Source organism: Pseudoalteromonas sp. NC201 (genome assembly GCF_002850255.1).
In the GTDB taxonomy this organism is placed as follows: Bacteria; Pseudomonadota; Gammaproteobacteria; order Enterobacterales; family Alteromonadaceae; genus Pseudoalteromonas.
On record NZ_CP022522.1, the window covers coordinates 3,693,186 to 3,750,856 of the forward strand.

Here is a 57,671-nt window from a genome sequence, read left to right on the forward strand (position 1 = left end):
AACTCACTATCGCTAAACGTGGTGCGCAATATTTAGATGAGATACTAGGTGCCACCGCTAACGTTAACTTTACGGCAGGTGCATCTCGTGGTCGCTTTATGCAAATCCGTGGTATCGGCTTACGTTCACAGTTTGTTGATCCTATTTATCCCAGCGTTGGCTTATTAATTGACGGTATTAATTATTCAGGATTAGGCGCAAGTGCGCTGCTTTTTGATACTGAGTCAGTGATAGTGTATCGCGGCCCTCAAGGCACTAAATTCGGTTCAGATGCTTTAGCTGGAATCGTTGAAGTAAATACCCAAGCCGCCACCACAGCGCCATCATTAAAAGTGAAATTAGGTGCAGGCAATTACGGTAGCTATGAAGCAGGCCTTGCTGCGGGCACTGGATTAAGCGACGACACCGCAGTGCGCGTCAGCCTTTATCAGCGAGAGTCTGACGGTTACGTAGATAACCTCTACCTAAACAAACCCACTCAGCAACAAGACGAGCAAGTAGCAAGAGTGAAACTTAACTCTCAAGTGAGCGACAACCTCGCACTAGAGTTCGCTTATCACCATATTGATACTGAAAACGGGTACGACGGTTTTACCCTAGATAATTCACGTAACAGCGTCGCTGATACCCCGGGCCAAGACAACCTCAGCTCCGATGCGTTTTCACTACGCGGAATTTACACTCGCTCAGACTTATTCAATGTCGAATTTAAAGTATCTGGGCTAGATGCTGATACTTTATATAGCTACGACGAAGATTGGGTATGTAACGACGCAGCTCAACCAGCGCTATGTGCAGCAGGCTTGCACCCAGAAGGATACAGCTCAACCGATGCCTACGAGCGTAACCATGAAAATGGCAATATAGAGTTTTTAATCAAAGATAAGCAAAATGACTGGGTGGTAGGTGTTTTTGCAAAGCGTAACGATGTTGATTTGACCCGTCATTACACTTGGCTTGAGAACCCATTTACGTCAGCATACACCGTAGAAAGTAGAGCGATTTTTGGTCAATACGTACATCACCTATCTGACAAAACCCGTCTTATCGGTGGCCTTCGCGCGGAGCAATATGACGCTGACTATATAGATAGTAACGGCTTTACCATTGAAACCGATGATGTAATGTGGGGCGGAAAAGTTGCACTTGAATATCAAGTTGTACCGCGCACGATGATCTACACCAGCCTTACTCGCGGTTACAAAGTCGGCGGTGTAAACGGCGAAGCACTAGCAAAAGCCAAAGATGAAGGTTTAAACATTCCGGCCGAACACCATTACTTTGACCCAGAGTATGTTTGGAACGCTGAGTTTGGCGTAAAAGGTGAATCTGAAGACAAACGTCACCTTGTGCGGGTTACCGCGTTTTATATGCAACGCGATGATATCCAGTTAAAGCAATGGCAAGTTTCTAACCAACAATTTGCAGGCTACATCGACAACGCCAGTAAAGGCAGTAACTACGGCCTAGAAGTTGAAGGCAACCTACAATACACGGACCGCCTTGGTTTTAGCTATAGCGCAGGCTATTTAGAGACCGAGATTGAAGACTTTGTGGCTGCCAGTGGCCTAAACCTTGATGGTCGTGACCAAGCACAAGCGCCAAATTATCAATACTCGTTTGCCGTCAATTACGAGTTAATGGATAACCTAGTGGTTGAATTGGGGGTGGAAGGCAAAGACAACTATTACCTCTCGGACAGTCACAACGAGCAAGCGCGCAATCATAACCTAATCAACGCAAGCCTTAGTTACTATGGCGATAACTGGTCATTAACGGCTTGGGGTAGAAACCTAGCAGACGAAGACATTGTAGTACGTGGCTTTAGGTTTGGTAATAATCCACTAGACGGCTGGCAAGACAATACCTATGTACAGTACGGCGAGCCGCGCGTTTATGGTCTAAGTTTTACTTACGAACTGTAGTACGACCCGTTTATCGCCTACACATAAGGCGATAAACGGGCACAAAAAGAAAAAAGGGGGAACGTAAAATTAGAGTAAAACGTTCCCCCTCACCGCAAAAACTCAAAAAGCAATTACCCTTTTAGTTACTCCATGCTTGGGGCACTGGAATACACCAACTCAACCAGATTATTCATCGTTTTTGACTTCTGCATGTAAGCCTTTTCCATATGGGCAAGCTCTTGCAGTTCAAACAAGGTTGTTTCCACCAGTGCTAACCATTTGGTTGTGGTGTCTGGCACCTCGTCACCCTGCCTTGCCGCCTTCTTGAGGGCATCGTAATAAATCGTTAAGTCATGATATTGGCGTAGATAATCCATATTGCTCTCCAACATGTCACTTTATTTCACACTAAAGTAACAAAAGCTTCGGGCAAAAATCTGCGCGAAGAAAATTTTTTTGAATTTATTTGTAAATTAATCAAAAACGCCAGCACCATCATAGCAACACCTCCGTTGACTCAAGAGTTACTCATCTCAGGCTTCGCCTAAAAAATCGAGCGAAGATTCATTAAATGCAACAAAATGTTCATTTTTCGACTGAATACACTTGAAAAAGAAAATTTCTACGATAGACTCGCGTTTACGGTTTAGATACAAAAATGCAACTTGGTTAAGCGAACAATAGAGACAAACAAATAGCATACATCCGGCTACATGGGGATTGATGCTGTTTGTGACGCGAGTGCGACAGGCAAAAAGGATTGAGTTGGTGGGGAAATATGATAAGCGCTTTACAGGAGACGACCTGCGCCGCATGCGCAAAGTCGCCGGCAAAACCACGCAAGAAATGGCTAACTTGGTCGGCGTGGAGCGTGGCACTTACGAAAACTACGAAAAAGGCGTCAGCAAATTTCCCTACGAATATTTTGAAGTATGGTGCGACGCCTGCGGCATCAACCTTAATCCACTTAGAGAACAAATCCTTGCCTTAAGAGACAAAATTGACGACGCCAAGTTATGGCGCAAGTCTCCAACACCACGAAATAGCAGATCAAGTAACGAGGATAACGGCAAATGAAAGATGCGCACTTTCATCGCCTCTCACCACAATGGCAAACAATAAAGTTACAAATAAGGTCTATTTGCAACGCTGTGTTTTCAACATTGATTTTAAGGGGTAAAGTGGAGTGGAAACTAAACACCGCAAAACTTAACTTAGAAAGGACGTCATTATGCGCTTTTTAACAAAAAATAAATCATGTCAATTTACACGCTTAACTTCACTAACTAAAAGCCAAATTAACATGGTATCTGGTGGTACCCTTGGAGGTAAGACAAAGGATCCTAGAGGAGAAGAAGCTTCAGCGAGCGCAACGGCTAATAGGCCATTACTTGTGGAGAATAAATGAAAAACTCTTGGTACTTTTGCATATTGGCTATATTAATGACAGTTGCATTTTCAGCTCTTCATTATTTTACAGATTTTGCCTATATGATTCATATAATGGTTTTACTAGTTGTCGTGACCTTTGTGTCACGCCGACTAGTAAACTTACAACATATAAGCGTGGTACTCTTATTTATTACTGTTATCGAGTACGCTTTTGTTCGCTATATATTCGAATTAAGCGCTTCAGGTTTACCTCCATATAAAACAAACGCCTTCATCTTTGGTGCTCACTTTTTACTGGACTTAATAATTTTTCTCTTGCTCAAACATAGAGTTTTATGGTCATTGCGCTTTATGCGTCTCACTAATCCAAATAACTGGCGTAGCATTTATATGACCTATGCAGACCCAATTCTATACGGTATTTTCTTTGCATTTATATTGGTTGATTTGGCAGCCTTTGGTGAAAATCTAATTCGCAATATGGATCTCTTTTTTGGTGTGTCCGAAGAAGCCTCTAAGCCCTATTGGAGTTGGGGCTGGGTATATAAAAACTACGAAATCCTGAAATCAATTTTATCAGCTCTAGTATTGACGACCATACTGGCCACTAGCTTTGTGGAACGACAGCGCCCTGATACGCCAGATGAGGAATTAGAAAGCGAATCTTAGTGATTTTATAACTGTCACTTTATAAGCGGGCACAGTCGTGTTCTATGCGCTTATATGATGACTTAACAAGGAATCTCAGACATTAAAAAAGGCGCTTGCGCGCCTTTTTTAATTCCTCAATTTACCGCTGATTATTCAGTTTCTGGTAAATTGCGACCGTAGAACACTTCCTGAATTTCACGATTCAGCTTAAGACGAATTTCTTCCTCTTCGTCTGCGTCTAAATCATCAGTACTAATTCCAAATAGATATGCATTTAGGTCTGTTTCCTTAAGCATCATCTTAGTGTGGAATAGGTTCTCTTGATACACGTTTACGTCTACCATGTGGTATGCGTCTTTAGTATCTTCCGTCATGTAATTCTGGATCGAGTGAATTGCGTGGTCGATATAGTGTTTAACACCATTAACGTCACGAGTAAATCCACGAACACGATAATCAATCGTCACCACATCTGACTCTAAAGAGTGAATTAAGAAGTTAAGCGCTTTAAGTGGCGAAATAATGCCACACGTTGAAACTTCGATATCTGCTCTAAAAGTACAGATGCCATCATGTGGGTGCGCTTCAGGATAAGTATGAACACAGATGTGACTCTTATCCAAATGTGCAACCACTGAATCAGGTAATGGTCCTGGTGCTTCATTACTATCAAAAGTCTGCTGTTCAACAGGCTCTTCTGATACTAAGATCGTCACACTCGCCCCTTGTGGTTCATAATCTTGACGCGCGATATTCAGTACGTTTGCACCGATAATATCCGTTACGTCTTTTAGAATATCCGTCAAACGATCAGCACTATACTGCTCATCGATATATTCTAGATATTCTTTACGTTGCTGCTCGGTCTTGGCGTAGCAAATATCGTAAATGCTAAAGCTTAAACTCTTAGTTAAGTTGTTAAAGCCATGGAGTTTAATTTTATCAAAGGGCTTGTTCACGATAGACCCACCTTAATACAAAAAATCTGCGCTGCAGAAACAAAAGTTCGCGGATTTTATACGAAAATAGCGCTATGAAAAAGCGTTATTTTTCGTCAATTTCAACCACTTCATGGCTATGCGTAATTTCTACTGCTTTTTCAAGCATTAATGCCACTGAACAATACTTTTCAGCGGATAAACTTACGGCTCTTTCTAGGTGTTTTTCAGAGACATTACGCCCTTTCACCACAAAGTGTAAATTGATCTTGGTAAAAACCCGAGGTGCGCTTTCTGCGCGCTCTGCGGTTAATTTTACTTCCACGTCGGTCACATCCTGACGCGCCTTTTGTAGAATGCTGACTACATCGACTGACGAACAACATCCCGCTGACATTAATACCATCTCCATTGGACTTGGCGCAGCACTGTCTGAACCGGCATCAAATACCACATTATGTCCCGACGCAGAGCGACCGATAAAGGTATCTCCTTCAACCCATTTTACGCTAGCTAACATAGTTATCCTCTATAAAGCATAACACCGCCAAATGGCGGTGTATCTTAAACCTAGAATTGCCTCTAAGTGTGTTTTCTACACTGTCGATAGTGATTGTGCCAAGCTATACAGCAGAATCAAACAGGTTTTTGACCAAACCTGCGAATTCTTCGATAAACTCTTTTTGTTCTACGGTGACACGTCTATCAACAACACTTGATAGCACTTCTTGTAAGTCGTACACAATGCCATCTACCTCACGCACGATCATGCTGCGCTGCTCTGTAGATAACTCAGTGTGCTGCTCGCATATACGGATAACGTTTTCAGCGATCACATCTTCGATTAATTCCATGACTGTTGGAGCCCCTGGTTCAACCGTCCCAGACTTCTCAAACAAGGCTAAGTTTTGCGTCAAATACATGACTAAATCATCGTACCCTTGTTTATCTAAAACCATACTTTGCTCACCCGAACCTATCAAAGACATCTCCTATTGATTTAAGCAGAAAGTTTTTTCGATTGCTACTTTTGTAGTCAACTAGACACAAAAAAGCAGCCGAAGCTGCTTTTCTAATCAATTTTTATTGAGTAAACCTCAATATTGGCATTTTAATCCAAAGATAAACCTGGGCTCAAGCTAGAAGGTAAAGTTACCTTTTCTAGTTCCACAGAAGCCACTGGGTATGCACAGTAATCTGCCGCGTAGTATGCACTTGCACGGTGGTTACCTGATGCACCGATACCACCAAACGGAGCTGCACTTGAAGCGCCAGTGATTGGGCGGTTCCAGTTTACGATACCTGCGCGAATACGACGTAAGAAACGCTCGTAATCAGCTTCGTTGTCGCCAAGCAGACCTGCTGATAAGCCAAAGCTTGTCTCGTTCGCTTTTTCGATAGCTGCGTCAAAGTCTGTGTAACGGAATATTTTTAACAGCGGACCAAAGTGCTCTTCATCAGGGAAGTCTGCAATGTTAGTACATTCGATGATACCTGGCGTCACAAAGCCTGTGCCTTCTGTGTGCGTCAGCTCGATAAGCGAATCACCACCGAGCTCAACAAGCTGTTGCTGTGCTTTTACCATGCCAGCGGCTGCTGCATTTGAGATCATTGAACCCATGAACGGTTGATCTGCATCGTCAAAGTTACCCACTTTAATCGCTTTAGTTGCTTTGATCAGTTGCTCAAGGATTGTGTCACCTTGTTCACCCGCAGGAAGGAATAGTTTACGAGCACAAGTACAACGTTGACCACTTGAGATAAACGCAGATTGAATAATGTCGTGTACTGCCGCTTTGGTATCCGCTACGTCTTTTACGATAAGCGGGTTATTACCGCCCATTTCAAGCGCTAAAATCTTACCCGGTTGACCTGCATATTGCTCATGTAGCAAGTGACCCGTACGAGAAGAGCCAGTAAAGAATAAGCCGTCAATACCGGCGTGTGACGCAAGTGCTTTACCTGTTTCAACTTCACCCTGAACTAGGTTAATCACGCCAGCAGGAAGACCCGCTTGTTGCCAGTATTTAAGCGTTAGCTCAGCAACATATGGCGTTAGTTCAGATGGCTTAAAGATAACCGTGTTACCAGCAAGTAGCGCAGGTACGATGTGGCCATTAGGTAAGTGACCAGGGAAGTTATATGGGCCAAATACAGCAACTACACCATGTGCCTTGTGACGGATCACGGCACGGCCAACTGGCATTGGATTTTCAACAACACCTGTACGCTCTTGATAGGCTTTCTCAGAAATCGCGATTTTACCTACCATAGCACCCGCTTCTGTACGAGTTTCCCAAAGTGGCTTACCCGTTTCTTTAGCAATTGCAATAGCCAGCTCTTCGCTATTTTCTTTTAATACTTCAGCGAAACGCTTAACGATTTCTAGACGCGCTTCAAAGCTCATGTCGCTCCATGAATAGAAAGCTTCACGAGCCGCTTTTACCGCGCCGTCAACTTGCTCAGCAGTAGCTGCGTTTGCGCTCCAAATAACGTCGTTGTTTGCTGGGTTTACAGAGCTAAAGCTTGCGCCTTGTCCTGCAATCCACTCACCATTTATTAGTTGTGCTGCATGTGTTGTCATAATCTGTTCCCAATCTTAAATCTTTACTAGGCTTACTTGATCGCCTTCTTCAACTTTTAGCGCCGCGGCAACATGTGGAGCAAGCGTAACTTCATTGCCATCAGTCAGGGCTAACTCAATTACTGTCGCGCGATAATCAACAAGTTTACCATTTGCGACCATAACAGGGAATCCACCGTTGCTTTCGCCTATTTTCACAGTACGAGTTTCACTATTGCGAACCGTGCGGATGTTCCCCACTTTTGCTTCTACCGTTGGACCCGCGTCGAAGATATCAACATAACCATTAAATGTGAAACCTTCGCTTTTTAGTAGCTCAATCGCAGGACGCGTATTGTCATGAACTTCACCAATCACCGCTTGTGCTTCTTTACTAAGCAGGTTCACGTAGATTGGGTACTTTGGCATTAATTCAGCAATAAAGACCTTTTGGCCGATACCCGTTAGATAATCCGCTGTCGGGAAATCCATCGAGAAGAAATGCTCTTCAAGCCATTGCCAGAACGGGCTTTCGCCTTGCTCGTTAGAAACACCACGCATTTCCGCGATAACGGTTTCAGCAAAACGAGCACGATGTTGGTTAATAAACATAAAGCGAGAGCGAGATAGCAGTTTGCCGTTTGCGCCTTTGCGATAGCCATCTTTTAAAAACAGGGTGCATAATTCCGTCGCGCCAGTGTAGTCATTACATAGCGTTAAAATATCCACTGCTTTATAAACATCGAGTGTGCGTGAAGAGTGGATCACTTTGCTTAGGTGATAATGATAAAACGCATCATCTAAACCAACCGCAGCTTCGATACCACTGGTACCAACCACCTCGCCTGTTTCAGTATCTTCTAATACAAATAAATAGCCTTCATCAAAAGGCTTGTCAGCTTGCTTGCCAAAGGAAGCAACTGAGCGTGCAATCTTCTTCTGTAATAGCTCTTCGTTAACAGGCAAAGAGGTAAAACCGTGGCCTGATTCGTGAGCAATGTTTAAAAGCGCTGGATAATCGCTTTCTTGGATTGGGCGAAGGATCATCATGAGCCCGCTTACTCCTCAAAAATGTGGATAACAACAAGGCCACCAAAAGGTGACCTTGCAACCAGTATTAAGCGTTGTTAGCAACTACCGTAGCAACGGCTTTTTCAAAACGTGCCATCCCTTCGCGGATGTCAGCTTCTGGAATAACTAGAGATGGAGTGAAACGTACTACGTTTGCACCTGCAACCAGTGACATCACGCCTTGCTTGATACCTTCAACCAAGAATTCTTTTGCTTTGCCTTCGTACTTTTCAGTGACTACACCACCAAGCAATAGACCTTTACCACGTACTTCGGTAAATACGTTGTACTTTTCGTTGATGTCGTTTAGTAGTTCACGGAACAGCTGCTCTTTTGCTTTTACGCCATCAAGTACTGCTGTTGTGTTTACTGTGTCAAATGCTGCTTCTGCAACCGCACACGCCAGCGGGTTACCGCCGTATGTAGAACCGTGAGTACCCACTTTTAGGTGCGCAGCAATCTCAGTTGTTGTGATCATCGCGCCGATAGGGAAACCACCGCCAAGCGCTTTAGCCGTTGTTAAAATATCAGGGGTTACGTTTAAACCTTGGTATGCATACAGGTCACCAGTACGGCCAACACCAGTTTGCACTTCATCAAAAATAAGTAGCGCGTTGTGCTTGTCACACAGCTCGCGAACACCTTTTACGAACTCAGCCGTTGGTGAAATGATACCACCTTCGCCTTGTAGCGGCTCCATCATCACGGCACAAGTGTTGTCTGAAATAAGCGCTTCAAATGCCGCTAAATCGTTATAGTCTGTGTGAACAATGTCGCCCGGCTTTGGACCAAAGCCATCAGAGTATGCAGCTTGACCACCTACAGTTACAGTGAAGAAAGTACGGCCGTGGAAACCTTTGTTGAAAGAGATGATTTGCGACTTTTCAGCACCAAACTTATCTAGTGCCCAACGGCGTGCTAGTTTAAGCGCCGCTTCGTTCGCTTCTGCACCTGAGTTTGCAAAGTAGACTTTTTCTGCGAACGTGGCATCAGTTAGCTTTTTCGCTAAACGTAGTGCAGGCTCATTGGTCATCACGTTAGATAGATGCCAAATTTTCTCGCCTTGCTCTTTAAGCGCGCCCACCAAAGCTGGGTGACAATGACCTAGACAGTTAACTGCGATACCACCAGCAAAGTCGATGTACTCACGACCTTCCTGATCCCATACTCGAGAACCTTCACCTTTCACTGGAATTACCGCTGAAGGTGCGTAGTTAGGTACCATTACGTCGTCAAACAATTCACGATTGATAGTCATTTTATTTCCTCATATTTGGTGAGTGAAAGTGCAAACAAGGAGTCATTTCCTTTTGGAGGTCGGCGCGTTGCCGCCACTTGATAGGATATTTATTCACACCAATTCGGTGCTATGTATTTTGACCCGCCCCTTGATGGCACAAAATTCATACGCTCATTATTCCAGAAAAAGCGCCATTTGTCTCACTTATACCACGTTCTCAGCCCTTAGTATTCAAGGGTTTAACATATATTCTCAACTCAAGTGAATAACTATCTAGGGCAGATATTTAGGGCAAAGCAAGCGCCGTGCAGCCTTGCACAGATCATTTAAGATTAGGTTTTGAATGAATAGTCGCAAAAAAAATTTCAATTTTTTTTACAAAATCGTCAACTGCAGGTTATGGAACGCACATTTTGCCAATTGCTGACGCATTTCCTCGGTAAGTTCTAAATGATTGAGCAAAATCTCGGCTTCGTCGTCTTCAATTAACTGGCTATCTTTTAAAACAAGCAGTTGTGCGTAGCCATAGGCTTTTTGCATCACTTGTGTCAGTGGTAATGGGTCGGCAATGTTTTTATGCGCATTTGGTAGATAAGTTTGCGCATACTCTTCCATGACGGCATTAAAGGGTAAATAACGTAACTCCATTTTTTCAATTAGCTTACGTGAAATCTCTGCTGAATGTTCTATCAACAAGTTACGTAAAAATAACGGATCAGGAGATAACTCCATTAATGCGGTGTGTAGGTCTTTTTGCTTTTTGTCTCGTGCTATTTGCACCTTGGCTTGCCACACCTTTTCAAAGGTGCGTAAATAAAGACGGATCAAGGCCACTTTCCCAAGCTCTAGTAACATGCCTAAAGTAAACGCATGCTGTTCTTTTACCCCAAAAAATGGTGCCAGCTCTTTTGCCGCAATGGCCGTGCTCATGCTCAGCTCGCGTAATTTACGCTTCATTAAGCCAAATGGTTCTGTAGCATGCGGCATCCAGTGTCTTACCGCCATTGTCGGGATCACCATTTGCAAGTTCTCAAGGCCTAAATACCTTAATGCTAATGCCGGCGTGTCGACCTTAATGGACGTGCCTTTACTGTTTTTTTTGCGATACTGTGGCAAGTTGACTAGCGAAACCAGCTCACGACCCAACCAACTTAAGTCATTAACCAAAGGTTCTAAACGCCCAACTGAAGCTGAGCGCACGGCAAGAATGTCTAAAATTGCAGGAACGGAGTCTTGAATGCCAATGACTTCATGATAGATATTATCAAGGTCATGCAGTTGCTTTGTAATGGCTTCTTCGATAACGGAATGTAGATGCTTACTCGCTTTGGCAATATATTTGTGATGGCTTGTGCTGCTTTCTTGGCGTTTTGCAGCCGCTGCAATTTCCACCTCTAGCATAGTGCGCTGTGCGATATTCTCCCCATAGCTAATATCAAATGTATGGATATAGCCTATTTGCTTTTGCGCAAAGTTGAGGCTGATAAGAAGGTCATGGGCACGCTCGGATAGCGCTTGTGCCATTCTAATTTGCTTATTTTCTTGCGTCATGCATGCTACTTATCTAAAGGAAAAACACTGAGTTAAGCACTCAACAGAATCGTCTTACTGATTAACATTATACCAGTAAAAGCAATATTATGATTTGATATTGCGCACAATAGAATCAAAAAGTTACGTATCAAAAACTAGTCTAACCAACAAAAACGCAGCGAATATGGATGTATAACACCTAGGCGAAATCCTGTTGGTTTTGTTTAAACTTTAGAAGCGTTTTATAAAGTTATCAAGTAATGCTAAGCCGTGTTCAGTGAGGATAGCTTCTGGGTGAAATTGCACACCTTCAAGTGCTCTATCGGATGCCAAGAGCCCCATAATTTCATCACGTTCACCTTCTTGCGTCTGTGTCCAAGCCGTTACGGCTAGAGATTTTGGTAAGCTACTTTGCTCAACAACCAAAGAGTGGTAGCGGCATACTTCGTATGGTGATGGCAGACCTTGAAATACACCCATATTGTTATGGTGCACTTGCGACGTTTTACCATGCATCACTTGTTTTGCTCGAATGATTTTACCACCTAAAGCTTGTGCAATAGTTTGATGACCAAGGCAAATGCCAAGAATAGGGATTTGTCCCTGTAGACGTTTTACGACTTCAAGCGAGATCCCCGCTTCATCAGGACTGCAAGGGCCAGGAGATAGCACAACATATTTGGGATTAAGCTGCTTGATTTGTGAGGCGCTGATTTCATCATTCCGCTTTACCAGCACATCCACGTCTAAGCGCTGAAAATACTGCACTAGGTTGTAAGTAAAGGAATCATAGTTATCAATCATCAACAGCATGTAGGTACCACTAAAAGAACCAAGCAGCCTACTCGCCACTAGGGTAAAGATGTTCGTTATAAGTCTATTTTATCACGAACTCAACAGGAGGGTTTTCTTATATCTAGTATCTGCTTTAAACCAAGGGGCAATAGGCCCTTGTAATACAAAAAGACACCATAAATGGTGTCTTTCTTTGTGTTTTATTAACCGCGAGGAATAAAACCGACGGCGTCATACACAGCTTTAAGCGTTTTTTCGGCACGAATACTTGCTTTTTCCGCACCTTTTTTCATGATTTCGTTCAGCAGAGTTTGATCTTCACGGATTTCTTTAAAGCGCGCTTGAATAGGCTCAAGCATATTCACTACCGCATCGGCAGTGTCTTTCTTCAAATGGCCGTACATTTTGTCTTCGTACTCTGGCACTAACTCTTCAATTGAGCGTTTAGTTGCAACACTTAGTAGAGTCAGTAAGTTGGATACTCCTGGCTTTTCAACACGATCAAAGTAAATGCGTGCTTGCTCATCTGAATCCGTTACCGCTTTTTTCAGCTTTTTCTCTATCTTCTTCGGTTCGTCCAACAGCATCACAAAACCATTTGGGTTTTCGTCTGATTTTGACATCTTCTTGCTCGGGTCTTGCAAACTCATAACACGAGCGCCAAACTCTGGAATATAAGGTTCTGGGATCTTAAAGACATCGCCGTACAAGTTGTTAAAGCGCGTTGCGATATCGCGGGTCAACTCAAGGTGTTGCTTTTGGTCTTCACCAACCGGTACTTGATCCGCTTGATACAATAAAATATCCGCAGCTTGCAATACTGGATAGGCGAATAAGCCAACATTTACGTTATTGGCGTGCTTTGCTGACTTATCTTTAAACTGCGTCATGCGGTTTAATTCACCCATCTGTGCATAACAGTTCAGCACCCAACCTAGTTGAGCATGCTCAGGAACCTGTGATTGCACAAAAAGTGACGATTTATCTGGGTCGATGCCGCAAGCAGTATATAGTGCTACGCCGTCTAATACGCGATCGCGTAGTTGCTGTGGCTCTTGGCGAACCGTAATGGCATGCAAGTCAACCAACATAAAGTAACAATCATGATCGTTTTGTAGTTTAAGCCACTGGTTAATGGCACCTACGTAATTGCCTATTGTCATACCACCGGTTGGCTGAATACCACTTAATACTACAGGTTTACTCATGTCGTTCCTTTATTTCTTCATTGAATTAACGTTGATTGATAATGGGAATAATATCTAAGAATCCATCACAAAGGTACTGTGGATTGAACTCTTTCAAATCGAATCCTTGATTATACCCATAATTTAGCGCAATCACAGGTATCTTAGCGCCCTGAGCGGCCAAAATATCGCTTTTAGAATCCCCAACCATGATTAGCTTATCCGCAGATATACCAAGACGCTCGGCTGCCAGCAATAGCGGAGCTGGTGACGGCTTTTTGTCAGTGTCATCACCACAGACGATACAATCAAAATGCGAAGTGAGATTTAATTTATCCAGCAGTTTTAGCGTAAATGCACGATTTTTATTTGTCACGACGGCTTTTGGGACTGTGGCAAATGCAAATAGCCCTGTCTCAACATGCGGATACAAACCCGCATACTGACCAACTAATTCGTCATAATGCACTTTAAAACGTTCAATGGCGGTGTGCGCTAAACTTTCGGATAAGTCTTCGCTAACTTCATGGCTTCCGCTTAGGCCTCTTTTTACTAACATATCGATGCCGTTACCTACCCATTCACGCACCAGAGCATGACTAACAATTGGGTGAGCAAGCTCAGACAGCGTTAAATTGAGCGCCATGTACATATCCTCGACGCTATCAACTAACGTGCCATCGAGGTCAAATAAAATACCCTCAAAACGCATTATTTTACCTTTGCTAATTCTTGACGCATGGCGTCTATTACCGCTTTGTAATCGGGTTGATTAAAGATAGCGGAACCCGCAACAAACATGTCTGCACCGGCCGCTGCAACCTCAGCAATGTTGTCCACCTTAATTCCCCCATCCACTTCAAGACGAATATCGCGACCGGAAGCGTCAATCCGTGCTCTCGCTTCTTTTAATTTCTCAAGTGTATGTGGGATAAAACTTTGGCCACCAAAGCCCGGGTTTACTGACATCAAGAGGATTTGATCAATTTTATCCATCACATGATCAAGATAATGCAGCGGTGTGCCCGGATTAAATACCAAGCCCGCTTTACAACCTGATTCTTTAATCAGCGCAAGGCTTCTGTCTATATGCTCGCTGGCCTCTGGGTGAAATGTAATAATGCTCGCTCCGGCTTTAGCAAACTCGGGAATTAGACTATCTACAGGCTTTATCATCAAGTGTACGTCGATAGGAGCAGTAATTCCGTAATTTCTTAATGCGTCACAAATCATTGGACCAAAAGTTAAATTTGGCACATAGTGATTATCCATTACATCGAAATGAACCACGTCGGCACCTGCTGTCAGTACCTTTTCAACATCTTCGCCTAACCTCGCAAAATCTGCGGATAGAATGGATGGTGCAATTAAAAAATCAGACATACTTTTCCCCTAAACGTAAGACCGCGATACTGTACCGTAAATTGCCCAAAATGTCTGCGATTTAAGGCGCTTTATGATTGTGCAATAAACGAACATTGTGTATCATTATGTGATATTTAACTTCTGGGGATAGGGTTATGGTTTCTAGATATAAAGCACGGATTGCTCTGCTTGGGACGGTATTAGCCGTGTCGGCAGGGGTATTTTCTTTCGACAATGATGAAAGTCTTGCCGCAAATTACTCCGCATGCGCTTGTAGCACTGGCAATTTAAGCAGTCGAATAAATGCAGTGGAATGTCAGCAAGAAGCGCACACCAGTTGGGCTGCGTGGTTGACTGGCGGTAGTTCGAGTGGCCAATTCCATTATTTGGATTTGCTTGAGTTATTACTTGGCTCTAAAGACAATCAAAGCAGTAGTAAAGTTTCATCTCCTTACTAATACCAGTTGAGCCAATCAACTGGTAAGAGGTAAACACTATGGCTTCTTCCAATAGTAAATTCGCGTTAATTCAAAGTGTCTGTGCGGCAATGTTTGGTGTGCAGAGCGGTCAAAAACAAGCATATGACTTTAACAAAAAGCATTTTTGGCCGTTTGCTTTTGCGGGCATCGTTTTTGTCGCCGCTTTTGTCATTGGCTTAATTTGGTTTGTAAATGGTGTAGTTTTGGCTTAGTCCTTTATGCCGCTGCAAATTACGAACGGTGATATAGCGCCATTAGCTCGTCAACTTTATTCCGCCCATTACCCTTTGGGCTAATTGTACGTTTCACCTTTATCACATCTAGCTTCGCTTGATTGTAAATCTTTCGTGTCCACACCGTATCGTGATTGGAGATTAACACTGGCGTTTGCTTTTCAAAAGCCGCAGTTTCCGCAAGATTCGCCAGCTGTGCTTGATCGTCTAAGTTAAACCCACCTTTTGCATAGCTAGTAAATGACGCAGTTTTGCTCAAAGGTACATACGGAGGATCGCAATACACTACCGCATTCTTTGGCATGGTTTCAAATACTTGGCTGTAACTTTGACAGGTGAAAGTAGCCTGTTGAGCCTTTTCAGCAAACACATATAACTCGCGCTCTGGAAAGTAAGGCTTTTTGTATTTACCAAAAGGGACGTTAAAGATCCCCTTGAGGTTATAACGACATAAACCATTGTAGCCATGGCGGTTCATATATAGAAATAGAATCGCACGCTCATACACATCAATGCTTTCGTTAAACTGTTGTCGATACGCGTAATACGCATCTGGATGGTTATTCAGCTCGACGAATAGCCTTTTAGCGTCACTGATAAATTCATCAGGAATACGCTTCAACTCTTTATACAGGTTGATAAGATCAGCGTTAATGTCATTTAAGACATAATGCTTAAACTGAGTGTTAAGGAAAACAGATCCCGCTCCAACAAAAGGTTCTACTAGCGTGTCGGCTTCATTACTTGCTGCTTGTAGGCGCTTAGAAATATCTTCTACTAAGCTGTATTTTCCGCCTGCCCATTTTAAGAAGGCTCTAGTCTTTTGTTGCATGCTCGTTCTATGTCGTGAGTGGTTGCGCGATTTTACACTAAATGTGGCTAATTACCGAGAGACTGAGTAATTTCTTGTTTAATTTTACTCATTCTCTTAAAAAATGGCTGACCTTTTTGTAGCGCTTCTGGCAATACTGCCTTTGCTTGCTTCGCTGAGGCCAAACTCTCGTAAGCATCAGTAGTAACTACAAACCAAGTTCGGCCATTTCTTAAAACAGTAAACTGCTGTGTTACTACCTCGTTATGCTCCGCCATAAACCCAGCTGCAATCTCACTTTCTGTCACTGCAAGTAACTGGATCACCCATTCACCATCTGAGCGACTGAGATACCAAGGGTTTCCCGTCAATAGTTCAGGCTCTGCGTACTGAGGCTCTGTTACTGGCGATAAAGTGGCAGGAGTACTATCAACATCGGCTTTTTCAGGTGTAACCGCTTGCTCTGATAGTGCGTTATTGTTGTTTGTCGTATCTTCTTTTGTTTCGGTTAGTGCAGATAAAATACTGCCAACAGGCGCTGTTTCGACTTGCGTTGGCGCTTCGGTTGGCAACTCTGGTTGCACGTCGTTTTCAATTTCAACTTTTTCAACTGTGGTATTTGGCGCCTCAAATACCACTTGCGCATCAATAGCGGTGGCTACTGTTTCTTCATTATCTTGAGTTGGCGTCCAGTATCGTTTTAATTCTTGCTTATACACTAAAGCAACCATTAACGCTGTTAATACCAAACAAAGCGCAATGACATACCATTGCCATTGTGATTTGCTACCTACTTTGGAGCTTTGTTCACGTAAATTTAGACTCTGCTGCTGTGGCTGCCAAGAAAGTAAAACACTCGGATTACCTCGAGCTTCAGCAACAAACGTATTAAAAATAGGATCTTCGTCAGGCGGTAAGTCTTTGTAAAACATGCTCATCAAGCGCTTACTCTCGAGCACGGATAAAGGCTCGATATGAATATCCAGACTTTCAGGGATCAGCTGAGGCTGCTGCGCCGTAGCGAGTATGTAAATTGTTTCGCGAGAAGATTTTGCGAGCTTTTGTAGTTGTTCCGCAAGCTCTTGGGTTAAATGCCTGACGTTGTCTAACACCCATAAGCATGGTCCACAAGCTTGTTCATCATGGAGCAACATGAAGTTTTCACTTAGAGATAACTTCTGATCAATGAGAGGACTGCGAAAGCTATGCTCAAGCAGCTGCCGTACCACATCAAACTCTTGAGTATTGGCAGTCAGCTTTACAAACGCTTTGTTAAAGTCTGGGTATTTATCAGTAAGAAACGATTCCGCAAGGTAGCTTTTACCAAGACCTGAAGAGCCGACTAAGGTTATCAGGTTTTGGCCATAGTCGAATTGCATAGCAATTCTATCTACCAATGCAGCTCTGCTTGGTAAAATTTGCGACTGCATTTAACGACCTATTAGAGTTACCACGGTTTCATCGCTAACATCATCCACTAGCGCACATTGGCCTAGTTGCGTAGGAAGAATAAAGCGAATTTTGCCTTGTTTGTTCTTTTTGTCTTTGCGCATATGTTGTAAAAACTGCGCTGCGGTCATCTCGCTTGGCGCTTCTGTCGGTAATTGATAAAGCGCAATAACACGACGGATCTTTTCAACATCAGTAGTACTAAGCGCGCCGCGCTGACAAGCCAAATTTGCAGCTATCATCATACCGGCAGCAACGGCTTCACCATGCAACCAATTACCATAGCCCATTTGCGCTTCAATCGCATGGCCAAAGGTGTGACCCAGATTAAGTAATGCACGCAATCCCGCTTCGGTTTCGTCTTTGGCGACGATCTCGGCTTTTATCGCACAACACTTATAAATAACTTGTTGAAGGCTGTCAGCATCTAGTGCGCTGAGCTGAGGATGCTGATCCGTTAATGTATCAAGAAAAGATGCGTCATAGATCAACGCATATTTAATGACTTCAGCCATACCCGCAGCAAACTCTCTTGCAGGCAATGTACTTAAGGTCTTGGTGTCGATAAAAACCGCTTTTGGCTGATAGAAAGCACCAATCATGTTTTTACCTAGCGGATGATTTACCGCAGTTTTACCACCAACCGATGAATCTACTTGTGACAGCAAAGTCGTAGGGATTTGAATAAACGGAACACCACGCTGGTAGCATGCCGCAACAAAACCAGTCAAATCGCCAACCACACCGCCACCGAGGGCAATCAAACACGTATCACGACCACAATTATGCTCGAGCAAAAAGGCAGAGATCTTTTCAAACCATTCTAGCGATTTGTATTGTTCACCATCAGGGATAACAAAATGTAGCGGTTTTTGAGCGTCAAATATCGCTAAAAGATTGTCTAAATATAAAGGTGCTATGGTGGTGTTGGTGATGATAACAGGACGACTTTGCCCAACATACTGCTTAAGTCGTCCTTCATCAGATAAGAGATGTTCACCGATAAAGATGGGATAGCTCCGCTCGTTTAAATCAACCTTTAATTCAAGCATGGCGTCCCTCCTACGGTGTTGTTATATTAGAAATCTAATTTTTCAATAATTTGGTTTGCAACTACTTTAGCGCTTTGCTCATCCGTGCGAACAACGTGATCTGCCACTTCTCTATATAGTGGTTCACGCTCATCAGCTAAGCGCTCTAGTACGTCACGTGAGTCTTCACTGGTTTGTAGTAATGGACGACGCTTATCACGCTGAGTACGAGCTACCTGTTTTTCGATCGGCGTTTCTAGGTAAACAACAATACCGCGCGCAGACAACTTGTTGCGCACTTCTTTGCTGATCACAGAGCCACCACCTGTCGCTAACACAATGCCTTGCATTTCTGTTAGGTCAGAGATGACGCTTTCTTCACGCTTGCGGAACCCCTCTTCGCCCTCGATATCGAACACCCAAGAAATATCGGCACCTGTGCGGCGCTCAATTTCCTGATCCGAATCGAAAAATTCAAGGTGTAATTGATCTGCAATGTGACGACCAATCGTGCTTTTACCAGCCCCCATCGGGCCTACTAGAAATATATTACGTTTCTCAGCCATATCTTTTTAGTACAAACGAACTCTAAAATTTGAAATAAAACCCCGCCTAACGACCTGGCCCCAAAATTAAGGAGGGGATTATCTCAGTAATCCGTGAACAATTTCAAGTCAAACCACGCAAAAAGCGCAATACTTTTACTGTCAACGGGCCTATAAACTGTCTTGAATGATCTTAGGCGTCACAAATATCAGCAATTCTCGCTTTTCATTAATATCACGAGAGTTCTTAAACAATAGACCTAAATATGGGATATCGCCCAAAATTGGGATCTTACTTACTGCCGTTTTCACTTCTTGCTGATAGATACCACCCAGTACGATAGTTTGACCATTTTCAACCAGTACTTGTGTTTGGATCTCTTGGGTATTGATTGCCGTCGCCGGGCCATTTGGCGTTTGCACGGTATCACCTTTAGTGTCTTGTGTAATCACTAAGTCGAGAATTATTTTATTATCAGGTGTGATTTGCGGTGTCACCTCCAAGCTTAAAACCGCTTTTTTGAAGCTCACCGTCGTTGCACCACTTGATGATGCCTCTACGTAAGGAATCTCTGTACCTTGCTCGATACGCGCCTTTTTCTGGTTAGCTGTCGTGATGCTTGGCGTCGCGATTATCTCACCTTTATTTTCTTGCTCCAGTGCAGACAACTCAAGATCTATCAAAGTGCCATCAGCTAATTTCGCAATGTGCATACCAATACTGCCAGCAGGGACTCCTTTTACGCCTAAATTAACGTTTAAGCGGTTTTCCAAAGACGGAATATTGCCATTGGATAGCGCATTCGCACCGTCTAGCGTACCAGAGATGGCATCACTGCCTTGCTGATCGCTAAAGCCCCAGCGGACACCTAAGTCTTCTTGTACTGTGTCATCTACAGTAACCATGCGTGACTCTATACGCACCTGTTTTACCGGCACATCTAAGGTTTCAACCATCCGACGAACACTTTCAATACTGCGTGAGGTGTCTTTAATTAATAAAGTATTAGTACGTTTATCAACCGATACACTACCACGATGACTAATAATAGAGTTGATATCGGTTTTGAGTAAGTCAGCAAACTCTTCCGCTTTCGCGTAATTAAGTTGAATATACTCGCTATATAATGGTTCTAGCTCTTCTACTTGCTGACGCGCTTGTAATTCCTTGGCTTCTCTAGCAGCGAGTTCTTCAGATGGCGCGACCATCAAAATAGAGCCATCCATACGCTTATCTAGCCCTTTCACACGTAACACAACATCAAGCGCTTGATCCCAAGGTACACCATCTAAACGCAAGGTTATATTGCCAGATACGGTGTCACTCGTTACTAGGTTAAAGTTGTTTGTATCGGCGATGATCTGTAGTACGGAGCGAATTGGAATATCCTGAAAATTCAACGTGATCGGCTGACCTTTATATTCTTTTTTATCGCCAAAGGTTTTATTACCTTCGTCTTTTTCAACTGATAAGGTAAAGATGTTATCAAGCTGTTGATAGGTAAACTTGAATGCCGCATTTGGCTCAATCACAATGCGGCTTTTATTGTCTTCTTTAAAGGTTTCTATGCGAGATACCACAGTGCCAAAATCTAACACATCGAGTTCGTATAGCAGGTCTTCTGCAATATCGATATGGTGGAAGTCCGCAATGATTTTACCACCGCGCTCTTGTACATCGATGGCCGCTTGGTTGTGCTCAAGAAACGCAAGTACTTTAGCTTCACCTTTCTCACCGCGACGAAAATCGATAGCTTGAATTTGGTTGATAAACGCAGTGACTTTTTGACTTTGATCTTGTTCAGAGACAATCGGTTTATTAGACACTTCCACTATCACAAGGTTATTCTTAACCTCGGTTTTATATAGCTTCAGCTCATCCATGTTGATGGAAACGGCAAAACCACCATCTCTGAGTTCACTGGTAATGCCTTGAATACCAGCTTTATCAATACTCAAAGCTTTTAAGCTTTCTTCAAACTCAGCCTGCTGGAAAAACAATTCAATACTGGTGCTTTCGCCGACAACACGAACTTGTGGCTCTGTATTGAGTTTTTCATCAAACACCAGTTGTAGCTGAGTTTCCCCTGTCGGAACGGGGTTATAGCGAATGTCATACAACATAGGAATGGCATGCGTAATTGACGAAAGGCCAACTAAGGCAACACCGAGCACAGAACGCCATAATGTTCGAGTGCTTTTAATGGTTGATTTTATAACGTTATTGTTAGTATTCACTCGTGCCACCTTGTTCCGCTTCTAACATTTCCACTTTTGTTAGCCTTTCTTTCCAACATCCCGTTCCATCTGGGATCAATTCTAATAATTCTAAATGATCGGCATGTACACTCAGCACTTTGCCATGATACAGGCCCATATATTCACCACGCTTTACACGATACAAGCCTTGCGTCGCCGCTTCGATTAGCGCCCAACGACCATCAGACTTGGCAATAATGCCTTTCATACGTAGATTATCCAACGGAAATTTCTCCAATGGATAGCGATCTCTATCTGGATCTGGGTGTAAACAGTTTTTAATTTGAACTAGTTTATTTTCAATCACTTCAGGCTGGGGCGCAACAAAAGGGCTACGCAATTCTGAAGCGCTATACTTAAATGGCTCATAATTTTGCATTTCAGGTATAGGCTCGATTTTTGGTGTTGAGCTTGCTTTTACCTGATCAATAAATTCTTTTTGTTCTGCAGTACTATCATTACAACCCGAGATGAACATCAACGAGGTCACGCAGAGCATCAGTCGGATCATTTCTGACCTCCTTGCTCATAACGATAAGTTTTTGCCACAACACTAAATACCAGCTCGCCATTTCCTGCATTTTCGATTCTAAAATCATGTAGGCTGACTATACGAGGTAATTCAGATACCTTACTCACAAACTGACCAAATTCATGATACTTACCTATCACTTCTAGCTTAATCGGCAATTCGGTATAAAACTCTTTACGTACCTCTGGCATCCAGCCAATTTTTAGGAAGGTTAATCCGCTTGAGGTACCAACGTAAGTCAGATCATCAAGTAGTCCAGGCGTTTCGTTGGAGCTTGGCAGTCGTCTCAACAGCTCAGTGAATTGCGCTTCCATATCAATCATTTGCTGTTTATATAGCTCTAGATTGTTTGCTCTTGCGTATTTAATCCGGTAGCTCGTTCTCAGCTCTTGCTCTTTTTTAACCGCTTGGTCGTAGCGGTCAATGGAACTTGAGACCATCAGGTTATAACCCAATACCATCATTAGTAAAACCACCAGAACGGAGCATAAAACTTTTACAGGAAATGGCCAATGACCAATATTATCGAGCTCCAGCTCATTCCAATCTATTTCTTTTAAACTGTTTAAGTCAAAATTCATGCACTGTGCCTCCGCCCTATTTCGCTTTATCGGCTAAGTGGATGTCGTCATGAGACTTAATATAAAAATGCATCGTAAAATCACTCAGTAATTTTGAACTTTGCTCACCGGCTACTATGCCTTGGATCACCGGCCGCTCTATTAAATATGATGATTCAACTTGTCGTAGCATTTGCGATAAGCGGTTGTTTGATTCACTCCGACCAATGACTTTGATCATATTGTCTTGTCGCTCAAGACTGGTGAGATAAACCCCAGCCGGAACCACTCGCGCTATTTCATCGATAATTTGCGTGCCGAGACTGCGGTTGAGTTGCAACTCCTCAATAAGCCGAATACGGCGCTGTAAATTTTCTTTTTGCTTATTCAGGTCGTTAATCGCAACTATCCGTGAATCTAGTTGAGTGATCTCGCTTTCGAGATAGCGGTTTTTAATTTCTTGCCCGGTTTTTAAGCCGTCATAGAAGCTGCCAAGCATGTACATTAACAACAGACAAGCCGCGATGATCACCGCAATGATAGTCAGAAAGATTTGTTGCGACGCTTGCCTTTGCTGCTCGCGCCAAGGAAGCAAATTTATATGTGGCATGATGAGAAGCTCCTTAATGCCAAGCCTGTCGCTAAGGCGAATTGCGCTTTATGCTTTTGCAGCACATGCCTATCTACTTTTGGTGCAATCTCCATATCAGTAAACGGGTCTGCCACTATTGTGTGGATCCCAAGCTCATCAATGAGCAGTTTATCTAAGCCATCCACTAAAGCCGTTCCACCCGTCAACACGATGTAATCGATATGATCTTTACCACTGGTCGTCATAAACATTTGCACTGCTCGACGAATTTGCTGCAGCATAGAAGTTTGGAAAGGAGCCAAGACTTCAAAGGTATAGTTTGGAGGTAAATCCCCAGTCGTTTTCGCCAGTTCTGCTTCATCGTAGGTTTTGTTGTAATAAGCAACAATGCTGTTGGTATATTGCTCACCACCAAACACTTGATCACGAGTGTAAATCGTTTTCCCAGATTGAATAACGCTAATCAGCGTAAGCACTGCGCCAATATCTATCATTGCTACGATTTTATCAAAGGCATCATTTGGCAGTTCAGGGTAAATGACATCCATGGCTCTACTTAGTGCGTAGTTTTCTACATCAACAACTTTCGCTTTGAAACCCGCTTCTTCCAATGCGCCAACCCGTGCTTGCACGCTTTCGGTACGAGCCGCAGAGAGCAGCACATTCATTTTTGACGGATCGGCTTCGTTTACTCCAATTTTTTCAAAATCTAGACTAACTTCATCTAACGGGTAAGGGATCAGGCTATCTGCTTCTATTGCTATCTGAGACTCGAGTTCAGCATCAGTTAATGACACATCCATAAAGATCACTTTTGTAATCACGGTCTGACCGGATACGGCAACTGCTGCATATTGCGTGAGCTTTGGAATGCGCCGCTTCATTTTAGTTATCGCGTTGCCGATCGCTTCAATGTCTTGAATGGCCCTTTCATTTACTGCTCCTTTCGGAATAGGTTCAATCGCAACGGCTTCTACTCGGTAGCTGGAACTTGTCTTCGACAGCAACACCGCTTTGACACAATGGGAGCCGATATCGATCCCTATCATCAGAGGTGCTTGTTTTTTTAGTAGTTGGCTCAGCATGTGAAGCGCCCGTTTCCTTTTAAGACTGTGTACCATAAAAATTTAGCACACAAAAATATTAATCGTTTTTTAATCAAGATATACTAGCAGTGTCTACCTGTAATTGGGAGTCTAACTAGGGATAATTCCGTGAAATTATTGAAAAGATTTTTACAATTCGTTTTTGTTTGTACCCTTTTAGGCGTGTTGACACTTATCAGTCTTTATTATTATGTCAAATCTGACATACCAAGTGTAGAGGTTTTGAAAGATGTTCAACTACAAACACCCATGCAAGTCTTTACACGAGACGGAAAACTCATCAATCAATTTGGTGAAAAGCGCAGGATCCCTGTACGTTTGCAGGATGTTCCACTCCCCATGCGAAAGGCATTCTTAGCGACAGAAGATAACCGCTTTTACGATCATTTCGGCGTAGACCCGATAGGTATCGTCCGCTCCGCTATAGTGCTTATCACCACAGGGCAAAAAAAGCAGGGAGCCAGTACGCTCACCATGCAACTTGCCAGAAACTTCTTCTTAACAAGAGAGAAAGCCTATATTCGTAAAGTGAAAGAAATCTTTATTGCGTTGCATATTGAGCAACTATTAACGAAAGATGAAATTTTTGAGCTTTACTTAAACAAAATTGAACTGGGCAATCGCGCCTTTGGTATCGGTGCTGCAGCGCAAGTCTACTACGGTCGCTCACTATCAGAATTAACTTTAGCAGAAATGGCAATGATTGCAGGCCTGCCAAAAGCGCCTTCTGCGTTAAATCCAATTCGTAACCCAGAGCGCGCGCAATTGCGCCGGAATGTTGTGCTCGGACGAATGCTTGCTGAAAAGTATATTACCCGCGCAGAATATAGTGAGGCGACACAAGCTCCTATCACGGCTAAATTCCATGGCGCCGAAATCGAGCTGTATGCACCTTATATTTCTGAAATGGTTCGCGCCTATATGGTTGAGCGTTATGGTACTGATAAGGCTTACAACTCTGGCATGAAAGTTTACACCAGTGTGGAATCAGACATGCAACAGGCTGCTCAGCATGCATTAGTTGATAATTTACATGCCTACGATATGCGTCACGGCTTTAGAGGCGCAGAAGAAACCTATTGGCATGCTGAAACGGAATCGCCGCTAAGCCATGAAGGCATTATTACTCGCCTTAAAAAGGTCAATGAAATTGGGCCGTTAAAAGCAGCTGTGGTGCTAAGCATTGCAGAGAAAACGGCCGACCTGCTCTTAAAAACCGGTGAGCAAATTACATTGGAATGGTCAGGCTTAAGTTGGGCCAGACAATACATCAGTGAAACGCGTCAAAGCTTACCACCAAAAACAACCGCAGATATCCTCGCGCCGGGCATGCAAGTGTTTGTCCGTAAACAAGACGACGGCTGGATGTTAAGTCAGTTGCCACAGGCATCCAGTGCCCTCGTCTCACTCGACCCGCAGGATGGGCGTGTAAAGGCGATTGTGGGTGGCTACAGCTTTGAGCTTAGCCAATACAATCGCGCTACCCAAGCTAAGCGTCAGGTGGGTTCAAACATCAAACCCTTTATTTATTCATCCGCATTAGAAAATGGCTATACCCTAGCCACCATTCTTAATGATGCCCCGATTAATCATTGGGACAGAAGCGTTGGCGTGGCTTGGCGTCCAAAAAATAGCCCTGAAGTGTATAACGGCCCAATCCGTATTCGCCGAGCGCTTGCACAATCGAAAAACGTGGTATCTGTTCGTTTGATCAAAGGCGTTGGCATAAATAAGGCTGCTGATCATTTGCTTAAATTTGGTTTCCAAGACGCAGATATTAATCGCAGCGAGTCGTTGGCACTTGGTAGTGCTGCACTGACTCCTATTGAAATGGCGCGCGGCATGGCCACTTTTGCCAACGGCGGTCACCTCATTGAGCCGTATTTTATCGATAAAATTACCGACTCATTCGGCACTGAGCTGGGTTCTGCAGAGCCGCTATTGGTCTGCGACGAACAGCAGATGGAAGAACAACCTGAGCGCTGTGCACCGCAAGTGATTTCGGAGCAAAACGCATTTCTGATTGCTGATGCGCTTCACAGTGCTATCTGGGGTGGTGGTAGTTGGAAACACGATACGGGCTGGAGCGGCACTGGCTGGCGTGGTCAATGGTTAAAACGTCGTGACCTTGCTGGAAAAACGGGTACCACCAATGACTCAGTAGATACTTGGTTTACGGGCTTTAACCGTAATGTCCTCACCACAGTCTGGGTTGGCTTTGACGATGCGAGTAAATCCTTGGGTCGTGCGGCCTACAACGCTAACCTTGGTAATAATCAACTTGTTGGCGCAGAAGCCGGAGCGATTTCAGCACAACCTGCTTGGATAGACTTTATGCGTGAGGCACTTAAAGATGAGCCTTTGGCTCCGATAGAGCCGCCTCCAGGGCTTATTTCAACTCGGATTGATTTAAAGACAGGGCTTTTGTCTCGCAAGAACGACTACACATCTCGGTTTGAATATTTCGAGCAAGGTACGGCCCCAACCAAGTACGTATTGGATACGGATAGCAGCACACCGTTTGACGATACCGCGCCGCTACCGACTCACGAAGAGTTATTCTAAAATAGAAATGCCGATACAGATGTATCGGCATTTTTGTCTTATACCAGTTGTATTATATCTATTTTCTTAAAAGAGTTATTTTAGATTTTGCGTCAGCCAGAATAAATCGGAATGTATTCCCGCTGCTGTCACTTCTTTACCTGCCCCCGGGCCTTGGATCACCAGCGGGTTTTGTTCATACCATTTAGTGTGGATCACAAAAATATTATCACCCGGCGTTAAATTCGCGATTGCCGAGCCATTTGGTACCTGTGCAATGCCTACTTTTGCAGACACTTTGCCATTGCTTGCAATTTCAAGCGCACCAGTATAACGAAGCGCAGCGTCATTCGCTGTGGCCTTTGCATAGTGTGTCGCATAAAAGTCATCGAGTTGCTGGCGATTTTCTAAAAACGTTTGCCATGAACCCACACTCAATGACTCAGGCATTAACGCCTCTAATTCAATATCATCAAGCTCAAGTTCAATGTCTAACTCTCGTGCTAAGATCAAAAGCTTACGCTGCATATCACGGCCAGATAGATCTTCGCGCGGATCGGGCTCAGTAAAACCAAGTTCTTGCGCCCCGAGCACTAGCTCAGAAAATGCTTCAGAACCATCATAGCGACTACACAGCCAAGATAAAGTGCCGGAAAAGACGCCTTCAATTCTCACCACTTCATCGCCACTATTTTGCAGATCAGCCAACGCAAAGTTAATGGGTAGACCTGCGCCAACACTGGTGTTGTAACGCCATAACAGGTTACGCTCTTGTAACTGCTGACGCAGCTTGGAGTACCAACCTTGTTGTGCCGTACCGGCATATTTATTAGCGCTGATCAAATGGCAGTCATGTTCAACAAACTGCGGATACAACTCGCTGAAACGCTCGCTCGCAGTAATATCGACCACCACTTTATGCTCGTAATCTAGCTCTTTAATACGAGTGAATAGCTCTGCTTCATTATATTCGATGGCCTCATTTTGCCATTGCTGTTGCCACGATGCTAAATTCAACCCGCTTGGACAGAACAACATTTGCTTAGAACGCAGTAAGCCAACCAACTTAAGATCAAAGTGCTCACTCAGCTTAGCGACTTGGTTTTTGCATTGTTCGATAAACACTTCACCCACATTGCCAACACCAGCTACAATCACAGCAAGCTCTCTGCCTTTATTGACCAAACGTTCGTGCAATATAGCAAGTAGATCGCTATCAATTGCTTGATCGGTTAACACTAAGCTGTAATGGCGCTCTTGCAGCACAAAACGGGTGACAATCGCATGTTCATCCAATAATTCCAGAGCTTGCTGATGTAAGCCAGCAACATCCTGACTTGGGGCAACAATAGCAAAGCCTTGTACTTGCGACTCAATAATATTGGCTCGCGAATCCAGCGCTTTAATCACAACATGGCTAAACTCAGATGGCACCAGTAAGTGTGCCTCTCCACCTTTAACAAAATGATGAATGCTATGTTGAATAAGCTGGCTTAGCTGTTTCACTTCACCACTTTTTAGCTGCTCAACGCGTAACAGGTCAAGTTGTCCAAAAGTGGTAATAAAGCGCTTCTCTTTGCTATAGCCTGCCTTTACTATCTCAGTGCCAAGTGCATCGGCGTCAAAGCTGCTGCGAACTTGCAGTTTTATATCGGTATCTTTAAGTGGAGACAGCGTTTTTGCATGTAGTACTGGATTACCTAATCGTGCGAGTAATTCAGCTTGGCCACGACATACCTTTGTGTATTTTATGGCATTGGCGACTTTACGTGGATCAGTGCTGAATACACCCGTTGTATCCGTCCAAATTGATACTTGAGCCGCATCAAGATAACTTGCCAACAAAGTCGCGCTATAGTCACTGCCATTTCGGCCTAAAGTCACCGTTTCACCTTGTGCATTTGCGGCAATAAAACCGGTAACGATATAGATAGCGTGATCATCAATTGCGCGATAGCACGCTTCTTTGTTATGGGCGTGTAGTAACACCCCCTCTTGTTGTACAAATAACGTACGAGCGTCGATAGCTTTGGCTTCGATACCTTGAGAACTTAGGTAGTTTGCTAATATACGAGCCGACCATAGCTCTCCATGTGCAAGTAAACTCGCGTAGTGAAGATGCTGTTCTTCTCGTCCTGAAGCGATTGCTTGCAGCTCATTGACAAGCTGTTTGAGTAACACACTGTGTTGTTCACCTACAAACAGGGCATCAATTAATTCACGTTGATGATTTTCAACTTGTAATAAAACATCGTTGAATGCGCGAACATCTTGCTGCTCAAAGCTTTGCCATAACTTCACTAGGGTATTCGTTGTTTTTCCTGCAGCAGAAACCACAACACTGTCACCTAGTTGACATTGCTCTAACACTATCTTGGCAACCGCCTGATAACGCTCTGGCGAGCTTAAACTCGAACCACCAAACTTATGTACTACTTTTGCCATTTACTCACCACAACGCTACTGTATGTGCAGGCGTTAATTTGAATGACTTAGCATCATCACTCGCCTGACTTTCATCAATACATGCAAATCCCGCTTCCAGATCTGCAATGAGATCCTGTGCATCTTCAATGCCTACAGAAATACGAATCAACGTGTCGCCCACTCCCGCTTCTAAACGTGCTTGCGGATCCATACCCGCGTGTGTCATCGTCGCTGGATGACAAATAAGACTCTCAACCCCACCTAAAGATTCTGCCAATGAAAAGTGCGTTAGAGACGTTAAAAACTTCGCAGATGTTTGCAGATCGCCTTTGATATCAAAGCTCACCATGCCACCAAAGCCGAGCTGTTGTTTTTTCGCAAGTTCGTGTTGAGGATGCGACTCAAGGCCAGGGTAATAAACTTGGCTAACATACGGCGACTTTTCTAAATATTCTGCAATAAGCTGAGCATTTTCTTGATGTTGGCGTAAACGCACATTTAAGGTGCGCAGTCCACGTAGGGTAAGGTAACTATCAAAAGGTGCACCGGTAATACCGATATTATTCGCCCACCAAGCTAACTCATCACCCAATTCCTGTGTACGCGCGATCACCGCGCCCCCCACTACATCAGAATGACCATTGATATATTTAGTGGTTGAATGCACGACGACATCCACGCCAAAGGCAATGGGGTTTTGTAATGCAGGAGACAAGAAGGTGTTGTCAGCGGCGACCAAAGCCCCCACAGCGTGTGCTGCATTTACGACAGCTTCTATATCCGTTAACCGCAAAATTGGGTTACTTGGTGTTTCAATCCAAACTAATTTAGGTTTGATCTGCTGCAGCTGCGCAAGACTTTCAGGTTGCGTGAGATCCAAGACTGTTAATTTGAGTAATCCACGCTTTGCAAGCGATGTAAACAAGCGATAGCTACCACCATAGCAGTCATGTGGAATAACCAGCGTATCGTCATGGTTAAGCAGTTGAGTTACTAGGTGAACGGCAGCCATGCCAGTGGCGGTAATAATACCACGAGCACCACCTTCAAGTTCGGTAAGTGCCTGTGCAAGCACATCACGATTAAAGTTACCGCTGCGGCCATAATCGTAGTCGCGTTTGGTATCAAAATCGGCAAAAGAATAGGTGGTAGAAAGGTAAAGCGGTGGCACTACTGCCCCATGCGCTTTATCAGCTTCTATACCGTGACGCACTGCTACCGTCGATTTATTAACTTGACTCATAAGGTCACCTAGATAGTTGGATGTTTAGACGTCTAAAAGGTTAGAGCAACAGAAACCAGAAGTCAAAACATTTATACTGCTAAATGGCTAAATAACTAGTATTTGACTATCTTTTTTAAACCGATAAAATTTCGCCACTCTAGGCGTTGCTAATACGACTGAGTTATTGAAAACTATGGCAGAGATTCTTCTATCTCGCTATGGCGGATTAGTTTATTCATCTATTTGAGTTTGGGATTTATCTTTAATTCGTAAGGTTATCCCTATATTCATGCGGTTGGTGAATAATGTAGACCAGAACCCAGTCATATTGGCATTGATGTAACTGAGGCAAGTACACAATTATGGCAAAATGGAACGGTGAGTATATTCACCCATATGCAGAACACGGTAAGAAAGCAGAGCAAGTAAAAAAGATCACGGTGAGCATACCTCTGAATGTACTCAAAGTGCTAACTGATGAGCGTACACGTCGCCAAGTGAATAACTTACGTCATGCCACGAACAGTGAGCTTTTATGTGAGGCGTTTCTACATGCCTTCACAGGTCAGCCACTGCCGAGCGATGAAGACTTGAGAAAAGATAATCCAGAGCGTATTCCTTTAGAGGTAAGACAAATAATGGAAGAGCGCGGTTTGGAGATCCCAGAAATAAACGAAGAGTGATAACTACTCTTTCGCTCTGGAAATACAGACACAAAAAAAGCCTCAATCGAGGCTTTTTCATTTGAATAATACCAATGGTATTATTCCATATATCCAGCTGGCATATCGATTTGTGCCACGCCTGATTCAATTGCAGCTATCGCTACCGCTTTTGCGATACGAGGTAACAAACGTGGATCCATTGGTTTTGGAATAATATACTCAGGACCAAACTCTAGACTATCTACGTCAGCCGCTTTTAACACTTCAGCAGGTACAGGCTCTTTCGCAATCGTTCTAATTGCTTCAACCGCTGCAATCTTCATTTCGTCATTGATAGCGGTTGCACGTACATCAAGCGCACCACGGAAGATAAACGGGAAACACAGTACGTTATTTACTTGGTTTGGATAATCCGAGCGGCCTGTCGCCATGATCAAATCATTACGTGCACCGTGTGCAACTTCAGGGCAGATCTCAGGGTCTGGGTTAGAACAAGCGAATACCACTGGCTTGTCAGCCATTAGCTTTAGATCCTCAGCAGAAAGTAAGTCTGGGCCAGAAACACCAACAAATACGTCCGCATCTGCAATCACGTCTTGTAACGTACGCTTATCCGTGTTGTTTGCAAACAGCTCTTTGTATTCATTTAGGTCATCACGACGAGTATGGATCACGCCTTTTCTGTCCAGCATATAGATGTGCTCACGTTGAGCACCGCATTTGATCAGTAATTCCATACAAGCAATAGCGGCTGCACCCGCGCCAAGACACACAATAATCGCATCATGAATATCTTTACCTTGGATTTCCAACGCATTCAGCATACCCGCAGCGGTTACAATTGCAGTGCCGTGCTGATCATCATGGAATACAGGAACGTCACAACGTTCAATTAGCGCGCGCTCAATTTCAAAACACTCTGGCGCTTTAATATCTTCAAGGTTAATACCACCAAATGTGTCTGCGATATTTGCCACAGTATTGATGAAGTCTTCAGTGGTGTTGTGCTTAACTTCGATATCGATTGAATCAAGGCCCGCAAAACGCTTAAATAATAGTGCCTTACCTTCCATAACAGGCTTTGACGCCAAAGGACCTAAGTTACCCAAGCCAAGAATTGCCGTACCATTACTGATCACCGCAACCATATTTCCTTTACCCGTGTAACGGTATGCATTCGCCGGATCAGCCGCGATTTCACGTACTGGCTCTGCAACACCTGGGCTGTATGCAAGTGCTAAGTCTTTTACGGTCTCGGCAGGTTTAGTGAGTTCAACACTGATTTTACCTGGAACGGGCTTCTCGTGATAATCTAGAGCTTGTTGACGAAAGTCTGTCATGGCGCGATATTTTCCTACGAAGTTAATGTGAGAGTGTGGTAAACGTTCGCATTCTGAATGTTGGCAACCTAGCTAGCTGGTTACAGCAACACACAGTGCGATTAACTATATGAGCGACGACATTCAACCACTCAACAAGCGTATGTGCTTTGCTGTCGCGGTATGTCAATAGGACATATAGTTAATCGACCGTATTCACACAATACCGAGTTTTGCTCATTATTCAAGTAAAATCAGGTCTATCCACTAGCATGGTATTTTCTATACTTTTCCGAGAAGATAAGCTCAATTTTAAGAAATATTTCACAAATAAAATGACTAAAACTTAAAAAACAAGACGCTAAAACCAGCACAGAATGTATAAAATTAGCACAAATGTACACCAACTATAAAAACAATAAGAGAATAGCAACTTAACTAACTTTAACGTCAAGATACCGACATTTAATCGCAATATACTGACTTTAGTTTATATTAAGTGCTCATACCTGATAGTATTTACTATATGAGCTTTGATTATTTTCACAACTTAAGCTCGTAAATGTTCAATATTTATCTGCTAAATAGAGTTTTTACTCTACCCAAGAGATCAGTAAAGTTTTGCTGCCAAACTGGCAAGTTTTTTATTTTAGAAGAATAAAAGACACAATAAGACGGGATGACTGACGGTCTATCTGCTGATGCAGAATAGGATGTATAAATCGAGAAGGTATTTTCAAACAGGCACAAAAAAAGCACCCTAAAGGTGCTTTTTTCGACTAGACCAACAAGATTACTTCTTGCTGCTAAGTGCACCGAAACGCTTGTTAAAGCGATCTACACGGCCACCTGTGTCAAGGATCTTCTGCTTACCAGTGTAGAACGGGTGACATGCAGAACATACGTCTAGGTGAATATCTTTACATAGCGTTGAACGAGTTTCGAACTTGTTACCGCAAGAGCACGATGCAGTGATCGTCTCGTAATTAGGGTGAATACCTTCTTTCATAGCAACCTCTAGTTAAGGCCGTATCGCTCTCCAAACCCGAAGTCTGGCACCATACGTAGTTATACAAAAATGTGGACGCGTATTTTAGTGCTTAACTGAACAATCTACAAGCAATATTTCAGAGTTTTTTATCACCGTCGCAGAGTACGTTTTCAATTCGTACCACCTTAGGTATATACTTCGTCACTGCGCTCACTTTATGGAATTGTAATACATGCTCATTCTTGAAGTAGCTTTAAAGCTGCCACTGCACCGAACATTCGACTATTTGCTAGCACCAACCATGCAAGTTGAAGCAGGAATGAGAGTCACCGTCAATTTTGCCAACCGTCGCTGCACAGCGATTGCACTTGCTAAAAAAGACGACACCGATGTACCAAAAGAAAAACTCAAGCAAATTATTGAGGTGTTGGACGAGCATCCTGTCTTTAATCAAGCACAACTTAGCTTTTTACACTTTGTCTCCCAGTATTACTGTCATCCAATTGGCGATACCTTATTCACAGCACTGCCGGCAGTACTCAGAGATGGTGGAAGCCCAGACAAAACTCAGATCCCTATCGTCAGATTAACGGAAAAAGGGCAGAAACTACCAACACTGCGAGCCAAAAAGCAACAAGCGCTGCTTTCTCAATTACATGAAGGTGGTGCAATAAAATTAAGTGAACTCAAAGCGCTCGGATTTGCTAGCCAAACAATTAAAGCATTGGAAGAAAAAGCGCTTATCTCACAATCTATTGAGCATGATAGTGATTGGTCGCAAAACGAATTACAGCTAGGCGAAAAGCCACGCCTAAACGACCAGCAAGCGACTATTTGCAGCGCCGTTAATGCACAAGTCGGTTACCGTACCTTTTTAATCGAAGGTGTAACGGGAAGTGGTAAAACCGAAGTCTACTTACAGAGCCTTGAAAACATAATAAAAGCGGGTAAACAAGCACTGATCTTGGTGCCTGAAATTGGACTCACACCGCAAACAGTCAACCGCTTCAAAAAGCGCTTTAATAACCTGCCCATTGATTTATGGCACTCAAATCTAACCGATAATGAGCGCCTACATACTTGGCGTCGCGCCGAAAAGGGTCTGAGCGCTTTGGTTATCGGTACTCGCTCGGCCATTTTTTTGCCATTTCAAAATCTCGGCATGATCATCGTTGACGAAGAGCACGACAACTCGTTTAAACAGCAAGAAGGCCTGCGCTATCACGCCAGAGATCTCGCTGCATTTCGAGCGCATCAGGCACACTGCCCTTTGCTTTTGGGAACCGCAACACCGGCATTAGAAACATTACACAAAGCCATTACCAACAAATATCAACTCGTCACACTGAGTAAACGAGCGCAGACCCAGCACGACAACCAATTTCACCTTGTCGACATGAAAGGTCAGCCAGAACAAGGCGGGTTTTCACCAATGAGTTTACATTGGATGGAAAAAACACTCGCTCGCGGTAAGCAAGTTATGGTGTTTCTAAATCGTCGGGGCTTTGCACCAACATTGATGTGTCACGAATGCGGATGGCTTAATACCTGTAAACATTGCTCTACCAGCGCCACGTACCATAAAAATATGAACCGCTTGGTATGTCACCATTGCGGTGAGCAGGACTTTGTACCGAGACAGTGTCCAGATTGCGGCAGCACCCAAATCATGCCCACAGGGCTTGGTACAGAACAACTCGAAGGCTTTTTAAGCGAACGCTTCACTGATATTCCCGTTACTCGCATTGACCGAGATTCTACGCGCCGTAAGGGCAGCCTTGAAAGCGCCCTTGAAGAAATTAATCAAGGTGGCGCGCGAATTCTGGTCGGCACTCAAATGCTTGCCAAGGGCCACCACTTTGCCGATGTCAGCCTTGTGATTATCTTGGATGTGGACTCAGGACTTTACTCTTGTGACTTTAGAGCAACCGAGCAAATGGCACAGCTCATTACGCAAGTTGCTGGACGAGCCGGACGTGCCGGTGAAGCGGGAACCGTGTTATTGCAAACGCATTTTCCAGAACATCCATTATTGCAAGATTTAATTAATAATGGTTATGGCGACTTCGCGCGATATGCCTTACAAGAGCGTGAAGAAGCTATGCTTCCCCCCTTCGCACACTTAGCTATCATCCGCGCCGAGGCAACAAATATAAATACAGTATTGCGCTTTTTGTCGGATTTGGTTCCAGCTACCCCCTATCCTGGTATACAATTGCTGGGTCCAATTCCAGCACCACTTGAACGAATAGCTGGAAAGTTCAGATATCAATTACACATACACGCACAACAACGCACTGTGCTGCGGGACTACCTTTCGCAACTTGCGCGCTATATCGCTACGCATGAGTCTGCCAATCGAGTACGCTGGAGCATAGATGTTGATCCAATGGATAGCTATTAAAATCAAATAACCTATGGCACAGCACGATTACATCAATAAGAAACCTAAAGGCAAGGGGAAAGACAAGCCAGAAAAATCGGCGAAATTTCCTGTTATTGCTGCTATTTTTGCATTTCTACTAATCGGAGGGTTTGCCTACGGTCTTTGGTTTATAAAAACCAATGCCGATCCTAAAGAAGTAGAGCAAGCCAAAAACCCACACCCAGTTGCAGAGCAAAAGGTTAGTAAACCAAAACCTCGCCCACCTGAGTTCATTGAAGAAATTAAAAATCATGAAATCAAGGTCGAAGTTAAAGAGATCGAGAGCAAAGGTCCCTATCAAATGCAGTGTGGTTCATTTAGAACCCATAGCCAAGCCGAAGCCATGAAAGCCAAAGTTGCGTTTGCTGGATTAATCGCGGAGATCCGTCGTACCGAAGGGAGTAACGGTGTCTGGTATCGTGTCCGTCTTGGCCCCTACGATACCAAGCGTTTAGCAGAAAGCGATAAAAACAAATTACAACGCGTTGGGATATTTGGCTGCGGGATTTGGGGCTGGACTTGATTTTTATAAGTCCACCCATATTTCCTACTAATCTAGAGTTACACGGGCACAGGCCCAGATAAGGATTACTATGACTACCATCGTTAGTGTTCGTCGCGATGACAAAGTGGTTATCGGCGGTGATGGCCAAGTTTCGCTTGGTAACACAGTTATGAAAGGCAACGCACGTAAAGTACGTCGTCTATACAATGGTAAAGTACTGGCAGGTTTCGCTGGCGGTACAGCTGATGCATTTACATTATTTGAACGCTTTGAAGCAAAGCTAGAGATGCACCAAGGCCATCTCACTAAAGCAGCCGTAGAAATGGCAAAAGACTGGCGTACCGACAGAGCATTAAGAAGGCTTGAAGCCCTACTTGCGGTAGCCGATGAAACCGCCTCGCTTATCATCACAGGTAACGGCGACGTGGTGCAGCCAGAGCATGATCTTATTGCTATCGGCAGTGGTGGTAACTTCGCACAGGCGGCTGCAACCGCACTACTTGAAAATACAGACTTAAGTGCGAAAGAAATCGTGGAAAAGAGCCTGAAGATCGCCGGCGATATCTGCGTATTTACCAATAATTTCCAAACTATCGAAGAATTGTAATAGGACTCGTCATGACAGCTATGACTCCAAGAGAGATTGTGCACGAGCTTGATCAACACATTATCGGTCAGGACAAAGCCAAAAAAGCCGTCGCGATTGCACTGCGCAACCGTTGGCGTCGTATGCAGCTTGATGAAGAGCTGCGTGCAGAAGTTACACCAAAGAATATTTTGATGATCGGCCCAACGGGTGTGGGTAAAACTGAGATTGCCCGCCGTCTAGCAAAGCTTGCTAACGCACCATTTATCAAAGTAGAAGCGACTAAGTTCACCGAAGTGGGTTATGTTGGTAAAGAAGTTGAGACCATCATCCGCGATCTAGTCGAAGTTTCTTTTAAGCTAACACGTGAACAACAAACCAAGAAATTCAAATTCCGCGCTGAAGAAGCCGCCGAAGAGCGTATTTTAGATGCACTTTTGCCACCAGCAAAAGACGCTTATGGTGAGTCTCAGCCAAATGAAAACTCGTCAACACGCCAAGTATTTCGTAAGAAACTACGTGAAGGTCAGTTAGACGACAAAGAAATTGAGATCGACATCGCAGAAACGGCGCCTCATGTTGAGATCATGTCACCTCCTGGTATGGAAGAAATGACCAGCCAGCTACAGAGCATGTTCCAAAACATGTCGGGTGACAAGAAAAAGAACCGTAAGCTGAAAATTAAAGAAGCACTTAAGCTATTGATTGAAGAAGAAGCTGCAAAGCTTGTTAATCCAGAAGAGCTTAAAGAGCAAGCTATTGAGTCAGTTGAACAAAACGGTATCGTGTTCATTGATGAAATCGATAAAATTTGTAAGCGCGGAGAATCTTCTGGCCCAGATGTTAGCCGTGAAGGTGTACAACGCGACTTACTACCACTTATCGAAGGTTCAACCGTTAATACTAAACACGGCATGGTAAAAACCGACCACATTTTATTTATCGCGTCAGGTGCGTTCCAAATGGCCAAGCCGTCGGATTTAATCCCTGAACTACAAGGTCGTTTACCTATTCGCGTTGAACTAGAAGCACTAACTGCGGGTGATTTCAAACGTATTCTAACTGAGCCAAATGCATCTCTTACAGAGCAGCAACAAGCGCTACTGAAAACAGAAGACGTCACTATCGACTTTACCGATGACGCTATCACTAAACTGGCTGAAGCTGCATATCAGGTCAACGAGAAAACTGAAAACATCGGTGCGCGTCGCCTTCACACTGTGATGGAAAAACTGATGGAAGAGATTTCATTCGATGCCAGTGAAAAGGCCGGTGATACCTTGACAATTGATGCCGCCTACGTTGAACAGCATTTAGACATGCTTGTTCAGGATGAAGATTTAAGCCGCTTCATTCTGTAAATTAAAATCAAAAGCGGAGCCTTGCTCCGCTTTTTGAGTTATACCAATTATGTATCAAGTCACCAAACTTCATTACCATAAACTCAGTAAAGTACTCGATGCTTATTTTGAGGACGGCCGCTGTTTTACGCTAAGTGCCGAATTCTTACGAACACATTCACCATCCGCCGAAGTGCAAGGGCATAGTCCGGCGCAAAAGCAACTCGTGCTAAACAAACAGAATGTCGCCATAAAGAAAATTGAACCCGTTGGTCACTATGCTGCACGCTTTGTTTTTGATGATGGCCACGACTCAGGGCTCTACAGCTGGCAATACTTATACACTATAGCTACACAACACGATGCGCTATGGCAGGAATATGTAAACGCTGTAGAAGAGTATAAAACCCAAAAGGACAGCGTACCTATCAAGTTTGTGCCTTAACCAAACCGCCATAGCAATGCATGCTGCTCATGGTATTGAATAAAGTCATTCTTAAATGCAATGTACTTCTCCATATTCTGGTTACAGGCGTTTACAGCTTCTTGCTTAACCCTAGCATATTGCCTCGCTATATCTGGAAAAGTAATTAAATAGTCACGAAAGGCAAGGTGACGTTTAACTCCATCAGAACCGGCTAAAAAAGCATGCAGATGATGAGTTCTAGACGCTATGCCTTTACGAAAATAACGACGCCCAGCAATACCAAACTCTCCCATTATCTCATAACCTAAATCACGCAGTTTTTCTGACTCTATGTCTAATTTATCTAAGTCATTTACTTCCAATAGCATATCAACTATTGGTTTAGCACACAGCTGTGGCACCGATGTACTGCCTATATGGTGTAAAGCAGCTACATTTGCCTTGGATAGATGAGCGAGTATCGCCTGTTTCTCTTTATTGAACTGGTGCGGCCAATCCGAATTGTAACTTACCACTGCTACATTGGTATTCATTTAAGCGATACCTATCTTGAGTCTAAATAAAAACCCCACTAAAAATTAAGTGGGGTTTTGACATTAAGAACCTCAGGTTGAATTGGTGTTTATACCTGATACTTAGCCACGGCTTCGTGTAATACGCGCGCTTGCTCTGCGACTTCTTCACTACTTTGCGCATTAGAGTGAGCATGCTCTGAGGCACCTTGCGCAATGTCTCTGATCTTAACCACGTTTTTATTCACTTCTGAAGCAACTTGGTTTTGTTCATCAATTGCCGTCGCGATATGTGTGCTCATTTCCATAATCGTTTGCACATCTTGGGTGATCATGCTGAGCAACTCCCCAGCCTTTTCGGCTTGCGACACACTTTCATTGCCTTGTTCACGACATTGTTCCATGATGTTCACCACTTCTCGTGTACGCTGTTGCAGTGTAGAAATGATACTTTCGATTTCTTGCGTGGAGTCTTGAGTACGCTGCGCAAGTGACCTAACTTCATCCGCTACAACAGCAAAACCTCGACCTTGCTCTCCCGCACGTGCAGCTTCAATAGCAGCGTTTAGCGCAAGTAAGTTTGTTTGCTCTGCAATACCACGGATCACATCCAATACCGAGCCAATAGTTTCACCGTCACGCTCTAACTGAGCAACAACACTTGAAGCACCACCTAACGATTCCGATAACTGCATGATGTGCTCAATTGTTGCAGTAACCTCACGGCGACCTTGTTGCGCATTTTCATTCGTTGTCTCGGCTTTATGCGCCGCTTCACCCGTATTATGAGAAATGTCTTGGATCGTCGCTTGCATCTCGGTCGCAGCGGTTGCAACCATATCCGCTTCGTGCAACTGCTCAGCCATACCAGTACTCGTTTGGGCCGTTGTCTCCGTTAAATGATCCGTGGCTTCATTAATAGTTGCCAACGCTCCATTCACATCAGCAATGAGATCTCTGAAGTCAGAAATTAAGCTATTAAAATCACGGGTCATAATCGTGATTTCGTCATTACCGCTTTGTTCAATTTGTAGACTTAAATTATTTTCACGACGAATGCGCTCAATGGTTTGATAAACGCGCTCTACGGGCTGAATAATTGAGCGACTAGTCGATAACACCAAAGTCATCACGATAATACCAGCCACAACAAATACACCGATGGCAAGCATCTGAGTTTTATCAACGTTTTCTTTGATCTCTGCCTTTGCCTGCTCCACGACTTCAGAGACCACCGCATCACTTTTCTCAACACTCACTTTCATCTTGCCAAGCGCACCGCTCGTTAAATCTAAGCCAAGTGCTTCTTGTGCTCGAACTAAACCCGCAAATTTGGATTGATAGGTGCTCAATAAACTAAGTAGCTTAGATTGATATTGAGCGTTAAACCCAGCACTACGAATTTCCTGAGAAAACTGTGCAACTAGCTCGTCAAAACGCTTAAGATATTTGGTATCAAAACGTAACATAAAGTCTTTTTCGGCTCGACGAAGCTGCAGCATGGTTGAAAGGAGTTGATAATTCTGCTGCTCTTTTAGTAGTGTTTCTACCTCGTGTACCGCACCACGAAGCTCACCGTAAAGAGCATCCTTTGGATGCAAGCCAATTGTTTTTTGTAATTGCACCACTTTTTGAAAGTCATCGTAATAACTTTTTGCTAAGCGTTCAAATTCGTTGATCCGACCTAAATCGATATCAAAATCAGAAAAAGTACCTTGCAACAAAGCGAGCTTAGTTTGCAGCTCACGATACTCGTTTTCAAACTCATCGAGTGAATTTACCTGCTTGTAAAAAAGGAAATTTTTCTCGTGTTTGCGCATTGCTAATTCATGAATGTCGAGCTCTTCTGCATATTGAATGGTTTCATTCAATTTCAGCATAGTACGAGCTTCGTACATGATCATAATTAACATAACAACCAAGGCAATCCCTACCACTAATGCATTCACTTGCAAACGACGTCTGATAGTCAGATTTTCTAATACCGCCATCGGCTTACCTACAATGTTAATAGACTGGCTAAAGTATAGCTGAAGCCTTTCAGCCTTGCCTCATAATAGGTAATTATTCTGGGTTCATATTACAAATTAATATATTTACGCCGCTTTTACATACAAATTATTAACACCATTCCAGAGTTGATTGTGCAATAAATCAATATTGTGCCATTGACCTCCTATCAACCACTCCACTAGCAAGCTAGGATCGGATGGAAAATAAAACGATGCCTTCGCGTCTGTTCGCAGCCATTCTTCCAGCGCCCCAGCATTGAGATAATTCATCACTTGGGCATGACCGAGCTCGGCTAGCGTCTGCGCATTATTCTGCTGTTCAAATTGACCATCTAATGGTTTAAGTAGCAGTTTTTTACCGAGTTTTAATGCTTCACTAGACAGCTCAAACCCGGCATTTGCAATCACACCACTGGTATTTCTTAAGTCCTGAATAAACCCAGAACGACTCGGTTTTCTCAGGTGAATATGTTGCAAAGAAGCATTGTCAGCATCCGGGTGATAGCAGTAAAACTCCTTATCAGGGAAATCTTTTAACAACTCAATAATGCTATCCAAAGCTTCAAACGGCAGATAAACCAAAACTTTGTTAATTACCGATGCACATTGCTCCTGCTCAGCCTCGTAAGGAATAAAAGGCGGAATAATATGCTTATCAAACGGTTGCCAGTGCACCCCAAGATGAATATCAGCTGGTGCAAAATACCGGATCAGGGCTTTGTGCCAAGGCTGTACGGCAAATTGTGGAACAGCATCATATAAATATGACGCTTGATGACTCATTGCTATCACCGGAACCTTTGCCAGCTTTCCTGCCCACGCACTGACAGGCTCAAAGTCGTTAAAGATCAAATCATAACCTGATACATCTAATTTTCTAACGTCGCGAATAAACTCACCAAACTTGAGCGACTGAAAAGTTTTTAAACGATTTAACTGGCCACGCTCGGTAACGAATGACAACCCTCGGCAACTGCGATAATCACCAAAATCATGCATATCGAAATAGTTTTCCGAAGGACGTCCAGAAAAAAAGTAGTCAACAGAAATTCCCATGTTGCGAAAGCAATTTGCCATTACCCGAGCTCGAGTCGTATGGCCATTTCCCGTTCCTTGAACACCATATAGTATTTTCATACGCTTCCTAATATCACTATCGCTAAACTTGCACAGGCAACACCCATTGCCGCACCAAGCACCACATCAAGTGGATAATGTACCCCTACAATTACGCGTGACAATGACACTCCTGAAGCCCAAATCATCAACGGAAACGCAGCTAGTGGAATTTGCTCCATCAAGCAAGTCGCATATAGCCAAGCGCCAGCACTATGCCCCGAGGGCAGACTAAACTTATCACTCGGCGTCAACAAGGCTTTCACTGCGTAGCAGTCACATGGTCGTAATCGTGCAAAACGATTTTTTAGATAGAAGTAAAGCGGCCTTTCAATTGCAAAGGCCAAAATCACGGTGAGTGCAAATTGCTGACCTAGCTGCTCCAAAAACAGAGCGCACGCAATTGCGACCAACACATAGAGTCCACCGTTGCCACTTTTGGATAGACCTAATGCTATCAATCTAAACCAGTTTCTTGGTTTAGGGCAAAACACCACAAAGTATAATGCAGCGTCCAGCTCGGCTAGTTTTGCTTTCATCATTCGAGTCACGCCTAATTGCTCACAATATCAGCATAGAAGAGCAAAATAACAAATAGGTGACACTTTTAAGACACAAATATGTAAGTTGAATCAAAGCATTGCTAAGCACAAGTATGAGAGTATACTGGTTATCGACAATCAATATTCGAGGATTCAATATGGAATACAGCACTTCTGATCTTTGCGACCACTTTGCTGATGTGGTTGATGTGCTAGAGCCTATGTTCATCAATTTTGGCGGCCAGACGTCATTTAGTGGTCGTATCACTACCGTCAAATGTTTTGAAAACAATGAGCAAATCCAAGATGTACTACAACAAGACGGTACTGGTCGTGTGCTGCTCGTTGATGGTGGTGGTTCAACTCGTCGTGCACTGGTTGATATTGATTTAGCTGAGCTAGCGGTCGAGAACAACTGGCAAGGCATCATCGTTTACGGCGCGGTGCGCCATGTTGATGAATTAGAAGAAAGCGATATTGGCATTCAAGCAATCGCTTCTATCCCAGTAGCAGCAGATAGCAGTGGCAGCGGCGAAGTCGGCATTCCCGTTAATTTCGCAGGTGTCTCTTTTTACGAAGATGATTTTGTTTACGCCGACTCCACCGGCATTATCATCTCTGCGGAAGAGTTAATTTTAGAAGATGATAACGAAGACAATTAAGCGCTAGAAGTAACAGTCATGAGTACAGCAGTCCGTATATATGATGAAAGTAATATTGCCACTTTTGTCAGTGCAAGAGCCGGTGAAACCAGAATTTGGCAAAGCATAAGCTTTTTACAATGTGATCATGACTACGCGGCTTCGCTTAGAGACGCGGCCCAATTTGGGATCCGTTACGTGTTGTTGGGGATCCCCGAGGATATAGGTCCGCGCGCCAATTGCGGGCAAGGCGGCGCCGAGCTCGGTTGGCAAGCCTTCTTAAAACGCTTTTTGAATCAGCCCGATAACCAGTTTTTGTCAGGCGATAAGGTTTTGTTGCTAGGCGAGGTGGATACCCTCGCTATTCAAACGCGTGCACTATCGCTCGATAACGCTAATAGCGAACAGCTAGCGCAGCTGCGCACTCTCTGTGCTGACCTCGACAACCAAGTTATTGCAACCCTAGCACCTATCTTTGCTGCAGGCTTGGAGCCAATTATCATTGGTGGTGGTCATAATAATGCTTTTGGTATTTTGCAGGCACATTTTGAGGCCAGCAAGCGTGCCGCTGGTGCTATCAACTTTGACCCTCATGCTGACTTTCGAGCTTGTGAAGGGCGACATAGCGGTAATGGCTTCAGTTACGCGCATCAAGCTGGTAGTTTGTCGCATTATCATGTCATCGGCTTGCACGAGCACAAAAATAACCAAACAATCCTTACTCAATTGCAAAACGCTGGATTCGGATTTTCAAGTTATCAAGCGATAAAAACCAGGCAAACTCAGAGTTTATCCGCATCACTCGACAAAGCGTTGGCAACGATGCCAAGCGACATTCCATTAGGCGTAGAGTTAGACGTTGATGCCATCGTCGGTATGCCTGCAAGCGCCCTGACCTATCAAGGCTTCACAAGTAGCGATGCCGAATATTTTGTTTACCGTATGGCTCAGGCTCGAAATGCTAAATATTTGCACTTATGTGAAGCAGCCCCGGCTAGACACCCACTTGGTGAGCAGGCGGGTATCGAACATTGTGGTCAAATACTAACAAACCTTGCGAACGCTTATTTAAGTACCCGTCAACAGAGGTGCTAAACACTGTCACAGCCAAACCAATGTAAAGGTAAGGCGCTCCTAGTTATTGAGGCAGCCTTTGTTTCAGCCAACTGATCAAAATATTGCTGTTCTGTGGTCGAGAAAAGTAAAACCCTTGCGCTGCCACCGTGCCAATGCTTTTTACAAACTCGAGTTGCCCGAGAGATTCAATACCCTCGCCAATCACGCGACAGTGCTTTTCTTGATGCATCTCTACAATGCCTTTTACCAAGGATTTGGTATGCCCCATATGCTCTGGTTCTTGCGTCATATTGCGCGACAGTTTCACGTACTCAAAACGCAGTGCGGGTAATTTAGCAAGTACCAGCGGCGCATCACCAAAGCTATCGACACACATTTTTACACCCAAGTTCTTCAAACGACTGATCATCGCAATTTCTTGCTCATCTAGTTCGGCAAGCATACTAGCTGGACACTCGATAATGATAGCGCCAGGGCTTAACTGATGGTTGAGCATAGTGTAGTCAATAAACTCGATAAAGCTTTCGCTCAAGAGCTCAGCACCAAAGACATTAATACTGATGGGAACGCTGATCCCTTCCATTTTCAGTGCCAATGCAATTTCGCATGCACGCTCTAATACATATTCAGCAACGGGAATGGCAAGTCCAACTAAACGAATATCATCAATAAACTCATTGGCACTTAAAATCCCTTGCTTTGGATGCTGCCAACGCAACAATAATTCCACAAACTCAATGCTGTTATCTTCATGACGAACGACTGGATGAAAATAGAGCTCAAATTCAGATCTAAAGTTGATTTTAGCTAACTCCGACAACCTAACCTGTTGCTCCAGCCGATGAATTTGCATACGTTGTTGATACGGCACGACCTGTTGGTGGCTATGCTGATGCGCTTCTGATTGTGTATCTAGCGCTAAAAACACGCAAGAAATCAGGTTCTCAAGCTGCCCCATTTCTTCATCGCAATTCACATAACTCGCACGCATCATGATCTCTAACGTACAGCTACCAACATTGAATGGCTTTAAAGTGCTGTTTGATATTTCCTCTATCAGCTGCTCATGAAAGTGCTTACCATGCTTTAACGAACATACAAACGCAAAGTTAAGACCACCTAGATGCGCCATTTTCGCAGTTTCATTGCCATGAGTGATGGCCATAACATCGCCTGATTGCAAACATTGTGCAATACGATTAGCCGACTGAGCTAGCAGCAAGTCACCAAACTCACGCCCTAAATGAAAATTTACCTGCTCGAAACCCATGAGACGGACTAGCACGAGCATACAAGGGCTCCCTTCCGTTTGGCGATATTCATTAAAAGCACGTTTAAAACTTTGCCGACCAGGTAACCCCAAACTTTCATGCTCGGTGTGGTCATCATTGTGTTCTTTCAATTCAAATTCATTTGCGCTGCTATACGCTTGATAGGCAAGGAAAAGAATATACATAAACACAATGACAATTGCGCCATGCTGGGCAGGAAATGTCCATAGATATTCAGACACAGTCCACATTACCAAAGTGATTATCGCAGCAGCACTTATCAACAATAAGCCACTTTTGTGCTCCTGTAAGCCATGGAATAGATACAGGAGTATCGTCAGAGTAAGTAAATGTAATGTAGTGATATTGCCCGTAAAGGCGAGCAGTATTGCAAGTGTTGCACTGCTAAGGTGAGCCAGCTTGAGCATACCAGAGGGGCGCTGCAACATTAATGCTAACGCCCCCATTACAATGGCTCCGGCCATGCCAGCCATCATTGGCGTAATTAGTATCGCTATTCCTTCAGACAGCAATAATTCCGTGGCTCCGCCACTAGCTGTTGAAATTGAAAGCATAATTTGTTGCTTATAAAAGGATCATTACTGATTAAGTTTACCTAAGATCCACAAATTTGACAGGTCCGCTACACCAAATTGATAACTTAACTGTGCAGGATGGGTAATGTCCCATAACGCTAAGTCTGCGCGCGTTCCAACTTTCAATACTCCACGGTCGCTCAACCCCAAGGCTTTCGCAGCATTAACCGTAACACCGCTAAGCGCTTCTTCCGGTGTCATTCTAAATAATGTGCATGCCATATTCAGCATTAATCGCAGTGAGCACAAAGGCGCAGTACCTGGATTGAAGTCGCTCGCGAGTGCCATTGCTACTTTGTGCTTTCTGAGCAAGTCAATTGGTGGTAATTGCGTTTCTCGTAAGAAATAAAAAGCACCAGGTAAAAGTACCGCAGTAACGTCCCCTTTCGCCATTGCTTCCACACCTGCTTCATCAAGATATTCAATATGATCCGCTGAAAGTCCTTTAAACTTTGCCACCAGCTCGCTGCCATGTTGATTAGATAGCTGCTCAGCATGACATTTAATCTGTAACCCCAACTGTTGTGCTCGAGTAAATACTTGCTCAGTTTGCTGATAGGTAAATCCGACGTTCTCACAAAATACATCAACAGCCGTTGCTAATTGGCGCGAAGCAACTTGTGGCAGCATCTCATCACAGACTAAATCAATGTAGGCTTGGCTATTGTCTTTGTACTCTGGGGGTAATGCATGCGCGCCCAAGAACGTGCTATGCACATCAATCGGGTGATGCTCATTAAGTAGTTGATTAATTTCTAGCAGCTTTAGCTCATTTTCAACGTCTAGGCCGTAACCCGATTTACTTTCAACCGTGGTAACCCCTTCTTTGAGTAAACTATTCAAGCGGTTCTTACCGTTAACATACAGCGTTTCTCTGTCTGCTAATCGTGTCGCCTTAACGGTACTTGCGATACCACCACCTTGCGCGGCAATCTGTTGATATGACGCCCCCAGTAATCGTTGCTCAAATTCGTTGGCCCGAGAACCTGCAAATAAAATATGCGTGTGGCAGTCGATTAACCCTGGGGTCAACCATTGGCCATTGGCTTTATGAATAGGGGTTGCTATGGCGTCAACCTCAGGTAGTTCACTACGAGGGCCTAACCAATTAATTTTGCCATCTTTAATAGCGATCGCTGCGTTTTCTATCGCACCATAAGGGGTATCCAAATTGGGATCCATAGTTGCAATATTGACATCGATAATAAGCAAATCGGCTTCTAACATCATACTTGTCCTAATCTAAATCAAATCCATATGCCAACACATTAAAAGAAACTCGCTCACTGCGAGATTTATCCATTGAGTCTATCAGGGATACTTGTATATACAAGAGAAGTGTGCCATCTTTATTTACATAAATATGAACTCGAGACAACAACTGTGCCTGAGCTTCCTAAATTTGCGCTGATAAAACAATATATTATCGATAATATTCGCGCCGCGCGCTGGCTCGAAAACGAGCGCGTGCCGTCGGAAAATGAGTTAGCTGACCAATTTAATGTTAGCCGAATGACCGCAAGACGAGCACTAAGCGAGCTAACTGAAGCCGGAATTTTAACTCGTAGCCAAGGTCTAGGTACTTTTGTTGCCAGTTTTAAATCTCAGTCTTCGTTACTTGAGATCCGCAATATTGCCGACGAGGTCAACGCACGCAATGGCAAATACTCATGTACCGTACTGACGCTTGAACTTATTGCTGCAGTAGCGCCTATCGCCATTGCACTGGGTGTAGAAGCGGACGCGCCAGTCTACAGAAGCGTAATTGTACATAATGAAAATGAACAACCACTGCAAGTCGAAGAGCGCTTTGTCAATCCACAGTTGGCACCGGAGTATTTAGACCAAAACTTTGAACTGACTACCCCTCACGAATATTTATCTCAAGTCGCGCCACTCACAGAGGCTAGACACACCGTTGAAGCGGTTATGCCATCACCAGAGGTTTGCCAGTGGCTTGGGCTTTATAATGAAGAGCCATGTTTACAAATGATCCGCCGAACTTGGTCTGCAAAAGGCATTGTTAGCTTCGCAAGATTAATTTCGCCAGGCAGTAAATATCGCTTAGGTGGTCATCTCACCTTTAAGCAAAGGTCGTAACACATAAAGTGTCGCCAAATATCGCGGCAGATAAATCAAAACGACATGGCAGCCTCGGTTGTCATGCAATACAAATAGACTAACAACCTAGTGAAACTAAGCAATCGCAGCAACTAGACGTTTCACTTAGGTTGTATATACAACAGGAGAGAGCAGAATGAGTGACAACCCAAGATTAGACCCTAGCCGCGAGATCCGCGCGCCACGAGGTACAGACATTACCGCGAAGAACTGGCTTACTGAAGCGGCAAAGCGAATGTTGATGAATAACCTTGACCCTGAAGTTGCTGAGCACCCAAATGCACTAGTAGTTTATGGCGGTATTGGCCGCGCCGCTCGCGACTGGGCATGCTTCGATAAAATCGTCGAAACGTTAGACCGCTTAGAAGAAGACGAAACCTTACTGGTGCAATCAGGTAAACCTGTCGGGGTATTCAAAACTCATAGCAATGCTCCTCGCGTCTTAATTGCTAACTCAAATTTAGTACCACATTGGGCTAACTGGGATCACTTCAACGAACTCGATAAAAAAGGCCTGATGATGTACGGCCAGATGACCGCTGGTTCTTGGATCTATATTGGCTCACAAGGCATAGTGCAAGGCACATACGAGACCTTTGTAGCAATGGCAAAGCAACACTTTAATGGTGAGGCGAAAGGCAAGTGGATCTTAACGGGTGGCCTTGGCGGGATGGGCGGCGCACAACCACTCGCGGCAACAATGGCAGGCTTTAGCGCCCTCGTTGTTGAGTGTGATGAGTCACGAATCGATTTTCGTCTTAACACACGTTATGTGGACCGAAAGGCAACCACACTTGATGATGCATTAGCTATTATTGATGAAGCTAAGGCTGCTGGACAACCAGTATCGGTTGGCCTGCTGGGCAATGCCGCGGATGTGTATGCTGAATTGGTTGAGCGCAATATCACGCCTGACGTAGTGACCGATCAAACTTCTGCGCACGACCCACTAAACGGCTACTTACCGCAAACATGGACTATGGCTCAGGCAGCCGCGCTTCGCGAAAGCGATCCACAAGCAGTTGTAAAAGCCGCAAAACAATCTATGGCAGTGCAAGTACAAGCCATGCTAACGCTGCAATCGCGCGGGGCCGCGACAACTGACTACGGGAATAACATTCGCCAAATGGCCCTAGAAGAAGGGGTTGATAACGCCTTTGATTTCCCGGGCTTTGTTCCTGCCTATATTCGTCCACTGTTTTGCCAAGGCATAGGTCCATTTCGTTGGGTTGCGCTGTCTGGCGATCCTGAAGATATTTATAAAACAGACGCGAAAGTTAAAGAGCTTATCCCAGACGACCCACACCTTCACAATTGGTTAGACATGGCGCGCGAGCGCATTCAATTCCAAGGCCTGCCAGCTCGTATTTGCTGGGTTGGACTGAAGGACAGAGCGCGTTTAGCACGAGCATTCAACGAAATGGTCAAAAATGGAGAACTCAAAGCACCGATTGTGATTGGTCGTGATCACTTAGATTCTGGCTCTGTAGCCAGTCCAAACCGTGAAACGGAATCGATGATGGATGGTTCAGATGCAGTATCAGACTGGCCGTTACTCAATGCCTTGTTAAACACGGCTGGCGGTGCAACTTGGGTCTCACTGCATCACGGCGGTGGCGTTGGTATGGGCTTCAGTCAACATTCGGGAGTCGTTATTGTGGCAGATGGCACAGACGAAGCAGACGCCCGTTTATCTCGCGTACTATGGAATGACCCAGGTACCGGTGTAATGCGTCATGCCGATGCCGGCTATGACATAGCCAAAGACTGTGCAAAAGAACAAAAACTAGATTTACCTATGCTGGAAGGAAAGTAAGTATGTACTCACTAAATTTAATCTCAGGCCAACTGACTTTAAACACGTTACGACAAATCAATCAACAGCCTGTCCATCTCAGCTTAGAAGAATCAGCGAAAGCCGCTATTGCTAACAGTGCAGACACAGTTCAGAAAGTAATCAAAGAAGGACGCACCGTTTACGGCATTAATACGGGTTTTGGCTTGCTGGCCAACACCAAAATTGCAAAAGACGAATTAGAGTTGCTACAACGCTCTATTGTACTGTCGCACGCAGCCGGTATTGGCGAGTTAATGGACGATAGCACCGTTCGACTCATGATGGTGCTAAAAATCAATTCACTCTCTCGTGGTTTCTCTGGGATCCGCTTGGATGTAATTGAATTCTTAGCAGCCTTGGTTAATGCCGAAGTCTATCCTTGTGTGCCCAAGAAGGGCTCGGTCGGGGCATCAGGCGATCTCGCACCGCTATCGCATATGTGTTTACCGATCCTTGGCGAAGGCCAGGTTCGCTATCGTGGTGAGCTTATCGATGCCATCGATGGGTTAAAAATAGCAGGGCTTGAACCACTTACTTTAGCTGCAAAAGAAGGTCTCGCACTACTTAACGGTACACAAGCATCTACTGCTTTTGCACTGCAAGGCCTATTTAGAGCAGAAGATCTTTATGCGCAAAGCTGTGTCGTTGGTTCAATGAGCATTGAAGCAGCTATGGGCAGCCGCTCGCCGTTTGATGCTCGTATTCACGAAGTCCGTGGTCAGAAAGGCCAAATCGACACCGCACTGGCGTTTAGAGATATCTTACAAACTCGCTCAGAAATAAGTGATGCTCATGTTGATTGTGAAAAAGTACAAGATCCTTATTGCTTACGTTGTCAACCACAGGTGCTTGGTGCCTGTTTAACTCAGATCCGCCAGGCCGCTGAGGTGATCCTTGTAGAATCCAATGGGGTAACAGATAACCCGCTGGTATTTGCTGATGCTGGAGATATTATTTCTGGCGGCAACTTCCATGCAGAACCTATCGCGATGGCGGCTGATAACCTAGCGCTTGCCATTGCTGAAATTGGTGCATTGGCTGAGCGTCGTATCGCGCTGCTTATTGATTCGAGCTTATCAAAACTGCCTCCCTTCTTAGTTAACAATGGCGGTGTAAACTCGGGCTTTATGATTGCGCAAGTCACTGCTGCGGCACTGGCCTCTGAAAACAAAACACTCGCACATCCTGGCAGTGTTGACAGCCTCCCAACCTCGGCAAACCAAGAAGACCATGTTTCCATGGCAACCTTTGCGGCAAGACGCTTACAGGAAATGGCTGACAACACCCAAGGTGTACTCGCAGTTGAATATCTTGCTGCAGCGCAGGGGTTAGATTTTAGAGCGCCACTTAAGCCATCTGACAAAGTGGCTACTGCTCAGCAAATATTACGAGCAGTCGTGAGCTTTTATGACAAAGATAGGTATTTTGCACCCGATATTGAAAGTGCTAATGCGTTATTGGGTCAAGCTGCACTGGCGCACTTGCTACCAGCACAACTCTTACCTTCAGCCTAACTCAGATTCATTAACAATCGGATGATGATAGGCAAAGCCGAGTTCGGTAATACGCTCGGCTTTGATAATGCGCGCTTCTTCTTTTGACGAAGCGAAACTTGGCATCTTAGTCCCTAACTTTTCACAGTGATATTGATAAAACGCCTGTCTCGTGGGGTGCGCTGGATAGCAAACATTATAAATGTCTGCAGCATCATGCCACTGCACGATCACGGTATTGATTGCAGTAACAACATCACCGCGATGAACCATATTCACTCTACCATTCGCTGAGCTAGACAAGGCTTTTCCTGCTACAAATCGCCCAGGCTCCCTACCGGGACCTTGAAGACCTGCTAAGCGCACAACTTTACCGCCTGCGTTAAGCACCATCTCTTCAGCAGTTCTTAGTATATCAACACGCAGGTTGGCTTTATCCGCTAACTTACCTTGTTCATCATATTCACCATTTTCGGTGCTATAAACGCCAGTGGTCGAACACAATAAGAAACCTGCTGCTGACATCTTCTTTGCAAGTAACAATGCCTGTTCTAGCGTTTCTAAATAGTTACTATCGACATACCTAGCTCTTGGTGGGATCGCACACACCCAATACGCGCTGTGTAAAGAAATTGAGTGCGCTAAGGTGCCATTTTCAGTTAAGACCAGCTGCCTTGACCAGCTATGCATCTCGCTAGCTTGGGTTCTGGTGCCTTCTATTTGCCACCCTTGCAACTCAGCTTCGCGACACAACGCTTCACCGAGCCAACCCGCGCCCAGTACCACCAGACTGCGATTTAATACTTTCATATGAATATTACCTTAACCAAGAAGTTACCTTGTATTATCTATGTAAAAGAAGTTAACGCAAACGGTGGCGTTCTCCTGTTATCTATGGTTTGATTACCGTTTGCATAAGCTAAAAATAAGAAGTGTCATGCTTGAGAATTTATCCCTTAGAAAGAAAATATTGCTGCTAATTGGCGGCACCATTTCCGTATTATTAATTATTGCATCAAGCTTTTTCGTCAGCCATATTGCAACGCTCTCTCGAGATGGAATTGAACGAGAAACGCAAAGCTATATTCAAGCCGAAAAATTGGCGATGGAAGCATTCTTTGGCCAATACGGTAAAGTAGTTGAAACCTTTGTTTCTACGCCTCACAACATTCATTGGTTTGAAAATTATAATACCCGTGGCGCCGATCTGACTAAAGATAAAGACTATCAAGAGGTCAATGAAGACTTAGTTAGAATCGCCAAAGGTGATGAAAATATTCTCTCAGCCTTTATTGCCTCAGCAAACACCGGTGAATATTTTAAAGAAAATGATCGTACATCAGCATATTCAGATGGTCGACCTTACTACGCCTATCAGCGCCCATGGTGGCAGGATACGCTTGATGTAGGTAAATTGTATGTCGGTCCAATTGCCACCGATATCAATACCGGTGCGGTGTCTGCTGTGATCCGTCAACCTATCTACAATAACGCCGGCAAACTCGTCGCCATGGGTGGCGTCGACTTACAGATCAATAAATTGAACGATATGGTTGAACGTATCAAGTTTCAAGATAAAGGTTTTGGCTTTTTGCTCGATGGTGATTTAAATGTTGTGCATTTATCCAAGCGTACTGGTCATTCACTCTCTACCACAGATGAAGGCGAGAAAGGCAAAGAAGGTTTAGATGGCCTTGAATCCCAGTTTTCCAATACATCAGGCTTTGACGCTCTAAATGCCGCTATCAAGCGTAACCCCGTTGGCAATAGTACAGTCACGTTCAAAGGGGAAGCGTATTATGTTGTTTATGACAATGTGAAATTAGACAACCCCCTATTGGATTGGCACGTTGGCCTACTTATTCCGGTGTCGCTGATCGAAGCGCCTGTAAATGACGCCGTAATGAGCACAATCACAGCCTTGATTATTATCTTAGCCATTATCGTGGCAATGATCTTGCTCGCCACGCAAATGATCACCAAACCGATTGTAGCGCTTACCGAAACCATGCGAGACATCGCATCAGGTGAAGGCGACCTAACTAGACGTATCGATATCACCAGTAAAGATGAAGTTGGTCAACTCGCGCTGCATATGAATACCTTCATCGATAAACTTAGAGCAATGATGCTCGATACCGCAGCACAAGCTGAACAATTAAGTAATGCTTCCGCCCAATTGCGTGAAGTATCAAACAATACTAACAGCGAAATTCAGCGCGAAAAAGAACAGGTAGATAGCGTAAGCGCGGCAGTGACCGAGATGGCAGCCACTGTGACTGAAATCTCACGTAATGCACAAGAGACCAACCAAGCCGCTGATGTCGTACAACGTATTACCAATGAAGGTGCAGGACGTTCATCACAAGCCCAAGAAGTCATGACTGAACTAGCACTCCATATTGGTGAGGCCGCAAAAGTGGTTGCCGGACTTGAACAAGAAACCAGTAACATAGGTGCTGTTATCGATGTGATTAACGGTATTGCTGAACAAACGAACTTACTGGCACTCAATGCCGCCATAGAAGCCGCCAGAGCGGGCGAGCAAGGTCGAGGCTTTGCGGTGGTTGCTGATGAAGTCAGATCGCTTGCAAGCCGCACGCAAGAGTCTACCGATGACATTCGTAATATGATCTCTCGTTTACAGCAAATTGCACAACAAGCTTCAGTGATGATGCAGCAAGGTCAAGACCGCGCAGAGGGGACCGTAGAGGAAACGCAAGCCGTGCTTGATGCCTTAAAAGAAATCACAGAGTCGGTCACGACAGTACAAGACCAGAGCCATCAAATTGCGACATCAACAGAGCAGCAAACCGTTGTTGCAGAAGATATTAACAATAGTCTTAACCAAATTAATGAGCTCGTTAATAGCACGGCCAACCACGCCAATGTACTGGCAGATGAAGCCCGTGACTTGAACGACTTAGCCAAGGCGCTGAACTCAACAGTCAACCAATTTAAGCTTTAATCAAACACCAAAACACGTCGCAATCGCGGCGTGTTTTGATCTGAGGCAAATCTAACCTAGACGGTAAAAAGTACACTGACACTCTTAATAAAACTCGAGAGTGCGTATCGTGATTAATTTACCTATTTGGAATGATTCCCTTATCAACAAGTACAATATATCTGGTCCTAGATATACCTCATATCCAACGGCCTTATCGCTTGAGTCTGGTTATAGCCAAAAAGAGTTACAAGCGGCTATTACGGGCTCTAAATCTCGTTCACTCTCGCTGTATATTCATATCCCTTTTTGTCATCAACTATGTTACTACTGTGGCTGTAATAAAATCATTACTCGTCATCAATCCAAAGCTGACGTTTACCTAGATTACTTAGCGCAAGAAATCGCAGCAAAAGCGCTGCTATTTTCTGAGTATCGTGTAGAACAACTTCATTTAGGCGGTGGTACACCAACTTTCTTAACTACAGAGCAAATGACACGTCTAATCGAAATGCTCAATAGTGCATTTAACTTCTCTCAAAGTGCACAGCGTGGTATTGAAATAGACCCAAGATCACTTGCACCAAATATGATGCGTCACCTACACGAGCTCGGATTTAATCGTGTGTCTTTTGGCGTACAAGATTTTAATGATGAAGTACAAGCTGCGGTAAACCGCCCACAGCATCTAGATGAAGTGCTGGCTATCTTAACTGAAGCGAGAACGCTCGGTTTTAAATCTATTAATATGGATATGATCTATGGGTTACCATTTCAAACAGTAGAGAGCTACAAGCAAACGATTGAGCAACTTATTGCGCTTTCTCCCGATAGAGTCTCTGTATTTAACTATGCCCATCTTCCGGATAGATTTGCAGCACAGCGAAAGCTAAAAGAGGCCGACATGCCAAGTGCGGGAGAAAAACTTGAGATCTTTAAGCAAACACTGGAACAGATGACCACTGCTGGATATCAATTCATCGGTATGGATCACTTCGCCAAAAAAGACGATGAGCTAGCTGTGGCGCAAAATGAAGGGCATCTACACCGTAATTTTCAAGGCTATACCACTCATGGCGAGTGCGACCTGTTAGGTCTTGGTGTGTCATCCATTTCTCAAATTGGTCATATGATCTTGCAAAATGAGAAAGAGTTAAAACCTTATTATCATGCTTTAAGTGATAAAAGATGTGCGATCACTAAAGGGATAACCTTAAGTGGTGATGATGAAATACGCGCGGCTGTGATCAAACAGCTTATTTGTCATTTTGAGTTAGATAAAAAGGTGTTCGAGCAACGTTATGATATAAATTTTGACGAATATTTCGATCAAGCACTTAACGCTCTAGAGCCGCTAGCAGCAGATGGACTGGTAGAGCTGAATGAACACTCCATAAAAGTCACAAGTAACGGCAATTTGTTTATTCGCATCATCTGCATGTGCTTTGATGCTTACTTACAAAACCAAGTCAAAAACACCCGCTTCTCTCGCGTTATTTAACCACCTAACCCTCTCAAACCTCCCACAATACTGTGTTTATGGTGGGAGTGAGTGCACCTCGCGAGCCTTTCTATGCCCCAAAGCTATACCCAAACAGAAAAAACCGTCGTATTGTTGAAACGGGTTTTGATGTACATGGGTGTTCCACATTATCTTTGAGCCGAAACTTTCATTGTAAGCCATCGGCGGGTAAACCACCTTATATGGACTGCTCCAATTGTACAAGCCATTTTTAGCATTATTGGTGTGATTGCGTGCTTATATCCGGGCTCTTGATGAGGTGCTACCTCGGCCTCTTTGATGTATTCGCGCCCTTGTGCCTTCTCTCCCACGCGGTATTTGTATACACCTGCGGTTTAACAGGCTCTCAAGGGTGGGTCTCACCGCTTAATGCTCTATCTTGGCTTGTTCAATACTGGGGGTAATCTCAGTATGCTTTCTGCTTTTACGTTCTATTTATCTTGATTTGTTCTTCTGTTACTCAGTGCTACACCGCTAAGATTTTTGGCTCGTATGTTGAGCCGTTTTTAAGTAAGGCATAGGCTGTTCTAACCGTTTTGTTGGCCAATGCAATGGCAACACATTTCACGCTTTTCTTGGTGAGTAGATTTTTTATCCAGCGTTCTTTCTCTGTGGTCGCTTCTTTATGTTTTAGCCTACTGACTACCGTTCTTGCACCGAGAAACAGGTTTTTCCTTAATGTATTGCCTCGTCTTTTGGGGATATGGCCTATCTTGGCTTTTCCGCCTGATGAGTGCTGTGTCGGTGTTACACCAGCACATGCCGCCGCCCCTCTGGCATTACTAAATTGTGAGGTATTGCCTAAAAAGGATAACAGCTCTATCGCGGTAATTGGGCCAACACCTTCTAATGCCATTAAACGCTGGCAGCTCTCATTTTGCTTGGTTATCGCTTCAACTTGTTTATGTAGCTGTGCTTTAGCGTCGCATTGTGTTTTATATAGGTCATAACTCACCGCGAGTGCTTGTTTTAATGCGATGGGGAGCGCATTTTCAGCATCTTCTAAAATATCTGGAACGACTTGTGTTAACGCAGCATCGCCTTGATTAATAACAATACCAAACTCTAATAGCAATCCACGTATTTGATTTGAAAGCTGAGTCTTTTGTTTATCTACTAAGGTTCTCGCTTGGCTCAATGACTGCAACGTTTGCTCTTCAACTGTCATGATTTTACAGGGCTTTACGTTATATGCTTGGCTTGCACTGGCAATGGCGAGAACATCGTTTGCATCGGTTTTTTGGCCTTGCCTAAACGCTTTAACGAACTTAGGGGGAAGCAACATGACATC

General features: G+C 44.1%; 52 protein-coding genes (2 of these 52 cut by a window edge). 19 read left to right on the plus strand and 33 right to left on the minus strand.

Going from position 1 to position 57,671, the window contains the following annotated elements; all coding sequences use genetic code 11:
* Positions 1 to 1,925, plus strand: the 3' portion of a protein-coding gene (locus PNC201_RS16160) for a TonB-dependent receptor (protein ID WP_102057622.1). 154 nt of this gene lie to the left of the window's left edge; the window shows 1,925 of its 2,079 coding nt (coding positions 155-2,079); its start codon lies beyond the left edge, outside the window; the stop codon is at positions 1,923 to 1,925.
* A gap of 125 nt (positions 1,926 to 2,050) precedes the next feature.
* Here PNC201_RS16160 and PNC201_RS16165 read toward each other — a convergent pair whose 3' ends face one another.
* The gene (locus PNC201_RS16165) at positions 2,051 to 2,284 is read right to left on the minus strand and encodes a hypothetical protein (protein WP_010607079.1); all 234 of its coding nucleotides are present in this window, start codon (positions 2,282 to 2,284) and stop codon (positions 2,051 to 2,053) included.
* 346 nt (positions 2,285 to 2,630) lie between these two features.
* On the opposite strand from PNC201_RS16165, the gene PNC201_RS16170 reads away from it, so the two are divergent.
* Positions 2,631 to 2,984 carry a helix-turn-helix domain-containing protein gene (locus tag PNC201_RS16170; protein WP_102057623.1) on the plus strand — a complete coding sequence of 118 codons (354 nt, stop codon included), beginning with the start codon at positions 2,631 to 2,633 and terminating at the stop codon, positions 2,982 to 2,984.
* A gap of 327 nt (positions 2,985 to 3,311) precedes the next feature.
* Complete coding sequence (locus PNC201_RS16175) at positions 3,312 to 3,968, plus strand: hypothetical protein (protein ID WP_102057624.1); 657 nt, start codon at positions 3,312 to 3,314, stop codon at positions 3,966 to 3,968.
* Positions 3,969 to 4,099: 131 nt separating this feature from the next.
* Here the strand turns inward: PNC201_RS16175 and speD are convergent, their stop codons facing one another.
* From speD to rpe, 11 genes are all read right to left on the minus strand, one after another.
* A complete protein-coding gene (gene speD, locus PNC201_RS16180) occupies positions 4,100 to 4,909 on the minus strand; it encodes an adenosylmethionine decarboxylase (RefSeq protein WP_095726638.1) in 810 nt (269 codons plus the stop codon).
* Between the two features lie 85 nt (positions 4,910 to 4,994).
* Positions 4,995 to 5,408 carry an OsmC family protein gene (locus PNC201_RS16185; protein ID WP_010607074.1) on the minus strand — a complete coding sequence of 138 codons (414 nt, stop codon included), beginning with the start codon at positions 5,406 to 5,408 and terminating at the stop codon, positions 4,995 to 4,997.
* Positions 5,409 to 5,511: 103 nt separating this feature from the next.
* Positions 5,512 to 5,847: a DUF3802 family protein gene (locus PNC201_RS16190; protein WP_029215895.1), complete on the minus strand. Its 336-nt coding sequence runs from the start codon at positions 5,845 to 5,847 to the stop codon at positions 5,512 to 5,514.
* 152 nt (positions 5,848 to 5,999) lie between these two features.
* A complete protein-coding gene (gene astD / locus PNC201_RS16195; RefSeq protein WP_102057625.1) occupies positions 6,000 to 7,472 on the minus strand; it encodes a succinylglutamate-semialdehyde dehydrogenase in 1,473 nt (490 codons plus the stop codon).
* A 15-nt stretch (positions 7,473 to 7,487) separates the two neighbouring features.
* Positions 7,488 to 8,501 carry an arginine N-succinyltransferase gene (astA, locus tag PNC201_RS16200; protein WP_010607072.1) on the minus strand — a complete coding sequence of 338 codons (1,014 nt, stop codon included), beginning with the start codon at positions 8,499 to 8,501 and terminating at the stop codon, positions 7,488 to 7,490.
* A gap of 67 nt (positions 8,502 to 8,568) precedes the next feature.
* Positions 8,569 to 9,780 carry an aspartate aminotransferase family protein gene (locus PNC201_RS16205; RefSeq protein WP_102057626.1) on the minus strand — a complete coding sequence of 404 codons (1,212 nt, stop codon included), beginning with the start codon at positions 9,778 to 9,780 and terminating at the stop codon, positions 8,569 to 8,571.
* Between the two features lie 357 nt (positions 9,781 to 10,137).
* Positions 10,138 to 11,313 (minus strand): HDOD domain-containing protein, encoded by a 1,176-nt coding sequence (locus PNC201_RS16210; protein ID WP_010607070.1) that lies wholly within the window; start codon positions 11,311 to 11,313, stop codon positions 10,138 to 10,140.
* A 213-nt stretch (positions 11,314 to 11,526) separates the two neighbouring features.
* Positions 11,527 to 12,108 carry an anthranilate synthase component II gene (locus PNC201_RS16215; RefSeq protein WP_102057627.1) on the minus strand — a complete coding sequence of 194 codons (582 nt, stop codon included), beginning with the start codon at positions 12,106 to 12,108 and terminating at the stop codon, positions 11,527 to 11,529.
* Between the two features lie 185 nt (positions 12,109 to 12,293).
* A complete protein-coding gene (trpS, locus tag PNC201_RS16220) occupies positions 12,294 to 13,298 on the minus strand; it encodes a tryptophan--tRNA ligase (protein ID WP_039494036.1) in 1,005 nt (334 codons plus the stop codon).
* Positions 13,299 to 13,323: 25 nt separating this feature from the next.
* The gene (locus PNC201_RS16225) at positions 13,324 to 13,989 is read right to left on the minus strand and encodes an HAD-IA family hydrolase (protein ID WP_102057628.1); all 666 of its coding nucleotides are present in this window, start codon (positions 13,987 to 13,989) and stop codon (positions 13,324 to 13,326) included.
* Entirely contained in the window at positions 13,989 to 14,660 is a 672-nt protein-coding gene (gene rpe, locus PNC201_RS16230) for a ribulose-phosphate 3-epimerase (RefSeq protein ID WP_010368892.1), read from the minus strand. The genes PNC201_RS16225 and rpe overlap by 1 nt, the downstream gene beginning before the upstream one ends.
* 137 nt (positions 14,661 to 14,797) lie before the next feature.
* Between rpe and PNC201_RS16235 the strand changes: the two genes are divergently transcribed.
* Entirely contained in the window at positions 14,798 to 15,100 is a 303-nt protein-coding gene (locus PNC201_RS16235) for a hypothetical protein (RefSeq protein WP_010607067.1), read from the plus strand.
* Between the two features lie 38 nt (positions 15,101 to 15,138).
* Positions 15,139 to 15,333 (plus strand): DUF2970 domain-containing protein, encoded by a 195-nt coding sequence (locus tag PNC201_RS16240; protein WP_010607066.1) that lies wholly within the window; start codon positions 15,139 to 15,141, stop codon positions 15,331 to 15,333.
* Between the two features lie 19 nt (positions 15,334 to 15,352).
* Here the strand turns inward: PNC201_RS16240 and PNC201_RS16245 are convergent, their stop codons facing one another.
* From PNC201_RS16245 to PNC201_RS16285, 9 genes are all read right to left on the minus strand, one after another.
* A complete protein-coding gene (locus tag PNC201_RS16245) occupies positions 15,353 to 16,186 on the minus strand; it encodes a Dam family site-specific DNA-(adenine-N6)-methyltransferase (RefSeq protein ID WP_010607065.1) in 834 nt (277 codons plus the stop codon).
* Positions 16,187 to 16,233: 47 nt separating this feature from the next.
* Positions 16,234 to 17,595: an SPOR domain-containing protein gene (locus PNC201_RS16250; protein WP_102057629.1), complete on the minus strand. Its 1,362-nt coding sequence runs from the start codon at positions 17,593 to 17,595 to the stop codon at positions 16,234 to 16,236.
* On the minus strand, positions 17,596 to 18,666 hold the full coding sequence (aroB, locus tag PNC201_RS16255) for a 3-dehydroquinate synthase (protein WP_102057630.1): 1,071 nt from the start codon (positions 18,664 to 18,666) through the stop codon (positions 17,596 to 17,598).
* A 26-nt stretch (positions 18,667 to 18,692) separates the two neighbouring features.
* A complete protein-coding gene (aroK, locus tag PNC201_RS16260; protein WP_010607062.1) occupies positions 18,693 to 19,211 on the minus strand; it encodes a shikimate kinase AroK in 519 nt (172 codons plus the stop codon).
* 150 nt (positions 19,212 to 19,361) lie between these two features.
* Positions 19,362 to 21,428: a type IV pilus secretin PilQ gene (locus PNC201_RS16265; protein ID WP_010607061.1), complete on the minus strand. Its 2,067-nt coding sequence runs from the start codon at positions 21,426 to 21,428 to the stop codon at positions 19,362 to 19,364.
* A complete protein-coding gene (locus tag PNC201_RS16270) occupies positions 21,418 to 21,960 on the minus strand; it encodes a pilus assembly protein PilP (RefSeq protein ID WP_010607060.1) in 543 nt (180 codons plus the stop codon). Before PNC201_RS16270 ends, PNC201_RS16265 begins: the two co-directional genes overlap by 11 nt.
* Positions 21,957 to 22,562, minus strand: a complete 606-nt coding sequence (locus PNC201_RS16275; RefSeq protein ID WP_010607059.1) for a type 4a pilus biogenesis protein PilO — start codon at positions 22,560 to 22,562, stop codon at positions 21,957 to 21,959. The genes PNC201_RS16270 and PNC201_RS16275 overlap by 4 nt, the downstream gene beginning before the upstream one ends.
* A 16-nt stretch (positions 22,563 to 22,578) precedes the next feature.
* Positions 22,579 to 23,151, minus strand: coding sequence for a PilN domain-containing protein (locus PNC201_RS16280; protein ID WP_010607058.1), 573 nt, complete (start codon positions 23,149 to 23,151; stop codon positions 22,579 to 22,581).
* A complete protein-coding gene (locus PNC201_RS16285) occupies positions 23,139 to 24,218 on the minus strand; it encodes a pilus assembly protein PilM (protein ID WP_010368913.1) in 1,080 nt (359 codons plus the stop codon). The genes PNC201_RS16280 and PNC201_RS16285 overlap by 13 nt, the downstream gene beginning before the upstream one ends.
* Positions 24,219 to 24,347: 129 nt before the next feature.
* Here PNC201_RS16285 and PNC201_RS16290 point away from each other — a divergent pair, with 129 nt between their 5' ends.
* Positions 24,348 to 26,804 carry a penicillin-binding protein 1A gene (locus tag PNC201_RS16290; protein ID WP_102057631.1) on the plus strand — a complete coding sequence of 819 codons (2,457 nt, stop codon included), beginning with the start codon at positions 24,348 to 24,350 and terminating at the stop codon, positions 26,802 to 26,804.
* Positions 26,805 to 26,879: 75 nt separating this feature from the next.
* Here PNC201_RS16290 and metL read toward each other — a convergent pair whose 3' ends face one another.
* The gene (metL, locus tag PNC201_RS16295; RefSeq protein ID WP_102057632.1) at positions 26,880 to 29,228 is read right to left on the minus strand and encodes a bifunctional aspartate kinase/homoserine dehydrogenase II; all 2,349 of its coding nucleotides are present in this window, start codon (positions 29,226 to 29,228) and stop codon (positions 26,880 to 26,882) included.
* 4 nt (positions 29,229 to 29,232) lie between these two features.
* Positions 29,233 to 30,453: a cystathionine gamma-synthase gene (metB, locus tag PNC201_RS16300; protein WP_102057633.1), complete on the minus strand. Its 1,221-nt coding sequence runs from the start codon at positions 30,451 to 30,453 to the stop codon at positions 29,233 to 29,235.
* Between the two features lie 344 nt (positions 30,454 to 30,797).
* Between metB and metJ the strand changes: the two genes are divergently transcribed.
* Positions 30,798 to 31,118, plus strand: coding sequence for a met regulon transcriptional regulator MetJ (gene metJ, locus PNC201_RS16305; protein ID WP_010368921.1), 321 nt, complete (start codon positions 30,798 to 30,800; stop codon positions 31,116 to 31,118).
* An 80-nt stretch (positions 31,119 to 31,198) separates the two neighbouring features.
* Here the strand turns inward: metJ and PNC201_RS16310 are convergent, their stop codons facing one another.
* Positions 31,199 to 32,440 (minus strand): malic enzyme-like NAD(P)-binding protein, encoded by a 1,242-nt coding sequence (locus PNC201_RS16310; RefSeq protein WP_102057634.1) that lies wholly within the window; start codon positions 32,438 to 32,440, stop codon positions 31,199 to 31,201.
* Positions 32,441 to 33,212: 772 nt separating this feature from the next.
* On the minus strand, positions 33,213 to 33,428 hold the full coding sequence (rpmE, locus tag PNC201_RS16315; protein WP_010607053.1) for a 50S ribosomal protein L31: 216 nt from the start codon (positions 33,426 to 33,428) through the stop codon (positions 33,213 to 33,215).
* Between the two features lie 214 nt (positions 33,429 to 33,642).
* On the opposite strand from rpmE, the gene priA reads away from it, so the two are divergent.
* The 5 genes from priA to PNC201_RS16340 all read left to right on the plus strand — a co-directional run bounded on the left by priA (position 33,643) and on the right by PNC201_RS16340 (position 38,711).
* Entirely contained in the window at positions 33,643 to 35,814 is a 2,172-nt protein-coding gene (priA, locus tag PNC201_RS16320; RefSeq protein WP_102057635.1) for a primosomal protein N', read from the plus strand.
* Positions 35,815 to 35,827: 13 nt separating this feature from the next.
* Positions 35,828 to 36,358, plus strand: coding sequence for an SPOR domain-containing protein (locus PNC201_RS16325; RefSeq protein WP_010368930.1), 531 nt, complete (start codon positions 35,828 to 35,830; stop codon positions 36,356 to 36,358).
* A 70-nt stretch (positions 36,359 to 36,428) separates the two neighbouring features.
* On the plus strand, positions 36,429 to 36,947 hold the full coding sequence (gene hslV / locus PNC201_RS16330) for an ATP-dependent protease subunit HslV (RefSeq protein ID WP_010368932.1): 519 nt from the start codon (positions 36,429 to 36,431) through the stop codon (positions 36,945 to 36,947).
* Between the two features lie 11 nt (positions 36,948 to 36,958).
* Positions 36,959 to 38,287, plus strand: coding sequence for an HslU--HslV peptidase ATPase subunit (gene hslU / locus PNC201_RS16335; RefSeq protein ID WP_010368934.1), 1,329 nt, complete (start codon positions 36,959 to 36,961; stop codon positions 38,285 to 38,287).
* 49 nt (positions 38,288 to 38,336) lie between these two features.
* Complete coding sequence (locus PNC201_RS16340) at positions 38,337 to 38,711, plus strand: gamma-butyrobetaine hydroxylase-like domain-containing protein (RefSeq protein WP_102057636.1); 375 nt, start codon at positions 38,337 to 38,339, stop codon at positions 38,709 to 38,711.
* On the opposite strand, the gene PNC201_RS16345 is transcribed toward PNC201_RS16340, so the two are convergent.
* The 4 genes from PNC201_RS16345 to PNC201_RS16360 all read right to left on the minus strand — a co-directional run bounded on the left by PNC201_RS16345 (position 38,708) and on the right by PNC201_RS16360 (position 42,875).
* Positions 38,708 to 39,226: a GrpB family protein gene (locus PNC201_RS16345; RefSeq protein ID WP_102057637.1), complete on the minus strand. Its 519-nt coding sequence runs from the start codon at positions 39,224 to 39,226 to the stop codon at positions 38,708 to 38,710. The two genes, PNC201_RS16340 and PNC201_RS16345, sit on opposite strands and share 4 nt — an antisense overlap.
* Positions 39,227 to 39,315: 89 nt before the next feature.
* A complete protein-coding gene (locus PNC201_RS16350) occupies positions 39,316 to 41,196 on the minus strand; it encodes a methyl-accepting chemotaxis protein (protein WP_102057638.1) in 1,881 nt (626 codons plus the stop codon).
* Between the two features lie 105 nt (positions 41,197 to 41,301).
* Positions 41,302 to 42,354, minus strand: a complete 1,053-nt coding sequence (locus PNC201_RS16355) for an MJ1255/VC2487 family glycosyltransferase (RefSeq protein WP_102057639.1) — start codon at positions 42,352 to 42,354, stop codon at positions 41,302 to 41,304.
* The gene (locus tag PNC201_RS16360; RefSeq protein WP_010368944.1) at positions 42,351 to 42,875 is read right to left on the minus strand and encodes a phosphatase PAP2 family protein; all 525 of its coding nucleotides are present in this window, start codon (positions 42,873 to 42,875) and stop codon (positions 42,351 to 42,353) included. The genes PNC201_RS16355 and PNC201_RS16360 overlap by 4 nt, the downstream gene beginning before the upstream one ends.
* A 158-nt stretch (positions 42,876 to 43,033) precedes the next feature.
* Between PNC201_RS16360 and rraA the strand changes: the two genes are divergently transcribed.
* Positions 43,034 to 43,537, plus strand: coding sequence for a ribonuclease E activity regulator RraA (gene rraA, locus PNC201_RS16365; protein WP_010607046.1), 504 nt, complete (start codon positions 43,034 to 43,036; stop codon positions 43,535 to 43,537).
* 18 nt (positions 43,538 to 43,555) lie between these two features.
* Positions 43,556 to 44,611, plus strand: coding sequence for an arginase family protein (locus PNC201_RS16370; RefSeq protein WP_102057640.1), 1,056 nt, complete (start codon positions 43,556 to 43,558; stop codon positions 44,609 to 44,611).
* A 43-nt stretch (positions 44,612 to 44,654) separates the two neighbouring features.
* On the opposite strand, the gene PNC201_RS16375 is transcribed toward PNC201_RS16370, so the two are convergent.
* On the minus strand, positions 44,655 to 46,439 hold the full coding sequence (locus PNC201_RS16375) for an EAL domain-containing protein (RefSeq protein WP_010607044.1): 1,785 nt from the start codon (positions 46,437 to 46,439) through the stop codon (positions 44,655 to 44,657).
* Between the two features lie 24 nt (positions 46,440 to 46,463).
* Positions 46,464 to 47,687: an imidazolonepropionase gene (hutI, locus tag PNC201_RS16380; protein WP_102057641.1), complete on the minus strand. Its 1,224-nt coding sequence runs from the start codon at positions 47,685 to 47,687 to the stop codon at positions 46,464 to 46,466.
* Positions 47,688 to 47,798: 111 nt separating this feature from the next.
* Here hutI and hutC point away from each other — a divergent pair, with 111 nt between their 5' ends.
* The 3 genes from hutC (at position 47,799) to hutH (ending at position 51,932) form a co-directional block, all read left to right on the plus strand.
* Positions 47,799 to 48,560 carry a histidine utilization repressor gene (hutC, locus tag PNC201_RS16385; RefSeq protein ID WP_017217272.1) on the plus strand — a complete coding sequence of 254 codons (762 nt, stop codon included), beginning with the start codon at positions 47,799 to 47,801 and terminating at the stop codon, positions 48,558 to 48,560.
* 157 nt (positions 48,561 to 48,717) lie between these two features.
* Positions 48,718 to 50,397, plus strand: coding sequence for a urocanate hydratase (gene hutU / locus PNC201_RS16390; RefSeq protein ID WP_102057642.1), 1,680 nt, complete (start codon positions 48,718 to 48,720; stop codon positions 50,395 to 50,397).
* Positions 50,398 to 50,399: 2 nt separating this feature from the next.
* Positions 50,400 to 51,932, plus strand: coding sequence for a histidine ammonia-lyase (hutH, locus tag PNC201_RS16395; RefSeq protein WP_102057643.1), 1,533 nt, complete (start codon positions 50,400 to 50,402; stop codon positions 51,930 to 51,932).
* Here hutH and PNC201_RS16400 read toward each other — a convergent pair.
* Positions 51,924 to 52,721: an NADP-binding protein gene (locus tag PNC201_RS16400; protein WP_102057644.1), complete on the minus strand. Its 798-nt coding sequence runs from the start codon at positions 52,719 to 52,721 to the stop codon at positions 51,924 to 51,926. The genes hutH and PNC201_RS16400 overlap by 9 nt on opposite strands.
* A gap of 127 nt (positions 52,722 to 52,848) precedes the next feature.
* Here PNC201_RS16400 and PNC201_RS16405 point away from each other — a divergent pair, with 127 nt between their 5' ends.
* The gene (locus PNC201_RS16405; protein WP_102057645.1) at positions 52,849 to 54,879 is read left to right on the plus strand and encodes a methyl-accepting chemotaxis protein; all 2,031 of its coding nucleotides are present in this window, start codon (positions 52,849 to 52,851) and stop codon (positions 54,877 to 54,879) included.
* Between the two features lie 109 nt (positions 54,880 to 54,988).
* Positions 54,989 to 56,359, plus strand: coding sequence for an oxygen-independent coproporphyrinogen III oxidase (gene hemN / locus PNC201_RS16410; RefSeq protein ID WP_102057889.1), 1,371 nt, complete (start codon positions 54,989 to 54,991; stop codon positions 56,357 to 56,359).
* 487 nt (positions 56,360 to 56,846) lie between these two features.
* Here the strand turns inward: hemN and PNC201_RS16420 are convergent, their stop codons facing one another.
* Positions 56,847 to 57,671, minus strand: the 3' portion of a protein-coding gene (locus PNC201_RS16420; RefSeq protein ID WP_158299131.1) for an IS110 family transposase. 207 nt of this gene lie beyond the right edge of the window; only the last 825 of its 1,032 coding nucleotides appear in the window; the start codon falls outside the window, past its right edge — the gene reads right to left on this strand; the stop codon is at positions 56,847 to 56,849.

What these genes read in the sequence shown, in the direction of transcription:
- PNC201_RS16345 (WP_102057637.1), bottom strand. Translation starts at nt 39,226, where the DNA reads ATGAATACCAATGTAGCAGTGGTAAGTTACAATTCGGATTGGCCGCAC.
- aroB (WP_102057630.1), bottom strand. Translation starts at nt 18,666, where the DNA reads ATGCTTGAATTAAAGGTTGATTTAAACGAGCGGAGCTATCCCATCTTT.
- trpS (WP_039494036.1), bottom strand. Translation starts at nt 13,298, where the DNA reads ATGAGTAAACCTGTAGTATTAAGTGGTATTCAGCCAACCGGTGGTATG.
- PNC201_RS16250 (WP_102057629.1), bottom strand. Translation starts at nt 17,595, where the DNA reads ATGCAGTCGCAAATTTTACCAAGCAGAGCTGCATTGGTAGATAGAATT.
- hutH (WP_102057643.1), top strand. Translation starts at nt 50,400, where the DNA reads ATGTACTCACTAAATTTAATCTCAGGCCAACTGACTTTAAACACGTTA.
- hutI (WP_102057641.1), bottom strand. Translation starts at nt 47,687, where the DNA reads ATGTTAGAAGCCGATTTGCTTATTATCGATGTCAATATTGCAACTATG.
- PNC201_RS16405 (WP_102057645.1), top strand. Translation starts at nt 52,849, where the DNA reads ATGCTTGAGAATTTATCCCTTAGAAAGAAAATATTGCTGCTAATTGGC.
- PNC201_RS16285 (WP_010368913.1), bottom strand. Translation starts at nt 24,218, where the DNA reads ATGCTGAGCCAACTACTAAAAAAACAAGCACCTCTGATGATAGGGATC.
- PNC201_RS16360 (WP_010368944.1), bottom strand. Translation starts at nt 42,875, where the DNA reads ATGATGAAAGCAAAACTAGCCGAGCTGGACGCTGCATTATACTTTGTG.
- PNC201_RS16240 (WP_010607066.1), top strand. Translation starts at nt 15,139, where the DNA reads ATGGCTTCTTCCAATAGTAAATTCGCGTTAATTCAAAGTGTCTGTGCG.
- metL (WP_102057632.1), bottom strand. Translation starts at nt 29,228, where the DNA reads ATGGCAAAAGTAGTACATAAGTTTGGTGGTTCGAGTTTAAGCTCGCCA.
- PNC201_RS16235 (WP_010607067.1), top strand. Translation starts at nt 14,798, where the DNA reads ATGGTTTCTAGATATAAAGCACGGATTGCTCTGCTTGGGACGGTATTA.
- priA (WP_102057635.1), top strand. Translation starts at nt 33,643, where the DNA reads ATGCTCATTCTTGAAGTAGCTTTAAAGCTGCCACTGCACCGAACATTC.
- PNC201_RS16225 (WP_102057628.1), bottom strand. Translation starts at nt 13,989, where the DNA reads ATGCGTTTTGAGGGTATTTTATTTGACCTCGATGGCACGTTAGTTGAT.
- PNC201_RS16245 (WP_010607065.1), bottom strand. Translation starts at nt 16,186, where the DNA reads ATGCAACAAAAGACTAGAGCCTTCTTAAAATGGGCAGGCGGAAAATAC.
- PNC201_RS16175 (WP_102057624.1), top strand. Translation starts at nt 3,312, where the DNA reads ATGAAAAACTCTTGGTACTTTTGCATATTGGCTATATTAATGACAGTT.
- astD (WP_102057625.1), bottom strand. Translation starts at nt 7,472, where the DNA reads ATGACAACACATGCAGCACAACTAATAAATGGTGAGTGGATTGCAGGA.
- hutU (WP_102057642.1), top strand. Translation starts at nt 48,718, where the DNA reads ATGAGTGACAACCCAAGATTAGACCCTAGCCGCGAGATCCGCGCGCCA.
- PNC201_RS16340 (WP_102057636.1), top strand. Translation starts at nt 38,337, where the DNA reads ATGTATCAAGTCACCAAACTTCATTACCATAAACTCAGTAAAGTACTC.
- PNC201_RS16400 (WP_102057644.1), bottom strand. Translation starts at nt 52,721, where the DNA reads ATGAAAGTATTAAATCGCAGTCTGGTGGTACTGGGCGCGGGTTGGCTC.
- PNC201_RS16280 (WP_010607058.1), bottom strand. Translation starts at nt 23,151, where the DNA reads ATGCCACATATAAATTTGCTTCCTTGGCGCGAGCAGCAAAGGCAAGCG.
- PNC201_RS16370 (WP_102057640.1), top strand. Translation starts at nt 43,556, where the DNA reads ATGAGTACAGCAGTCCGTATATATGATGAAAGTAATATTGCCACTTTT.
- PNC201_RS16350 (WP_102057638.1), bottom strand. Translation starts at nt 41,196, where the DNA reads ATGGCGGTATTAGAAAATCTGACTATCAGACGTCGTTTGCAAGTGAAT.
- metJ (WP_010368921.1), top strand. Translation starts at nt 30,798, where the DNA reads ATGGCAAAATGGAACGGTGAGTATATTCACCCATATGCAGAACACGGT.
- rpmE (WP_010607053.1), bottom strand. Translation starts at nt 33,428, where the DNA reads ATGAAAGAAGGTATTCACCCTAATTACGAGACGATCACTGCATCGTGC.
- PNC201_RS16210 (WP_010607070.1), bottom strand. Translation starts at nt 11,313, where the DNA reads ATGACGCAAGAAAATAAGCAAATTAGAATGGCACAAGCGCTATCCGAG.
- PNC201_RS16355 (WP_102057639.1), bottom strand. Translation starts at nt 42,354, where the DNA reads ATGAAAATACTATATGGTGTTCAAGGAACGGGAAATGGCCATACGACT.
- PNC201_RS16310 (WP_102057634.1), bottom strand. Translation starts at nt 32,440, where the DNA reads ATGACAGACTTTCGTCAACAAGCTCTAGATTATCACGAGAAGCCCGTT.
- PNC201_RS16325 (WP_010368930.1), top strand. Translation starts at nt 35,828, where the DNA reads ATGGCACAGCACGATTACATCAATAAGAAACCTAAAGGCAAGGGGAAA.
- PNC201_RS16375 (WP_010607044.1), bottom strand. Translation starts at nt 46,439, where the DNA reads ATGCTTTCAATTTCAACAGCTAGTGGCGGAGCCACGGAATTATTGCTG.
- rpe (WP_010368892.1), bottom strand. Translation starts at nt 14,660, where the DNA reads ATGTCTGATTTTTTAATTGCACCATCCATTCTATCCGCAGATTTTGCG.
- PNC201_RS16205 (WP_102057626.1), bottom strand. Translation starts at nt 9,780, where the DNA reads ATGACTATCAATCGTGAATTGTTTGACGACGTAATGGTACCTAACTAC.
- PNC201_RS16215 (WP_102057627.1), bottom strand. Translation starts at nt 12,108, where the DNA reads ATGCTGTTGATGATTGATAACTATGATTCCTTTACTTACAACCTAGTG.
- hslV (WP_010368932.1), top strand. Translation starts at nt 36,429, where the DNA reads ATGACTACCATCGTTAGTGTTCGTCGCGATGACAAAGTGGTTATCGGC.
- astA (WP_010607072.1), bottom strand. Translation starts at nt 8,501, where the DNA reads ATGATGATCCTTCGCCCAATCCAAGAAAGCGATTATCCAGCGCTTTTA.
- PNC201_RS16170 (WP_102057623.1), top strand. Translation starts at nt 2,631, where the DNA reads ATGCTGTTTGTGACGCGAGTGCGACAGGCAAAAAGGATTGAGTTGGTG.
- rraA (WP_010607046.1), top strand. Translation starts at nt 43,034, where the DNA reads ATGGAATACAGCACTTCTGATCTTTGCGACCACTTTGCTGATGTGGTT.
- PNC201_RS16275 (WP_010607059.1), bottom strand. Translation starts at nt 22,562, where the DNA reads ATGAATTTTGACTTAAACAGTTTAAAAGAAATAGATTGGAATGAGCTG.
- PNC201_RS16185 (WP_010607074.1), bottom strand. Translation starts at nt 5,408, where the DNA reads ATGTTAGCTAGCGTAAAATGGGTTGAAGGAGATACCTTTATCGGTCGC.
- PNC201_RS16270 (WP_010607060.1), bottom strand. Translation starts at nt 21,960, where the DNA reads ATGATCCGACTGATGCTCTGCGTGACCTCGTTGATGTTCATCTCGGGT.
- PNC201_RS16165 (WP_010607079.1), bottom strand. Translation starts at nt 2,284, where the DNA reads ATGGATTATCTACGCCAATATCATGACTTAACGATTTATTACGATGCC.
- metB (WP_102057633.1), bottom strand. Translation starts at nt 30,453, where the DNA reads ATGAGTCAAGTTAATAAATCGACGGTAGCAGTGCGTCACGGTATAGAA.
- hslU (WP_010368934.1), top strand. Translation starts at nt 36,959, where the DNA reads ATGACAGCTATGACTCCAAGAGAGATTGTGCACGAGCTTGATCAACAC.
- aroK (WP_010607062.1), bottom strand. Translation starts at nt 19,211, where the DNA reads ATGGCTGAGAAACGTAATATATTTCTAGTAGGCCCGATGGGGGCTGGT.
- PNC201_RS16190 (WP_029215895.1), bottom strand. Translation starts at nt 5,847, where the DNA reads ATGGTTTTAGATAAACAAGGGTACGATGATTTAGTCATGTATTTGACG.